At 43.7% G+C, this 43,327-nt stretch carries 46 protein-coding genes and 1 riboswitch (1 of these 47 only partly in view); of the genes, 19 read left to right on the top strand and 27 right to left on the bottom strand.

The features are described 5' to 3' along the window. From nagA to H9649_RS09660, 16 genes are all read right to left on the bottom strand, one after another. Positions 1-1,126: the 5' portion of an N-acetylglucosamine-6-phosphate deacetylase gene (gene nagA / locus H9649_RS09585; RefSeq protein ID WP_225229789.1), read on the bottom strand. 71 nt of this gene lie to the left of the window's left edge; the window shows 1,126 of its 1,197 coding nt (coding positions 1-1,126); the start codon lies at positions 1,124-1,126; the stop codon falls past the left edge of the window. Positions 1,127-1,147: 21 nt separating this feature from the next. Continuing rightward, positions 1,148-1,798, bottom strand: a complete 651-nt coding sequence (locus H9649_RS09590) for a YesL family protein (protein WP_191694523.1) — start codon at positions 1,796-1,798, stop codon at positions 1,148-1,150. Between the two features lie 96 nt (positions 1,799-1,894). Next, positions 1,895-3,508, bottom strand: coding sequence for a type 2 periplasmic-binding domain-containing protein (locus tag H9649_RS09595; RefSeq protein WP_191694524.1), 1,614 nt, complete (start codon positions 3,506-3,508; stop codon positions 1,895-1,897). 17 nt (positions 3,509-3,525) lie between these two features. Beyond that, positions 3,526-4,404: a carbohydrate ABC transporter permease gene (locus H9649_RS09600; protein WP_191694525.1), complete on the bottom strand. Its 879-nt coding sequence runs from the start codon at positions 4,402-4,404 to the stop codon at positions 3,526-3,528. A gap of 12 nt (positions 4,405-4,416) precedes the next feature. After that, complete coding sequence (locus H9649_RS09605) at positions 4,417-5,346, bottom strand: ABC transporter permease (RefSeq protein WP_191694579.1); 930 nt, start codon at positions 5,344-5,346, stop codon at positions 4,417-4,419. A 90-nt stretch (positions 5,347-5,436) separates the two neighbouring features. Continuing rightward, positions 5,437-6,588, bottom strand: a complete 1,152-nt coding sequence (locus H9649_RS09610; RefSeq protein ID WP_191694526.1) for a Gfo/Idh/MocA family protein — start codon at positions 6,586-6,588, stop codon at positions 5,437-5,439. Positions 6,589-6,691: 103 nt separating this feature from the next. After that, positions 6,692-7,714 (bottom strand): LacI family DNA-binding transcriptional regulator, encoded by a 1,023-nt coding sequence (locus tag H9649_RS09615; protein WP_191694527.1) that lies wholly within the window; start codon positions 7,712-7,714, stop codon positions 6,692-6,694. A 230-nt stretch (positions 7,715-7,944) separates the two neighbouring features. Beyond that, positions 7,945-8,466: a hypothetical protein gene (locus H9649_RS09620; RefSeq protein WP_191694528.1), complete on the bottom strand. Its 522-nt coding sequence runs from the start codon at positions 8,464-8,466 to the stop codon at positions 7,945-7,947. Positions 8,467-8,483: 17 nt separating this feature from the next. Then, the gene (locus tag H9649_RS09625) at positions 8,484-9,254 is read right to left on the bottom strand and encodes an ABC transporter ATP-binding protein (protein ID WP_191694529.1); all 771 of its coding nucleotides are present in this window, start codon (positions 9,252-9,254) and stop codon (positions 8,484-8,486) included. Further along, positions 9,244-10,227, bottom strand: coding sequence for a FecCD family ABC transporter permease (locus H9649_RS09630; RefSeq protein WP_191694580.1), 984 nt, complete (start codon positions 10,225-10,227; stop codon positions 9,244-9,246). Before H9649_RS09630 ends, H9649_RS09625 begins: the two co-directional genes overlap by 11 nt. A gap of 23 nt (positions 10,228-10,250) precedes the next feature. Continuing rightward, positions 10,251-11,132, bottom strand: coding sequence for a heme ABC transporter substrate-binding protein IsdE (gene isdE / locus H9649_RS09635; RefSeq protein WP_191694530.1), 882 nt, complete (start codon positions 11,130-11,132; stop codon positions 10,251-10,253). A gap of 28 nt (positions 11,133-11,160) precedes the next feature. Further along, a complete protein-coding gene (locus H9649_RS09640; RefSeq protein ID WP_191694531.1) occupies positions 11,161-12,141 on the bottom strand; it encodes an NEAT domain-containing protein in 981 nt (326 codons plus the stop codon). Between the two features lie 75 nt (positions 12,142-12,216). Next, the gene (locus H9649_RS09645) at positions 12,217-13,725 is read right to left on the bottom strand and encodes an NEAT domain-containing protein (protein ID WP_191694532.1); all 1,509 of its coding nucleotides are present in this window, start codon (positions 13,723-13,725) and stop codon (positions 12,217-12,219) included. A 15-nt stretch (positions 13,726-13,740) separates the two neighbouring features. Next, entirely contained in the window at positions 13,741-14,343 is a 603-nt protein-coding gene (locus H9649_RS09650) for an NEAT domain-containing protein (protein WP_191694533.1), read from the bottom strand. A 246-nt stretch (positions 14,344-14,589) separates the two neighbouring features. Further along, on the bottom strand, positions 14,590-15,507 hold the full coding sequence (locus tag H9649_RS09655; protein WP_191694534.1) for a catalase family peroxidase: 918 nt from the start codon (positions 15,505-15,507) through the stop codon (positions 14,590-14,592). Between the two features lie 136 nt (positions 15,508-15,643). Continuing rightward, complete coding sequence (locus H9649_RS09660; protein ID WP_191694535.1) at positions 15,644-15,859, bottom strand: hypothetical protein; 216 nt, start codon at positions 15,857-15,859, stop codon at positions 15,644-15,646. A 183-nt stretch (positions 15,860-16,042) separates the two neighbouring features. Between H9649_RS09660 and H9649_RS09665 the strand changes: the two genes are divergently transcribed. The 4 genes from H9649_RS09665 to H9649_RS09680 all read left to right on the top strand — a co-directional run bounded on the left by H9649_RS09665 (position 16,043) and on the right by H9649_RS09680 (position 19,542). Then, positions 16,043-16,606 carry an RNA polymerase sigma factor gene (locus H9649_RS09665; protein ID WP_191694536.1) on the top strand — a complete coding sequence of 188 codons (564 nt, stop codon included), beginning with the start codon at positions 16,043-16,045 and terminating at the stop codon, positions 16,604-16,606. Next, positions 16,599-17,327, top strand: a complete 729-nt coding sequence (locus H9649_RS09670; RefSeq protein ID WP_191694537.1) for an anti-sigma factor — start codon at positions 16,599-16,601, stop codon at positions 17,325-17,327. Before H9649_RS09665 ends, H9649_RS09670 begins: the two co-directional genes overlap by 8 nt. Positions 17,328-17,473: 146 nt before the next feature. Beyond that, positions 17,474-18,835 (top strand): copper amine oxidase, encoded by a 1,362-nt coding sequence (locus H9649_RS09675; protein ID WP_191694538.1) that lies wholly within the window; start codon positions 17,474-17,476, stop codon positions 18,833-18,835. A 35-nt stretch (positions 18,836-18,870) separates the two neighbouring features. Continuing rightward, positions 18,871-19,542 (top strand): class F sortase, encoded by a 672-nt coding sequence (locus H9649_RS09680; RefSeq protein ID WP_191694539.1) that lies wholly within the window; start codon positions 18,871-18,873, stop codon positions 19,540-19,542. A 65-nt stretch (positions 19,543-19,607) separates the two neighbouring features. On the opposite strand, the gene H9649_RS09685 is transcribed toward H9649_RS09680, so the two are convergent. Then, complete coding sequence (locus tag H9649_RS09685) at positions 19,608-20,789, bottom strand: MFS transporter (protein WP_191694540.1); 1,182 nt, start codon at positions 20,787-20,789, stop codon at positions 19,608-19,610. A gap of 162 nt (positions 20,790-20,951) precedes the next feature. Between H9649_RS09685 and H9649_RS09690 the strand changes: the two genes are divergently transcribed. From H9649_RS09690 to H9649_RS17850, 3 genes are all read left to right on the top strand, one after another. Then, positions 20,952-22,202, top strand: coding sequence for a dicarboxylate/amino acid:cation symporter (locus H9649_RS09690; RefSeq protein ID WP_191694541.1), 1,251 nt, complete (start codon positions 20,952-20,954; stop codon positions 22,200-22,202). A 76-nt stretch (positions 22,203-22,278) separates the two neighbouring features. Continuing rightward, positions 22,279-22,446 carry a hypothetical protein gene (locus H9649_RS09695; protein WP_191694542.1) on the top strand — a complete coding sequence of 56 codons (168 nt, stop codon included), beginning with the start codon at positions 22,279-22,281 and terminating at the stop codon, positions 22,444-22,446. 182 nt (positions 22,447-22,628) lie between these two features. Then, on the top strand, positions 22,629-22,913 hold the full coding sequence (locus tag H9649_RS17850) for a phospholipase (RefSeq protein ID WP_225229790.1): 285 nt from the start codon (positions 22,629-22,631) through the stop codon (positions 22,911-22,913). A gap of 9 nt (positions 22,914-22,922) precedes the next feature. Here the strand turns inward: H9649_RS17850 and H9649_RS09700 are convergent, their stop codons facing one another. Beyond that, positions 22,923-23,186 (bottom strand): excalibur calcium-binding domain-containing protein, encoded by a 264-nt coding sequence (locus H9649_RS09700; RefSeq protein ID WP_191694543.1) that lies wholly within the window; start codon positions 23,184-23,186, stop codon positions 22,923-22,925. Between the two features lie 166 nt (positions 23,187-23,352). Between H9649_RS09700 and H9649_RS09705 the strand changes: the two genes are divergently transcribed. Then, positions 23,353-23,997 (top strand): metal-dependent hydrolase, encoded by a 645-nt coding sequence (locus H9649_RS09705; RefSeq protein WP_191694544.1) that lies wholly within the window; start codon positions 23,353-23,355, stop codon positions 23,995-23,997. Between the two features lie 38 nt (positions 23,998-24,035). On the opposite strand, the gene H9649_RS09710 is transcribed toward H9649_RS09705, so the two are convergent. Beyond that, a complete protein-coding gene (locus H9649_RS09710; protein WP_191694545.1) occupies positions 24,036-25,328 on the bottom strand; it encodes an aminotransferase class V-fold PLP-dependent enzyme in 1,293 nt (430 codons plus the stop codon). 193 nt (positions 25,329-25,521) lie between these two features. On the opposite strand from H9649_RS09710, the gene H9649_RS09715 reads away from it, so the two are divergent. From H9649_RS09715 to H9649_RS09725, 3 genes are all read left to right on the top strand, one after another. After that, entirely contained in the window at positions 25,522-26,199 is a 678-nt protein-coding gene (locus H9649_RS09715) for a hypothetical protein (protein ID WP_191694546.1), read from the top strand. Between the two features lie 98 nt (positions 26,200-26,297). Next, complete coding sequence (locus H9649_RS09720; protein WP_191694547.1) at positions 26,298-26,447, top strand: hypothetical protein; 150 nt, start codon at positions 26,298-26,300, stop codon at positions 26,445-26,447. A 176-nt stretch (positions 26,448-26,623) separates the two neighbouring features. Next, positions 26,624-27,118 carry a VanZ family protein gene (locus H9649_RS09725; protein ID WP_191694548.1) on the top strand — a complete coding sequence of 165 codons (495 nt, stop codon included), beginning with the start codon at positions 26,624-26,626 and terminating at the stop codon, positions 27,116-27,118. 45 nt (positions 27,119-27,163) lie between these two features. Here the strand turns inward: H9649_RS09725 and H9649_RS09730 are convergent, their stop codons facing one another. The 6 genes from H9649_RS09730 to H9649_RS09755 form a co-directional block, all read right to left on the bottom strand. Then, positions 27,164-27,871 (bottom strand): hypothetical protein, encoded by a 708-nt coding sequence (locus tag H9649_RS09730; protein ID WP_191694549.1) that lies wholly within the window; start codon positions 27,869-27,871, stop codon positions 27,164-27,166. After that, positions 27,868-29,040, bottom strand: coding sequence for a hypothetical protein (locus H9649_RS09735; protein WP_191694550.1), 1,173 nt, complete (start codon positions 29,038-29,040; stop codon positions 27,868-27,870). The genes H9649_RS09730 and H9649_RS09735 overlap by 4 nt, the downstream gene beginning before the upstream one ends. A gap of 27 nt (positions 29,041-29,067) precedes the next feature. Beyond that, positions 29,068-30,279, bottom strand: coding sequence for a hypothetical protein (locus H9649_RS09740; RefSeq protein WP_191694551.1), 1,212 nt, complete (start codon positions 30,277-30,279; stop codon positions 29,068-29,070). A 174-nt stretch (positions 30,280-30,453) separates the two neighbouring features. Next, the gene (locus H9649_RS09745; RefSeq protein ID WP_191694552.1) at positions 30,454-31,095 is read right to left on the bottom strand and encodes a class D sortase; all 642 of its coding nucleotides are present in this window, start codon (positions 31,093-31,095) and stop codon (positions 30,454-30,456) included. A 13-nt stretch (positions 31,096-31,108) separates the two neighbouring features. Continuing rightward, positions 31,109-32,902: a hypothetical protein gene (locus tag H9649_RS09750; protein WP_191694553.1), complete on the bottom strand. Its 1,794-nt coding sequence runs from the start codon at positions 32,900-32,902 to the stop codon at positions 31,109-31,111. A 22-nt stretch (positions 32,903-32,924) separates the two neighbouring features. Further along, positions 32,925-34,199: a hypothetical protein gene (locus H9649_RS09755; RefSeq protein WP_191694554.1), complete on the bottom strand. Its 1,275-nt coding sequence runs from the start codon at positions 34,197-34,199 to the stop codon at positions 32,925-32,927. 271 nt (positions 34,200-34,470) lie between these two features. Here H9649_RS09755 and H9649_RS09760 point away from each other — a divergent pair, with 271 nt between their 5' ends. Continuing rightward, on the top strand, positions 34,471-36,156 hold the full coding sequence (locus tag H9649_RS09760; RefSeq protein WP_191694555.1) for a methyl-accepting chemotaxis protein: 1,686 nt from the start codon (positions 34,471-34,473) through the stop codon (positions 36,154-36,156). A gap of 219 nt (positions 36,157-36,375) precedes the next feature. Continuing rightward, positions 36,376-36,822, top strand: coding sequence for a DUF4385 domain-containing protein (locus tag H9649_RS09765; protein ID WP_191694556.1), 447 nt, complete (start codon positions 36,376-36,378; stop codon positions 36,820-36,822). Positions 36,823-36,929: 107 nt separating this feature from the next. Here H9649_RS09765 and H9649_RS17960 read toward each other — a convergent pair whose 3' ends face one another. Together H9649_RS17960 and H9649_RS09770 are read right to left on the bottom strand one after the other, a co-directional pair. Then, positions 36,930-37,064, bottom strand: a complete 135-nt coding sequence (locus H9649_RS17960) for a hypothetical protein (RefSeq protein WP_263614044.1) — start codon at positions 37,062-37,064, stop codon at positions 36,930-36,932. Further along, positions 37,064-38,389, bottom strand: coding sequence for a tetratricopeptide repeat protein (locus tag H9649_RS09770; RefSeq protein WP_318241676.1), 1,326 nt, complete (start codon positions 38,387-38,389; stop codon positions 37,064-37,066). The genes H9649_RS17960 and H9649_RS09770 overlap by 1 nt, the downstream gene beginning before the upstream one ends. A 221-nt stretch (positions 38,390-38,610) precedes the next feature. Between H9649_RS09770 and H9649_RS09775 the strand changes: the two genes are divergently transcribed. The 6 genes from H9649_RS09775 to H9649_RS09800 form a co-directional block, all read left to right on the top strand. Next, on the top strand, positions 38,611-38,760 hold the full coding sequence (locus H9649_RS09775) for a hypothetical protein (RefSeq protein WP_191694558.1): 150 nt from the start codon (positions 38,611-38,613) through the stop codon (positions 38,758-38,760). A gap of 222 nt (positions 38,761-38,982) precedes the next feature. Next, positions 38,983-39,026, top strand: a riboswitch (PreQ1 riboswitch). An 89-nt stretch (positions 39,027-39,115) separates the two neighbouring features. Further along, positions 39,116-39,613, top strand: coding sequence for a preQ(1) synthase (gene queF, locus H9649_RS09780; protein ID WP_191694559.1), 498 nt, complete (start codon positions 39,116-39,118; stop codon positions 39,611-39,613). Beyond that, positions 39,610-40,251, top strand: coding sequence for a queuosine precursor transporter (locus H9649_RS09785; protein ID WP_191694560.1), 642 nt, complete (start codon positions 39,610-39,612; stop codon positions 40,249-40,251). Before queF ends, H9649_RS09785 begins: the two co-directional genes overlap by 4 nt. Before the next feature lie 327 nt (positions 40,252-40,578). Beyond that, entirely contained in the window at positions 40,579-42,117 is a 1,539-nt protein-coding gene (locus H9649_RS09790) for a YifB family Mg chelatase-like AAA ATPase (RefSeq protein ID WP_191694561.1), read from the top strand. Between the two features lies 1 nt (position 42,118). Then, a complete protein-coding gene (locus H9649_RS09795) occupies positions 42,119-42,691 on the top strand; it encodes a transposase (protein ID WP_191694562.1) in 573 nt (190 codons plus the stop codon). A 151-nt stretch (positions 42,692-42,842) separates the two neighbouring features. Further along, positions 42,843-43,327, top strand: a 485-nt coding sequence (locus H9649_RS09800) for a DUF4372 domain-containing protein (protein ID WP_191694563.1), incomplete at its 3' end; no start/stop codon positions are given.

A 43,327-nucleotide genomic window follows, 5' to 3' on the forward strand; every position in this document is an offset into this window, starting at 1 on the left:
GCTTATCGATAACGATTATATCTGCGTCTTTACCAACTTCAATACTACCTTTTCGGTCGTCAATCCGTAAACGCTTTGCTTGATTCAAGGATGTGACTTTCGCTTGCTCAGGTAGCGATAACTGTAGCCATTCAGCGGTGTTTCGGCGCGCTTCATTCATCGTAACAATGCTACCTGCTAATGAAGTACCCCCTTCAAGTGTACATTTCCCTTCGCTTACAGTAACCGTATTGCCACCGAGATCATAATTACCGTCAGGCATCCCTTTAGCACGCATACCATCCGTAATAACGAGAAGATGGTCGATCCCTTTCATCTGCAACACCATTTTCAACAAGTCCGGATGGAAATGAAAACCGTCCGGAATGACTTCGACATGTACTTGCGGATTCATTAATACGCCGCCAAGGACACCTGGTTCTCTATGATGCAGACCGCGCATCCCGTTGAAAAGATGTGTCGCGTGGGTAGCACCATTTTCAACTGCTGCATTCACTTCATCATACGTAGCATCTGTATGCCCCATCGATGCAATGACGCCTTGCTGTTGGAGCTTTTTCAACAATAAATGACTGTCATCCAGTTCTGGCGCTAACGTTACAATTCGGATAGTATTGCCTGATAATCTTTGCCACGCGTCGAATGTCTGAACGTCAGGTGTACGTATGCTCGATGCAGGCTGCGCACCTTTTTGAATTTCATTAATGAAAGGTCCTTCTAAATGGATACCGAGCATTTCAGGTTTGCTTCTCTCGTCGTTTTGACCGATAACCGCTGCAATATTTCGGAGTGCATCCTCTATTTGGATTGCCGGATTTGTCATTGTAGTCGCAAGATAAGAAGTCGTTCCTTCTCTCGCAAGCGTCTCCGCGATTGTATCGACAGCTTCCGGAGTCGCATCCATGAAATCAGCACCACCAGCTCCGTGGACATGAATGTCAATCATGCCAGGCATGACTGTCTTTTCGGTACAATCAAACCACTCCAAATCGTCATTGAGCTCTGGGCAATCATCCATCTGGCCAATGGATGAGATTTCCCCATTTTGAAGAAGGATGAATGCACGCTGAAGTACTTCGGTTTCCAATACGACAGTTGTGTTCACTAAACAGATTTTATCCATCATATAAATTCCTTCCTTTGCAATTTATACACTGCCATTCTCTACTTCTAGTGTACCATCCAACTCGCCTTTCATCTGAAATATCTTTGAAGACATCCAGCTTAAGAATAGGATTGTTACACTTATGCCGAAAAACGGAAGGAGTCCAGGGATAATGAGAAAAACCCTGTACAACACGAACAAACCGATAATAGATCCCGCCCCTTGTAACGGAAACGATAACGTCAAAAGGACGGATGTTGAAAAATAGCGTGTAAACGGCAAATTATAATGCGCATACACTTGGAAAATGTTCATGACGATTAATCCATACAGGACCATGATCATAATCATTACGGTCAGCAGGAACAAACCGGATAAGCCACCCATCGTTGTTACAATCCGAAAATTGATGACGAGGAAATACCCGATACCGATTAAGACAAGTCCGATTTTATTGGAAGCGATAAACTCATCTTTATAGGATATCCAATACGATTTGGCGAGTGTTTTCAAATCGTCTTCACCACGAAGTCTCTTTCGTATCGTCATGAACAAACCAACAGTTGCAGGTGTGATTCCAATGAAGACGAGTCCAAGCAATGTCAGTCCAATCCACATCATTTGAAGTACGGCAAGCATCGTTACAAATTCAACAAACTGATACAGTTTCGCTTTCCATCCTGTAATAGGCATTTTCGTCACCTCCTGTAAATGGTAAAGCTCGTACACTAGAGGACTTCCGCCGCCTTATGACGGGGATCCCCTTTGCTGTACAAGCCTGATTGTTTCTTATTCGTCTTTCATGCGATCATAAGCGCCTTGAGCAATTTCCATATATTTATCGACGCCCATCTTGTCGATTGTTTTCACATACTCATCCCACTTACTGAAGTCCATCTTGCCTGTAATAAATGCCGCAGTGCTTTCCTTAATGTACGTCTGGATGTCTGTCATGATGGCACCTACCTGATCATTCTCTTCTACTGTGTAGTTCAATCCTGGCAAAATGTCATCATCTTTAATTCGGAAAGGTTTAACCTTTTCAGCATTCAGGCGTGAATTATCTTTTGACTCCGCACCTTGGAAGAATTTCTGTTTGACGATTCCCGGATAGTAACCGCCCGGCCATGTGAGGTATTCACTAATCGCCTGGTCCATATTCAACCCGTCCGGATTGTCTGTAATTACATCCAAATACTTGAATTCACCTTTTTCATTTTCTTCATACGTCACACCTTCGAAGCCCATGAAGAACATTTTCGTTCCTTCATCCCCATAGAAATAATCCATCCAGCGGACCATCGCTTCCGGGTTTTCTGCCTTGTCTGTCAGTACGAACATACCCAAGTTTCCAAGTCCGTTGGATACGGCGTTATATGCACGCTCTCCATTAGGACCTTCAAGTACCGGCATGCCGACATAGCCGTCCAACTTCATCAATTCTTCGGGATCGATGGAATTCAGGAAGCCATATTGCCCTTTTGACGATTCCGCGGTGAACTCCTGAGGTGTTGTCGTAAAGACGTCTTTGTTAATTAGACCTTCACTGTATAACCTGTTCATATACATGAGCAATTCTTTGTATTCATCTGTTGTTGGAACGAATCGGAACTCTTCAGTCCCTTCTTTGAAGTCGAGATTAATATTCATGGAACCTTGTTTATTGAGACCGAAGCTTCCACGCAGGAAGTTGATGAACGTATCGATTCCATACCCGCCTCCCCAACCCATCTCGTCAGGCTGGCCGTTGCCGTTCGGATCATTTTCCTTGAACGCTTTCAGCACTTTATAGAAGTCCTCAGTCGTTTCAGGTTCTTTCAATCCAAGATTATCAAGCCACTCTTTCTTCATCCATGGTGCTCCGGCTCGTAATGCTTCGAACTGTGGGTCATAGATTGTCGGGAATCCATAAATATTGCCATCCGCCATCGTCACTCCTTGCTTGACGGAAGGATATTCATCGAGTAGTTTTTTGAAGTTCGGTGCATATTTATCGATATAATCGTTCAAGGGAAGGAAAATTCCCTGTTCCCCGTATTTGATAAGATCCGTTTTAGAGAATGCCGATGCGAAAAACACTTCCGGATAGTCTCCGCCTGTCAGCAGCAAGTTCCTTTTTTCAGCAAGCGCTTCTGTCTGGACAGTCGTCCAATCCATTTCAATATTTGTCATGTCTTCATATTCATTCCATAGCATGAGGTCGTCCCAATTTTGGGAAGCGAAAAACTTCGCTGCAAAGCCGTCCACTTTAATCGTTTCCTTAACGATCGGCATACCAGTTTCATTTACATTCCCTGCATTTGCCCCTTTTTCAATCGCTCCGCCTTTATCCGAACATGCCCCTAAAATACTAGCTGCAAGCAACATACTTGCTGCCATCCCCATATACCGTCTTTTTCTCATGAAATTTCTCCCCTTTATCATCCTTTTAGTGAACCAATCATGACACCTTTCACAAAATACCTTTGTAAGAACGGGTAAAGCATTAGCATCGGAAGGTTGGCGACGATCAGTACCGCATATTTCAATCCTTCCACACTCAATTGCTGTGCCAAAAAGCTCTCAGATGTCGTTTGGATCATGTCATCCATCTGACCTTGGATGAGGATTTGCCTTAGAATTAATTGCAACGGGAACTTGTCCTGATCTTGTAAATAAATCAACGCTTGGAAATAGGAATTCCAGTGGCCAACAGAGTAGAATAGTACCATAACTGCAATAACCGGGAATGATAGTGGAAGCACAATGCTCCAAAGAATCCTGAAATTTCCGCAGCCGTCAATCATGGCAGACTCTTCAAGCTCATGTGGAATGGCTTGGAAAAACGTCCGCATGATGATGATATTCCATACAGCTACTGCATTCGGAATGATCATGACCCAAAATGAATTGAGCATGCCTAAATCTTTAATAAGCAAGTACGTCGGGATCAGACCGCCACTGAAGAAGATCGTGAAGACGATGAATGCCATAATTACGCCGCGTCCTTTTAAATCTCGTCGAGACAGTGGATAGGCAGCAAGTATCGTCATAACGACGTTTAACGCTGTACCGACAACGGTATACTTGACGGTGTTAACAAACCCATTAATAATGTCTTTGTTCTTGAACACTTTCTCATATGCATCTAACGTGAATTCCTTTGGCCATAGCCACATCTCGCCAGAAATGACGTATTGCGGATTGCTAAGCGACGCACTTACGACGAACACTAGCGGATAAATGACGAGCAAAGCGACGATGGACAGGAAGATGTAGTTGAATATGATGAACGTGCGATCCGTTTTAGATTCCCTCATTCATGCCACCCCTTACCATAAACTTGTCTCATTCACTTTCTTCGCAATCTGATTCACCATGATGAGCATGATGAAGTTAATAAGTGAGTTGAACAGACCAACCGCTGCGGAGAAGCTATATTGTGCTTCTAAAATCCCGCTCCGATAGACGAATGTCGAAATGACATCAGACGTGGACATATTCAAATCGTTTTGCATCAGATACACTTTCTCAAAACCGACTGCCATAACCGATCCTGCATTTAAAATGAACAGAATGACGATCGTCGGCATGATTGCCGGAATGTTAATGTGGAAAATCCGTTGCAGCCGTGAAGCTCCGTCAATCATCGCAGCTTCATGCTGGGCAGGGTCTACTGCCGCAAGTGCCGCTATGTAAATGATCGAGCTCCATCCCATCGTCTGCCATACATCTGAGAACACATACAAACTTTTAAACCAACTCGGTTCTGAAATGAAATCTATCGGTGTGCCGCCAAACAGCTTGATAATTTGGTTAATCATGCCGTCCGTCTTTAAAAAGAGGAGAAGCATACCGACAACGACGACCGTTGATAGGAAGTGCGGTGCATAAATCACTGTCTGAACGAATTTTTTATATTTGAGACTCTTCACTTCATTTAATAGAAGGGCTAATATAATTGGAACCGGGAATGAAACAACGAGTGTGAACACGCCGATTCCAATCGTGTTTTTAATGAGCCGCCAGAAGTAGTAACTGTCAAAAAACCGCTCGAAATGCTTGAAACCTACCCACGGACTCCCAAGAATTCCTTTTGAAGCGATGAAGTCCTTGAACGCGATTTGCAAACCGTACAGTGGAAAATAATGAAAGACGAGAAAGTATAGTATTACTGGTGAAAGCAATACATACAGTTGCCAATTTTTCATGACCGCTTTCCGCCATCTCGACCGTGCTTTTCGCTTCACTTCCTTTTGCATTTGACGTTTTTCACTTTTCCCACTCACTTCATACTTCTCATTCGCTTCACTGACATTCGCCATACAACCACCCCTTTCGCTCTGAAGCTGTCAGTTTTTAATGAAACTGGATTGTTGAGAAATTGTTATTGGAACTCCTCCTGATCTGATCGATTCAGTCGCTGCACATCCGACTGCAACACTCATTCTGCCGGCAAAAGGTGTTGTCAGCGGTTGTTTGCCGCGGAGGATAAGTTCAATGAAGTCTTGTGCGATTTTCGGATCTGAACCACCATGCGTTCCATCTTCCGGTTTCATGTCGTATGTGACATCGCTGTATTCATTCCACGTGCCTGTCTTGCGTGTTTTCAAATACACTTTATCGTTGACATCATCATTTTCGATGCGTCCTTTTGTGCCGATGAATGTATAGTTCCGCTCGTAATCTGGTGTGAAATGACATTGTAAATACGATGCCTTCACGCCGCCTTCAAGCTCCATAATGAGCATATTATTGTCCTCGACATCGACTTCTTTGCGGAAAGCGCATTCCGTGAACGTGTGCGGAACGTATTCCGGACACTCGTTTTTAAGCGAACACTCGGGACAAGTAAGATCGTTCGGCATATCCCCTCCGAAGTAATCCAGTCCGCCGAAAGCAGAAACTTTCGTTGTATAACGACCTGTAATCCAATGGATGACATCGAGATCATGCGATCCTTTCTGCAGCAGAAGTGATGTCGTATTCTTACGCAGCGCATGCCAGTCATGATAATAGAAATACCCGCCGAATCCGACGAAGTGACGGACCCAAACCGCTTTCAAATCTCCGATTGCGCCGGAATCGATCAGCCCTTTCATCGTCTGGTACATGCTCATATAACGCATATTGAACCCCACCATCAGATGCTTGCCCGATTTCTCCCATGCGTCGATTATCCGGTCGCATCCTTCGACTGTGATGGCGAGCGGTTTCTCGGAATACACATGCTTGCCGGCTTCGAGTGCAGCGATCACATGCTCTTCATGCAAGTAATCCGGTGACAGGACAGCAATCGCGTCGATGTCATCACGTACAAGCAGATCTTTGTAATCCTTCGTCAGGAAGATCGGTGTTCCGATCTTTTCCTGATACTTCTGCTGACGTTCTTCTGAAATATCTGCGAGTGCTACGATTTCAGATTCACCTTCAGGCTTATGCCAATAAAGAGACAAACCGCCTCTTAGACCTGCTCCGATAACGCCGATTCTCACTTTTTTCATGTCTGCACCTCTTTTTTTAGTATGTATAAATGATTGTTGGATAGTTTTCCGTTATTCGGGAAAACGTTTTCCCTAATGGTTCACGTGAATAAATCACGGACTTTCATGTTGATTCGCGAATTAACAACGTTGAAGGGAGCAATGTTTTCAAATCCATCGTCTGTTCATCTGCAATTTGGTTCAGTAATGTTTTTGCTGCTACAACGCCCATTTCATATTGAGGTATTGAGATTGTCGTTAGTTGTGGTACGACATATTGAGCCATTTCATTGTTGTCGATTCCAACGAACGCAATGTCGCGGGGGATGTCCAAACCGTTCTCACGTGCAGATCTCATGGCAGCTATCGCCAATAAATCACCTGCGCAAAGAATCGCAGTCGGACGTTCGTTTTCAGGTTTGGCCAATAACTCTTTTGTTTTAACATACGCCTTATTCATACACCATCCAGAATCGATGACGAATGGTTCATGCAGGTCAAAACCAAATTCGGCCATCGCCATTTTGTAACCGCGAAACCGCTTTTCGAACCTCATCTCACCGTCAATTTCTCCACCAATGAAACCAATTTTACTATGTCCTCTGCTTGCCAAATGCTCAATCGCCTTGTAAGCAGCACCTTCACGGTCATAATCGACCGTTGAAATGGAATGATCGCTGTAATTGAAATCGACTCCGACGACAGGGACAAGTTTCTTCATTTCTTGTAGCAGCCCTTCTTCCACTCGGTCAATGAGCAGAATGCCTTCCACTTCTTTTTCTCTGATCAACCGATGAAAAACGGCTTCATCCTGCAAATCCGACATGCTGATCAGTTCAAGCGTATACCCCGCTTTCGCAAACGTTTCGCTAATTCCCATGAAGATTTTAGAGAAGTATGGATTTTCGTCCGCAAGCCTCGGACTCGCCAACCAAGCAATCCGATGGGTCCGTTTAATTGTACTGCTGGCTGAATTCACAAGCCGTCTCGCATGTTCGTTCGGTGTATAACCGAGTTCCTTCACGGCCGACCACACTCTCTTCTTAATATCCGCATCGACGTTTCGCGTCGGATCATTCTTGATGACACGCGAGACAGTCGTTACTGACACACCAACATGCTCCGCAATATCTTTCAACCTCACCATTTCATCACTCTTTTCTTGTAATCGTTTTCAATTCATCTTATTGGATTTATACGACGAAGACAAGATGAGAAAGTGAAAGAGGCTTTTTACCGACATCACGTTGTTAGGTTGTAGGTACAAGTTAACGGTAATAAAAAATGTTCTCTGAAAATCAGAACATTAATATAATATGAAGTATAAAGACTACTAAACTTGTTGTCAACATCTTTTTGAAAAATAGGTTGAAGGGATTAGGGCGTGCGCAATAGGCAGCGGCTGCCGATTAATATGTGGCGACAAGCGATCGACAACCGCTCAACATCGACCGATAACCGCTCAACATCGGTCAACAACCGCTCAACATCGACCGACAACCGCTCAACATCGGTCAACAACCGCTCAACATCGGTCAACAAACGCTCAACAACGACCGATAACCGCTCAACATCGGCTGATAACCGCTCAACATATTGTCCACTTAGTGATTGCGCGCCCGTAAAAGGTGGGAGTGCGCCCGTATAAGTCGGAAACTCGCCCGTAAAATGCGATCGCGCGCCCATAAGAGTCCGGGACCCGCCCATAAAGTGCAATCGCGCGCCCGTATAAGTCAGGAGCTCGCCCGTAAAGTGCAATCGCGCGCCCATAAGAGTCCGGGACCCGCCCATAAAGTGCGATTGCGCGCCCGTATAAGTCGGGAGCTCGCCCGTAAAGTGCAATCGTGCGCCCATAAAAGACATAATCCACACAAAAAAACGCCAACCCGTCTCATACATGGTTGACGTCCAGACAATCAAATCCCCACCGGCACTATATACATCCCGGCCTGCTCATCATGCTTCACGATGACATCCACACCATAAATCGCCTTAATCGATTCCGCTGTAATGATGTCATCCGGTGCTCCTTTAGCTGCAATCTTGCCGTCTTTCATCGCTATAATCGTATCGCTATAACGGATGGCTTGGTTAATATCATGCAATACCATGACGATTGAGATGCCATGCTGTTTATTCAACGAACGGACGAGGTCCAGCAATTCATATTGATAATAAATATCAAGATACGTCGTCGGTTCATCCAAAAACAGATACGGTGTCTGCTGCGTCAATGCCATCGCAATCCATACGCGCTGCAACTGGCCGCCAGATAGCTGATCGATCGGACTCTTCCGCTTATCCAGCAGATTTGTGCTCGCAAGTGCCCATTCGACCGCTTCCTCATCTTCTTTCGTCGACGAGGAAAATAAACTCTTGTAAGGGATCCGTCCATATGCCGTCAATTTCTCGACAGTCATATCAGACGGCGCATTGTTTTGCTGATGGACGACAGCCAGCCGTTTCGCCAATTCTTTCGGTTTGAAATCGGTCAATGCTTTCCCATCCAGCACAACTTCACCGCTCTGTGGATTATAGTGATTGGACAGAACGCCAAGTAACGTCGATTTTCCGCAGCCATTCGGCCCGATAATCGTTGTCACCTTCCCCGTTTCAATCGAACTGTCGATGCCGTGCAGAATCGTCGACTTCTTGTCATATGAAAACGTCACATCTTTAATATCCATAAATGCGATCACTCTTTCTCAACATGAATATGAGGAATGGACCTCCGATTACCGCCACGATAATTGAGGCTGGGATCTCGTTCGGTGCAATCAACACCCGTCCAAGCGTATCCGCAAGCAGTATGAGAAGTGCGCCTGCAAGTGCGGAAAACGGGATCAGCACTTTATGGTCATTGCCGACAAGCGTCCTGCCGATATGTGGGACGAGCAAACCGACAAACGCAAACATTCCCGCGATAGCTGTAGCGACTGACGCCAACAACACAGCAATCAATGCAATAACGAAACGCGCTAGATTAACATTGACGCCTAGGCTTTTAGCAGTCTTATCTTCAAGTGCTAAATAGTTGCACCATTTAAACACGAAAAATGACAGGACGATGCCGATGCTGCCATATAGAGCGATCACATGGACATCATCCCACTTCTTCATCGTCAAATTCGATGTCGTCACTTGACTCATCGACTGCGTCAATCCACCGCCACTGAACCCGATTGCCTGACTGAGCCCTGTGAATAATGCATTGATCGCGATACCGATCAGAATCATCCGTAACGGATCAAGTCCTGATTTCCACGACAGTGAATAGACGAGCAGGAACGCAATCGCTCCGCCGATAAACGCAAATAATGGAACAAAAAAGAATAACGTCGGGAAAAACGCGACAAGCACAATCGACATGAAACTTGCGCCTGCTGAAACCCCGATAATTCCAGGATCGGCGAGTGGATTACGCATGACCGCCTGCAACAGAACTCCCGCAACCGACAACGCTGCCCCTGCGACAACCGCAATCAAAATCCGCGGCAATCGCAAATCTTTAATGATTGCTACATTATCATCCGTTCCTGTTAACAATCCCCGGATCAGCTCAAACTGCGTCACTTGTATGCTTCCCGTGAGCGCCGATTGTACAAAAACGATAATGAGCAATGCAATGACAATTATGAAACTGAAAAACTTCTTATTCATCCAAGACATTTTGCTACCCGCCTTCATTGCTCGGGATAGAGCATCTTCTGCAGCTCAACCAGCGCTTCTGATGCCGCCAAGTTGCCCGTCGTTCCAAACAGCTGCTCCTCCAGATCATACACCCGACCATTTTTCACAGCATCGAAATGCTTCCAAATATCATTCCCACGAAACTCCTCATCGAACATCGCTACAACTTGTTCAGGCATGCCATGAGCGGCCCGCAAAATGACATCTGGTTCCGCCTGCTGCAAATACTCTGTATTGGACGATAAAAACTCGACATCCTCGCCCGTAATCACATTCACACCGCCGCTGCGCTTCACTAGATCTCCGATGTACGAATGTTCCGTTGCAACGAGATAGCTGCCCGGAATCCCCATCAGAATGAGCACTTTCGGTTGCTTCTTGCCTTTAATCGCTTCCGCAATCGAAGCAGACTTTTCCTCGAACTCAGCAATGATCGCTTCGGCCTGCTCCACTCTGTCGTACTTTTCCCCGATGCGCATGATTTCTGCGTGCATCGCGTCGATACTCTCGAGATCTGCATACGTCATATCGATGCCGCGGTCATCAAACATCTCTTGCAAGTCATATTTCAATGTCGTCACCGAATAGATTTCTGTCGGCTTCAACGCTAACAGTGTTTCCATATCGGGACTCATCGGGTTGCCGACTTCTTTCGCGTCTGTATAACGGTCAGGCAGATCTTTATAGCTTGAAGGGACACCGACAAGATCGATATCCAGTGCATCCATGATTTCAGTCAGCGCAACAGTCGTGGCGACAATGCGATCACCGTCTTTTTGGATGTCACCGATTCCGGTTGCGGCACTTTCGTCTTGGGAACAGGCAGCCAGCATCAGCAATAAAGCTATACCAGCCAGACCTAGGGCTTTTTTCATTTCAGACAACTCCTCATTACGCCTGCATTCACTTGCGAGCGCGTTTCTTTGAAGCGAAGAACGCCGCAAGACCAGCAATCAGTGCGATTAGGACAACTGCTAGAGTGATGAATAATCCCATGTTTGAACTTTCATCTTTGTCGCTGTCCACTTCACCCACAGCCGATTCCTCGATTGTCGGTTCTTCATCCACTTCCACTTCTTCTTCAATCTCCGAGTCAGCCGGATCTTCTTCAACTGTGGCGTCATCCTCGGCTTCCGTACTGTCCGTTTCCGTCTTTCCGGAATCGGCTTTCTCATCTTCCTCTTTTTCAGAAACGGCTTTCTCTTCCTTCTCGACTACCAGACCTTTATCTTCCGTCTTCGAAACTTCTTCCTTTTTATCGGAAGGCTTGGATTCCGGTTTAGCCTCTGGTTTTGTCTGCGGCTTGCTCTCTGGCTTCGTTTCAGGTTTTGCTTGTGGCTTCGTTTCAGGCTTCACTTCAGGCTTTGTGACCGGTTTTGCAGGTGGTTTCTCCTCTTTCGCAGGAGGCGTCACGACCGGCTTCTCTGGTGCTGGAATGGAAGCTGTATTGAATTTAAAGCGGATATCATATTCATTATCATAATTAAAGCCTGGTATGCCCGTTACGATAATATGGATTTTAGCATTGACGAGTTGATTCAGATCCGCCACATCGAACTTAACGACACGTTTATCAGAACCTGTATTCTCACTAATGACCTGTACATCTCGGCCATTCACTTTGAAATATTGCCACCAGGAACTGTTGTTCAACGTTACAGTCACAGTCGCTTTATCATTTTGTATATGCACTTTCGCGGGACTTACCATATAATCGGCAGTCGTTGATACTTCATTGCCTTTATCTTTAAGCACCGTGAACGGAACCGTGTACTCCCCATCCGCAAAAGTCGTCGCCGCAGAAGCTTGCATCGGTACCGTTGCGATAATGGAAAACGCGAGCAGGAATGCGATCATCACCGAAAAACTTTTTTTCGTATTCATCGTAGACTCCTTCAGTTATATACACACAACGCCGGCTGTCACTTGGATCAGTGACGCCGGCAATGGAGTGTGTAATTATTTAATTGCTTCTAACATGTTGTAAACCATCTTCATCGCATGCGCGCGAGTTGCGCCCATTTTCGGTTCGAACATTTTCTTGCCTTTGACTTCATTGCCGTCAATGATGCCTAGACCTGCAGCCAATGCTACAGATTCTTTCGCGTAGTCATTGATGTGCGCTTCGTCAGCGAATACGATATCCGATTTTACGTTTTCAAGAACTGTTGCATCTTTATATTCGATTGCGCGGATAATCATTGTCGCCATCTGCTGACGCGTAATTTCTGCGTTCGGATTGAATTTACCATTGTCCCCGTTGATGATGCCTGCACGGTGTGCTGCTTCAACTTCCTGGACGATGTTCGTCATTTCTTTTGATACGTCAGAGAATGTTCCTTCCGCATCTTGCTTCGGAAGATCCAATGCACGTGCGATGACCAATGCAAATTGGCTTCTCGTCATTTTATCGTTCGGTGCAAATGTATCTGCAGTCTTCCCTTTGACGAATCCTTTTGAAGCAAGTGCTTCGATATATGGCTTCGCCCATGTGTTATTAATATCCTTGAAAGTTACTGGAACTTCGATTTCTTCTTCTGGCTCTTCAGTTGGTTCTTCTTCAGTCACTACAGGCTTCATGCTGTCTTGGTCAAGAACTAGACGGGCTTTGTAGTGGCCTGTGTGGTTTGCTTGAGCAACAAAAACGGTAAAGCTCATATCAACTGTAGTTGCAAGATCTGCAACTTCGAATGAAACAATGCGGCTGTTTGCTGCTTCATCAACACTCACGACTGTTGCATCAACAAATTCGCCGTCTTTCTTCACTTGTACTTCAGTAATCTGCTCGTTATTCGTCAACTTCAATGAAACTGTTTTCTTACCGTCTTTCACAGAGACCATTGCAGGTGTTTCCATATATCTCATCATGGAAGAATCCTTCTCTTCCTCTTCATGCAATACTTTATAACCGATTGTATACTCGCCATCTTCTACAGAAACTTCAGGTGTTTCCGGTTTCTCTGTTTCCGGTTTTTCTGTTTCAGGCTTATCAGTTTCAGGCTTTCCAGTTGGAACGTTACTGCTATCGATGACGAATCGCAGGTCATACACGTGATCGTATGGTGGCATACCTGGGATTCCAGTAACGATAATATGTGCTTTAACATTTACAGGCTTCGTGTAATCCTTTAATTCAAACTTTACAACTCTTGAATCTTTGTCTTCGCTAACGACTGTCGTATCGACGAAATCTTTACCGTCTTGTACTTTCAATGACTGCCAGAACTGGCTTTGAAGAAGTGTGACATAAGCAAACGCCTTACCGTCTTCAATTTTCACTGTCAACGGACTCTTCAAATAATCGCCTGCAGTAGATTTTTCATCAACATCTTGCTTCCACACTTTAAAAGGCATTTCATAAGCATGCTCTTTTTGCCCCTCCGTCTCAGCAGCTGATGAAGGTAATGCTGGTAACGCTGTAAATACTAATAGAATTGCTGTTAAAAACACCATAAGATTTTTCTTCATTCGTCTCTTCTCCTCTTAAGTTCTATTCTTTTTCTTGGATCGCGTCATAATGACAGCTGCCCCAATGAGCACAGCCGCAATCATCGCCAACACAATATATAGGGTATTGCCTGTAGTACCTGTAGTGGAAGACTCGATCCATCCCGCTTCATCAGAAGTGGCAGAATCCAAGTCGACATTGATACGGACCGTATACGCATGATCATATACCGGTTCCATCTCTTCGATGAGGACATGCATTTTCATCGGGAAAGGTTCTGCAGCATCGTTTTCCAATGTAAACTGAACGATACGCGTATCAGCTTCTTCATCTTCACTGACGACGTCAACATCTTTGAACTGATCGCCATTTCGAGATTGTAGCTCCTTCACCCATGTGCTATGGTTGACAGTAAATTGCATGTAACGTTTATCACCATCAACTTTCAACAATGCCGGCTTCTCAAAGTAGTCATTGCCGATCGAAACCGAATCGCGATCCCCTTGCAATAACTCGTAATTGACAGAGTAAATTCCGTCAGACAATTGCTTAGCGAGAGCCTTAGGCAATTGAATAATACTTGACAAGCCTATGATAAAAACGGTGCACAATAGAACTGGAAACCACTTTCTAATCATGTCAACTTACCTCCTCACATGCATAACCCTTCCATAAATCTAACAAATGAGAACGATTATCATTTAATCCTCTTCTATAATAACTGATAGATTGAAATTTTAATAGCCTTAAACGTAGCAGTCACAAAAAGTTCATAAAGGTGTGGGCGTTGCGTGGCAAAACACATCTTTTGATTCATTTCCAACATTAAAAAGACAGGTGAGGGATAACCTCTCTCCTGCCTTTTTAGGGTGTCGATTATTCTGTTAAATTTCACGTTCCGCATGACGGCGTTTAGCTGATTCTGCGTAAGCAGGCGAACGGAAATGCAATACAGGATCATCAGAACATTCTAGTCCATCTACAATCACGGTTGGATCGAAAATACTTTTTTCTGCTGAATCTTCTCGTATCTGTTGCAACGTTAGCACGCCTGCATCTACTAACTCCCGTTCTTTCGGCCATTTAACACTAGAGTCGTTAACGTCGTCTCCTGCTTCCGCCAATTGAACGACAAGGCGGAACTGAACACTTCCCTGTTCCAATCTATGTACCAGTTCCGATTCAAGATCTTTCTTTGATGAAGAATCCATTTTTTCTAACGCCTCTTCAACAGGTACCCACCTAAATCTCACCGCATGCTTATTCATGTGGCTGTCGACTAAATAATACGCATGCAATGCATAATACGTTTCTTCTGCGAAACTCGATACCGGTTTCAACGACTTTAGCAAATCAGGAATTGTTGCAAATTCAGGCGATTTCCTAAACACTTCAAACCTTTCCATTAAAGAAAGCTGAGATTCTTTAGACATCATTTGTAATAGCCTGACAAAGTCTTCCGGAGTTTTCGTAATGAAAACAGGTATATTCGCCATCGTCAAATTTGTGTGTTTTTCAAAAGGTAATTGAAACCTGACGGACATCCCTTTAATCGGCATGAGCGCTTCGTTTAATTCTGGATTCGGAGAACTGTGTGAAAAACGGACGATCGCTGGCACTGCTTCCGCCTGCAGATGATCCGCAGTCGTATATGAGGAAAGCGCTCCGTTTGGCTGAAAGACTGCATCAAATGCGATTCCTTTTGCATGCGCCCTTCTGAAACCAGGAAACTTTCCCGCTAACTTTTCAATCGTGTCGACTGCCATAATAGGTGTAATGTCGAGATCATTATCGATTGTCATAAAACTCACCTCTTTTATTTTTACTCTATATGTATAAAGAAGATACCCTATTGCCACGAGTTCTAAAACTCTTATATAGGAAGAGATCTTTTCTATTTAAAAAACTGCCAGCCGATTTCTCGGCTGACGGCATGCATTATTTTTTCCGGTTGGACGTCTGGCTTTTATCATGATTCGTTTTATTATTCTTGTTTTTCACTTTCGCATCGAACTCTGTCGAAAATTCTTCGTTTTGATTGTCATACGGATTATTATTGTTGCTGTTGCTCGCATCTTTGTCTTTGTTTTGGTACGTATCAAATGGATTATGCGTTCGTTCATTCATCGTTTGTTTACTGTTTTTATTCCCCATGGATCTTCACCTCCTACTTCCTAGCATGCACAGAAATGTCGCGATTATAGAAGGAAGGAAGCAATTCCACGAAAGAAGTGATCTTTCCTTCGTTTTTCAACGTTAGCTATGTAGACCGTTCGTAAGTAAGGTTATGTTCAGTCCTATGGTATTCTAATAGAAACATCTAAAAAGGAGAATCCTATGACTGTTCTGGATGATACAATCCTCTACGAAAAAACGGCCATGCAAGATCGTGCTGCTTTTGAAACATTATACGACCGGTATGAAAAGCTCGTTTATTCATTCGCGTTCCGGCTTACGAATGACCGCACCATTGCTGAAGAAGTGACACAAGATGTATTCTTGAAACTGTGGAACGGTGCAGCTTCTTATACAGATGAAAAAGGTAAATTCTCCTCTTGGCTATTAACGATGACACGCAACAAAGCGATAGACGAAATTCGCCGGCTGAAGCGACATGATCACGAAGAGATGATTGAAAAAGATTCGCTTATCGAGCAGCCAGGATCCACAGAAGCGCAAGTCGAGTGGAATGAAAAGCGGAGTGATGTACATACAGCCATCCGTGAGTTAAAAGCTGAGCAGCAGGAAATTATCGAGCTCTTCTATTTCAAAGGATTGAGCCAACAAAAAATCGCAGATCACTGCAAGTTGCCGCTAGGAACGGTGAAAGGCAGGATCCGATTAGCACTGAAACATTTAAAAGGATTAATTGGACAGGAAGGAGGCGTTTCGAATGATTGAACAATGCCATCAACTCATAGATTATTTCAATAGAACGTTATCACAAGAAGAACAACAACAATTTGAAAACCATTTGACGGACTGCCCTTCCTGTCAGGAAGAATTACTGGAACTGCAATTGTTGACAGAAGACCTGCCTTATTTATCTGAAGAGATTGACGTGCCAAGCGATATGAAATCACGCATTTTTGCAACCATCGATGAACTTGCAACGCCCGTAAATTCTCCGGAAACAATCGTGCCGACTCCTTTAGAAACCTCGGAGCGTCCGAAACAGAAACGGTTCAATTTCGCAATTCCGTCTCTTGCAGCTGCGTTATTTGCATCGATCGTCACAAATGCTTATTTATTGAATGAAACCAATAAAGAACCGGAAATTGCAATGAGCGATGTCGAATTGATCGCCCAAACAACGTTGGCATCGACAGTCGATGATGAAAATGCCACTGCAGTCGCGATGCTTCTATCCAACAAAGGTGAGGAACTATTAATCGTCGATTCAACGAACTTGCCTGCTCTAGCAGATGGTGAACTGTATCAAGTATGGGTCATTGAAGGTGAGAAACCATACCCTGCCGGCGTGCTGGATTCCACTAAAGGTTCCGTTAGTCACTCTTTGAAAGACTTGACCGGTAAATGGGATACAATTGCGATTACGATTGAAAAAGAACCTGATTTACCTGCTCCCGAAGGCTCACTTGTACTAGCAGGAGGCATTTAATTCAAAAAACAAAAGTCCATTGAACCTTAGTATGACAAGGTTCAATGGACTTTCTTCATTTCTCCGAAAACTTTTTTCAATAAATAGTGATCCATTCTACAACTCCTTCCGTTAGCTATATACAAAACCGAAAAGGAGCGATTCACATGAACTTGAAGAAAAAACTAATCGCAATTCCATTAAGTGTTTCATTACTACTACCTGCGGGGGTCCCACTCGCATTTGCTGCAGACCACGATCATGGTGGACCGGCATCCATGGAAGTTTCAAATCCTGCAACAGACTTACGGGCTGCACTTGACAGCATCCTATCTGAACATGCATACCTCGCAGTCGTTACGATGCAAAAAGGAATTGACGGTGCGAAAGACTTCGACGCCGCAGCCGCACAACTTAGCGAAAATACGGACGAACTGTCTGCTGCTGTTGCATCCGTTTACGGTGAAGATGCAGGGAACCAATTCAAAGAAATCTGGAGCAGTCATATCGGCTACTTCGTTGACTATGTCACTGCAACGGCTAATAAAGATGAAGATGGACGAAAGAAAGCACTCGCAGACCTTGACGGATACCGTGTCACACAAGCGGACTTCCTCGACAAAGCGACAGACAGCCGTTTGAAAGCAGCGGATCTTGAAGAAGGATTGAAAATGCACGTCGACCAACTGATCTGGGCATTCGATAATTATGTCGCAGGCGACTACGACAAAGCCTACTCAAGCCTTTACGAATCGATGCACCATATGTTTGGAACAGGGAAAGGATTGTCATGGGCGATCACGGATCAGTTCCCAGAGAAATTCGATAACCATACCGTCGACACACCGGCCGCAGATTTACGTGAAGCATTGAACAACCAATTCTCTGCGCATGCTGCTCTGGCTATCATCACGATGCAAAAAGGGATCGACGGGGCACCTGACTTTGAAACAGCGGCAGCTACGCTGAATCAGAACACAGAAGATCTTACTGCTTCTGTCGAATCCGTCTATGGCGCAGAGGGTGCTAAGCAGTTCAACGAAATTTGGAATAGCCATATCGGTTATTTTGTTGACTACGTCACAGCTACTGCAAAAAAAGATGCTGACGGCCAGAAGAAAGCGATGGCAGATCTCGATGCGTACCGCGTTACACAAGCAGCATTTTTGGATACAGCAACTGAAGGCAGACTGAAAGCCGCAGACCTAGAAGAAGGTTTAAAAGGCCACGTCGATCAATTGCTGATGGCATTCGACAATTATGTAGCCGGTGATTATGATGCGACATACGATAATATCCATGAAGCATATAGCCATATGTTCGGAGTAGGCACAGCTTTATCCGGTGCGATCGTTGACCAATATCCTGATAAATTCACGAGTGCAATGCCTGCCGATATGCCAAAAACAGGTCTTGGCGGGATGTCAGACGGACCGGATTATACAGTTTTATGGATTGTCGCAAGTTTGATTTTTGCACTCGGTGCGGGTACTGTGTTGATGCGTAGAAAGACTGTAAAAGAACAGTAATTTAGCGGACTGTGACCAGAAAGGAGGGACACCATTTGAAAAATCTCTTTGTAAAGACTATCCTGTTCGTACTAAGTATTGTTCTGCTGACAGCTTGTGCATCCAACACGGAAAATCCAAAAGCCTCTATCGCTGATGAACCTAAAAAGCCCGTCGACGTATCGCAACCAGAAACGGAAGTTGAACAAGTTGTTGAGGATGCAATCGTTACTTCCATCCCAGCGCCTTCTGCGGAAGGGCTGACGCTGACAGATAATCGAGTAGGCATTCAACCTACACGAATTGAAATTCCTGCTTTACATGTCGATGCGGTGATCGAAGAAGTAGGTCGTCTTGAAAACGGTCAAATGGGCGTCCCTCAAAATCCGGATCATGTAGGCTGGTTCTCTCCTGGTGTCAAGCCTGGATCTCAAGGGAGTGCTGTCATGGCAGGGCATGTAGATTCATTAACAGGACCTGCTGTCTTCTACAAACTGGTGACATTGGAAATCGGGGATGAAATCATTGTCCATGGCGATGACGAGGCACTGACTTTCATTGTCACGAAAAAAGAGGAATATCCGAGACAAAACGCACCTGTGGATAAAATTTTCGGATTTACTTACACGAGTACGCTGAATCTCATCACTTGTACGGGTGTGTTCGACCGCAAAGCAAAAACACATGATAACCGTCTCGTCATCTATACTGAATTGAAAAAACCGTGAGGCATGCGGGGGAGCCTCGACAAAAGGTCCCCCTGCACAACTCACGGTTTTTGACTGATGACACATCAACCAGCAAGTTCTTTCGATTTGGGAATCCGACCGACCAGCGTCGCAATAAACAATGTCCCTAGGAACAACGCGAACAGGAACAGATAGCTGAATCCTTGCTGCATCTCAAGGAAATAGCCACCGAGGATTGGACCCGTCAGACTTCCGATACTGAAAAAGATGCCACACATCAGATTCCCTGTCGGCAACAGCGACTTCGGCGTCAAGTCGGACATATACGAAATGCCGAGTGAAAAGATCGAACCCGCAAACAGCCCGCCAATGAAGAACATTATTAAAATTCCAATTGCATTGGCACCCATTAGCGCTGCACCCGCAAATGCCAAGCTTGACCCGCCTAGCGTCAACAACATGATCGGTTTTCTGCCGACCTTGTCAGACAAAATGCCGAGTGGAATTTGCGAAATGATGCCACCGACCGCAAATGCCGGGATGATCAGCGACACCATACTAAGCGGAATGCCGATTCGAAGCGCATACACTGGAAACATTGAATTTAACGATGATTCAAGGAATCCGTATCCGAAAGGCCCGAGAAACGCGATCCATGCGACGATGAATGTTGCTTTAAAGCGTGTAATGAAACGACCTTGTGACAGCTCACCGACCATAATTTCCGGATGATCATTGTCGAGCATGAAGACAAGCGTCCATGCACAGAAACTCAGGCAGGCTGAAACGATGAACGGCAATCCTTCGTACACGTCAACAAGTGGTACAAACATTGGACCGACCGCAAAACCGACGCCGACAGACAACCCGTAAATAGATATATTACGGCCAAGTCGATTCGGTGCAGATGTGCTTGTCACCCATGTCTGTGTCGAGAAATGCAGCGCATGATCCCCGATGCCGATCAGCAATCGGAGGATGAACCAGAAAACGATGCTTTTCCATAACGGAAACGACAGTAGCGCGGCAATGACAAAAATACCGCCTGCGATTATAGTTGGCTTATACCCGAACCGGCGCAGAGGCGCCTCCATGAACGGTGAAACGAGCAGCGTCCCGATATATAACGCCGTAGCATTCAATCCATTGAGCGAACTTGACACGCCGTCGCGTTCGAAAATCGTTGAGATGAGCGGTAATAACATCCCTTGTGAAAACCCCGATATTGATACAATAAGGACAAGCACCCAAAACCGATGTTTGTTAATATATGTACGTAAATTCAAAATGAAAAGCCCCTTTATGTCAAAACTCATTCCATCTTAGCATATTTCATTACAATCTATATACAAGCATTTCTAGCAAAGAAGCATGATAGTAGACTGTATAATGTTGGTTACACTATACTTAGCAAGGCATAGACAAACTACTCAGAGATAGGTGAACGAATGATACATACAATTTGGAGACAGTATCGTGACACGCCGTTTGCGTTAAAAATGACAATCGGTTTCGCGCTCGGAATCATTGCCGGATTGATTTTCGGTGAGCAAATGCAAATGTTCAAACCGTTTGGTATTTTGCTTATCAATTTATTAAGCCTCGTCGCCATTCCAGTTGTTTTCTTGACAGTGGTCAAAGCTGTCGATCAAATGAGCATTGCCCAACTCGGACGCATGGGCTGGAAATTAATTCTTTATTACGCTGCGACAACTGCAGCTGCGGTCGGTATCGGTGTCGGCCTTGCACTTCTGTTTAAGCCGGGCTTGAACTTAACATTGCCTGATGTGACCGTTGAAGCGAAAGAGACACCGCAATTCGCTGATATCCTCCTACAAATGGTACCAAATAATTTATTTCAAGCTTTTGCAAGCGGCGATCTTATGGCGATCATCTTTTTAGCAATCATTATCGGAATGACGATTTCTTCGATGCGGTTTTCAAAAGATGAAAAAATGCAGCAAAACGCCGAATTTCTCGATAGAGGCGTCGTCGCATTGAACGAGATGTTCTTCAAACTGCTTGGTGGTATTCTCATGTATGCACCGATTGGCGTCTTTGCCATTAGTGCCGTTGCATTCGGTAGCCAAGGTTGGGAAACTTTCAAATCTTTACTCATGTTTTTAGCCGTCTTTTACTTAGGGCTACTCATACTTTGGTTATTCGTCTACACAGGCTTTCTCAAGCTTTCCGGCAAACCTGTATTGAAGTTTTTCAAGGACACGAAAGAAGCATGGTCAACAGCTTTCTTTACATCCAGCAGTCTTGCATCTTTGCCAATCGCTATCAAATCAGCAAAAAATGCCGGGATCTCGGAAAAGACCGCGAACTTCTCTTTGCCGCTCGGTGCCATCTTTAACTCAGATGGCGGCGCATTGCGTATGGGTATCTCCATCGTCTTTGCAGCCAACATTACGAACTTGCAATTATCCGCAGCTGACTTGTTCGTCATCGTTATCATCGGCACGTTATTGTCGATCGGTACAGCAGGCGTGCCAGCAGCGGGTCTCGTAACATTATCCGCCGTCCTCGTCATGTTCGGTCTGCCACTTGAAATCGTCGCCTTGATTGCAGGCGTCGACGCCATTATCGGCATGGGTGGAACTGCCTCCAACGTCGTCGGCGATATCGTCGGCGCAGCCGTTGTGGATAAGTCGGAGAAAAAGAAACAACCTGTCACACCTGTTGTTGCTGAATGAGTACGTCAACCAAGCCAGGCTTTTTGCTGGCTTGTTTTTTGTTGTGTTCAATTGGTGAGCGGGTCTCATTGAGCGGTTGCGGGCGGCGATTGATCGGACGGTGGACCGGATTGAGCGGTCGAGGCATGCGATTGAGCGGAAGGTGGACCGGATTGAGCGGTCGCGGCATGCGATTGAGCGGAAGGTGGACCGGATTGAGCGGTTGCGGTATGCGATTGAGCGCGCGTCACCTACAAATGAGTAGTTTATTACACTATGTCGCGCTAAATGTCCTTTACCAATCAATCACTTCGCTCCCTACCAGCCGCATACAAAAAAAGACATATCAACTACCCCGATACGTCTCCCCCATTACAACTATACAAATCCCATTCTATCATCCGAATACTATACAATAACCATCACAAACGATTGGAGGTGCCATACATGAAAAGAAGACGTTTCAAATCTCCCCGTCTCTGCATTTTCCCACAATACAAATGGTGCGGCCCAGGTTGCAGCGGACCTGGAAAGCCAATCAACCGCGTCGATGCCGCATGCAAAGCCCATGACGAATGCTATTTATCACACAAAACCCGTTGCCAGTGCGACAAGGAATTCCTTCAAAAACTACATCCATACACGAGCGACCACACCGAAGAAGGTCGGCACGCCCGCATCATCACACGCTACATGAAAGCTCAATCCATGTTCACATGCAAATTCAGATAACCGAAACGATTACCGCTCGCAAGCAATACCGTCTTTATCGCGATCCATCTTCGTATGCGCCTTATAAATCTCAGCAGAAACATGCGGCTTGTACTTCGTCTTTCCACCCTTATTCGTCACTTTCGCATCCTTCGCCACTCCACCCGCATACACTTTATTCAATTCTGTGCAGTTTTTGAACTTAGCAGGTGCAGCGTCAACGGACTGAAACGGTACAGACATTAAACTAACAGTGAGGAACAATGCCATGAACCCTTTTGATTTTCTTTTCATCAACAAAACCTCTTTCCTTGATAAACCTATTTTACAAATAATTGTAACACCGAACTTCAACATTTACACCAACTATTTTTCAGAATCAATCATCTCTTTGCATCCGCCACTCCATTGCGCGATAATCACACTAACAACTTAGCATTCCAATGAGAGAGGTTTTATTATGAAAGGCAGTTCACACGCCTACATCGGTGCCGCAGTCGGTGCTATCGCAGGCTTTCAAATCGACGCGACAGACCCACTAACAATTACAACGTCCGCCATTATCGGCAGCATATCTGCCCTCGTGCCGGATCTTGACACAAACGGAACAGCGAGCAACCGCATCACCCTATCCAAATCATTCAGCCAATGGCTCATGCGGCTCGTCGGAATGGGCTTGCTCATCGCGATTATTTTCCAGTTTTTCCAAACCGGCATTACGCCGAACATTATCATATTCGCGGGAATCGGTGCACTTCTTCTCGTCATCTTCCGCTTCATTAAACAACGAAGAATGCTCACACTGACCGGAATCCTTGTCATGGCCATCGGTTTCGTCATGCACCAATCCATCGGAATATTGCTCGCCGGGAGCTACATCATCATCGCATCGTTCCTTGCGCACCGTTCCTACACACATTCACTAATCGGACTCGCTTTTTATGCATTCATCTTGCATCACATCCATCTACAATGGCCAATCGACGGACTCTTTATCGCTGGCACAGCAGGATACGCGAGTCATCTCATCGCGGACTTGAAACTACTTCCCGTCAACCGCCGCGGCGTAAAACTATTCGCACCTATTTGGAACAAAGAATGGTGACAGGCAATCCGAAATCTTCCGGACACCTGTCACCATTTTCATTTACCGACGATCCTCTTTAAAATCGCAAAGAACCGGTCAATTTCCTCAACCGTATTATAATGCACAAGACTAATACGCAATGCACTGCCACCGAACTCATCCGCCAACCGCTTCATCAAATTGATCGCCAAATAATTCCCTGTTCGCGCCTCGACACCCGCCGCGTCAAGAGCATGCCCAAGCTTATCCGTCTCGAAGCCTTTGATGTTGAATGAAAAAACCGGCAACCGTTCATCCACGTAATCAGCCGTTTTTCCGTACAGCACAACGCCGTCAATCTCCTGTAACCGCGCAAGAAAATACGCAGACAACTGCTTTTCATATAGATGCGCCCAATACATCGCCCCCGCAAATTCTTTTCTCGCCTGTCGGCCATCGCGTAATGGCGTCATGTCAATATCCAATCCATTTCCCGCGGCATCAGCGCTCAATTGTGCCAAATACTCCATCGAACCTATGAACCCTTCAATTCCTTCATGATTTTGAGATCCCACTTCAAAAAAGTATGCACTCTCTGTTAATTCCTTCTGAATGCGCCAACCATCCAGACGCGCTAAATTTTCACGGTTTACGTAGCAGAAACCCATATGAGGACCAAAAATTTTATACGTTGAAAACGCCGCAAAATCTACGCCTGCCTTTTTCACATCAATTGCCAAATGACTTGCTGCCTGCACACCATCCGCAACAACGAGCGCACCTGCATTATGCGCCATCCTAGTTAGGCGTTCCATGTCATGGATCGTCCCCGTGGCGTTAGAAGCCCAACCGGCCGCGACGATTTTTGGTTTATTCTGTAGCAACTGCTCATACTGTTCATAATCCAGATCGCCATTCGTATCGACAGTCCAGACATCCACGACGATACCGCGTTCTGCCAGTTCAAGCCACGGATCAACGTTCGCATGGTGGTCGGCCTCTGTAATAATAATATGGTCGCCCGCTTTTAAATCACGCCCTAAATGATGCGCAAAATGATGAAAAAAACTCGTCGCGTTCAATCCGAATGCAATTTCAGAATGATCCGCCGCTCCGATGAAATCCGCGGCCATCTGCCTAGCTTCGATGATTCTCTCCTGCATCTCAGCAGTTCTTTTGAATATCGTCCCTTTTTGTGCGTTGCGATGAATATAATAATCTTTCACACGGTCTATGACGAAACTTGATACTTGCGCCCCCGCAGAATTATCCATGAACAGGATTTTATGTCCCTTATATGAATCTCCGAGACTTGGAAAATACGTGCGTGAATGTTCGAAAGTCTGTTGTAATGCCGAATTTTTGTCCATTTTACTTCCCCCAGTTTGTGTCTTTACAAATCATTATATCATGTCAAAATACATACTACGTTTTATGGCTATTTCAATAGGGAATGACTGCTATAGATTGTTTTTTAGTGAATTAACTATTCATCAGTTATGGAAAAAATAATATAGCACAGACTACATATATGATTACACGATTTGAAAGGCGGGATGTAATTTGAATAAATGGATTGTACTCACAGCCCTTACGCTGTTGCTCGCTGCATGTAGCGGCAAAGATAAAGTTGTTGAGAACGAAGGCATATCTGGTGGGAACGGTGCAGTGAATGAAGAGAAGCCAGAAAAAGTAACGAATGTAGAACCCGAAAAAAACAAAGTGGAAGCTGGAAACTTATCGGACTTCTTTATGGAAGATGGGGCCGTTGCACAGTTTACAGGAGACGGCATTGAATTCTCCAGTTACAGGACGCGGACGGAATGGCTCGATGACACACACGTCAATGTGTATGAGGACAATGGTGGTATCGAAATGATCAAATCGTATCGATTGGATGAAGATAAAATCGTCGTCTTACAAGAAAGACCTTCCGAGAACGAAGACGACAAAGTGACACTCGAAGACTTAGCAAACATGGAACCGAATAAGACCTACTTGTCATTTCCTCTTGAAGTAGGTACTGAAATTGACGTTTGGAAAGTCATCTCCGTCGATGATGTCGTCGAAACACCTTTACAGAAATTTACGGACGTCTTAGTTCTTGAAGAAAAATTTGACGATGATTCGTATAACAGAAGTTATTTCGCGCGAGGATACGGTGAAATTATGCGTGAGTATCACTCAGAGGAAGATGATGCACCGTTTAAAGTGACGTCAGTTCTTGAGAGCGTTGAGTAAAAGTGAAAAGCACTTTCCGCACGGGGAAAGTGCTTTTTTCTATTTAGACAATGCATCGTCAGCTCGTTATACGGGCGCATTACAGGCTTATATGGGCGGTGGACACTTTTACGAGCGTGGCTGGACGGTTTACGAGCGCACAACCGATGGATATGAGCGCGCGACCGGCTTATATGGGCGGTCAACACGCTTTTACAAGCGCGGCTGGAAGGTTTACGAGCGCACAACCGATGGATATGAGCGCGTGACCGGCTTATATGGGCGGTGTCAACACGCTTTTACGAGCGCGGCGCTCAACGCCGCACCGCAAACCTCAACACCACCCACCGCACGATGGACATGACGGGCGCGCACTATTTTGTCATGCGTAAAATAAAACACCCTTCTTCTAGCTCTCTACTTCCAATCATAGTATAATTTCCATATGAGAAAATTTCTATTTCTATTGGCGATCATCGCCGTCTTATTCGTTTCATCCAGCCAGACATACGAGCAACAGTCGATTGTGCCGACACTTCAGACGTTGCTGCCCGACAAACCAATGGAAAACCAGCTTGCTAAATTGCAAATCCCGTATTGGGGGAAAACGATCTCTGTTGAAGAACGCGGCTACTATTACTTCGTGGAATTTCTTTTGCGCAAGTCCGCGCATTTTTTCATCTTCGGCTTGCTCGCGCTCGCTGTCTATTATGTATTACCGAAATTTCGGTTGCGCACGATTACGGCATTCATCATCACTGTCGGATTCGCGATGGCGGATGAATACCACCAGTCACTCACCGGCGGAAGAACTGCTACCATTCAGGATGTCATACTTGATGCGTCCGGCGCGTTCACATTCCTGCTTATTTTCCGGCTCATTTATAGTGCCGTGATGAGTTTGAAACGAAGACGCAAACTTGCACGCAAAAAAAGATGAACCATACTACTCTCATAAAGAGTTCCGTATGGTTCATTTTCATGTTCATTCCACAGCTTCAAGCAGCACTACAGACACCTTCTTTAAGTGGACAACTTGGCCATCTTTCAATTCAATTACGCTTGCAGTCTTTCCAATTTCACCACCGATCAGCTCATACAACACCGGTTCTTTCCCTTCTTCGTATATGGCCAAATACCCGTGACCATACGCTGGCGTCGCTTTATATGTCCCTGCTTCAATATCTATCCCAACCGTCCATAAACCATTAGAGAGTGATTCTGGGCTCATGATTGTCGGAATGGGAGCCACATTTACGGACTCATACCCGCCATCCGCCCGGATTGTATACGAAGCGTCGATATCGACTGTTAAGCTTGCTGCACTTGCATCTGAATAGCTCCCTACGATTTCTGTGACAATCAATTCGTTGTTTTCATCATAGACGAAAATATTCCCGACAGGATAGCCCGTAATCATATACCGTCCCGTCGGAACTTGTACGTTCACGCCTTCTTGCGGAACGACTGTAATGGGTAGCTGATCAAGTCCTTCATTGCTACGGTTGACCGTTCTGTAGATTGCTGGATTCAGTTCACCTATGAGCTCATCTTTCTCCGGCCCGAACAATTGGAAATCTTCCATATAGGCAAGTGTTTGATCCGATGGCTTTTCTTGCATCGGATTGCAACCCGATAGCATGAGACATCCAACGATAAAGGCTGGGAGCATGCGCGAATATGTACTTTTCATTTCCCAGCCACTCCCCTTTCAATAGCCGGTTTAGTCAAGCGGTTACGGTACGTTGCTCTATTTTTTACATATAAAATAACGACCATGAATACGTTCAAACTGACAAGCCAAACGACACCATGTTTGAAGTCGAGCGTATTACTTCCCGTACGTAGTGCAGCGTCACCATTCATGACCGAACCAATGTCGATAAACTCAATAGCCTGCAGCCATTTTGTCGGCAAACCGGCTAGACTCAAAATTACTGGCAAGACGATTACGAATAAAATCGTCAATAGACTTACGTATAGATTTTCTGTGACGATATTTAAAAATGCTGTCGCGAACAGTAATAACAATGTAATTAATGCCAAAGCTACAAACAAATACATTAAGTAACGTGATGTTGATACGGCAATGAAATTACCGTCCTCGTACAGAAGAATAGGTGTATTGAAGTTGCCTATTTCTGTTTTATTTGCAACAAAAGCTATTCCTGCCAATACGCCAAGCCCTAAAAAGACCATTACCTGCGCAAAATGGAGTCCGACTTTCGTAAAAACTTTCTGCATGAAAGTGACAGGGAACACGCCCATGACAGTCTTTTTCTGCTGATCGTGAATATACATACTACTCCCGATGAGCAAGACGAACATGCTGAATAGCACGCCACTTAACAAATTCAGTGATATAGGTAAATAATTGCTCGCAACAAATGGATCTTTCACAAGCGGCAAATTATGATCCCTATAGTAGTTTAATAAGGCAATCTCTTTATAAATCTCTTCTTTGGGAATGATAAATGAAGATTGGATGCCTTCATTCCCAAGTTCATGGACACGCAAACGCAATTCATTCAGCTTTATTCCACTTTGAATATATTCTTCATGATTGACTTCGCCTTTCCATAATGCGTAACGCTGACTATTGACGAGTGACGCTTGTTCGGTCAAATTATTGTAGATTTCATTTCCAATAGGTGTATCGCGACTTTCCTCCGGATAAAAGTTAAAAATGTCGAAATACACTCCAGATTCTTCATTTTTAAGCGTCTGTATATCTTTTACTTCAAGCGAACTATAGTGAAGATAATAGACCGGGATGACTAGGATAACTGCTATACCAAGCAGCCAGTTTTTATTATTAGCAAGCAACAGTCTTAATTCGAATAATAAATAATTCCACTTCATAATGATGTCCTTTCTTCCCCATTGTCATTAGCGCGTCTGATAAAATCGTCGTTTGTTCACAATCTTGGAAATGACGAATAGCAACACTTCAATCACTGCTACTGTAATAAGCAGAACGATTAAACCTTTCATGACTGTCACGGACTCTATATTCATCAAATAATTCTTTTCACCTGTGACGACTTTCCCAAAATCGAAATACGTTTGCGGAAATGAACTAATATCAATACCGAACAGGTCCCTCGTCGTCCTTGCAGAATAAATCCGTTCCGAAAATAAAATGATTGTCGTTAGAAGCAAGACAACCCATTCATTTTTCACAAGCAAACTGAAAATGACATTCAGTCTAACGAACAGGAATACGAGTAAAAGTAGCACAAAGGCAATGATACAGAGAAGTTTTGCCAGGGATATGACAGCATAATCTTTACGAGTGAACGTCTGTTGCGAAATCATAATTGGTACATCCAGATTAAAATGACCAATACCAAATTGGATCGCTATGAGCATTACGCCGATGACAACCATTCCCAAGATGACGAGATTCGAATACAGAAATGCTGAAACCGTTTTCAAATTCAGTTGGCGATACCACGACAACGGCATTCCTTGTAGGACTGATCGGTTTTTTCGATCACGTGTCAATACGTCACTGCTGAAGAAAATTGCGCAAAAAATGAAGAAGTATATGCCGTAATCGAGCAAAAATTTCTGCAACGCCTGCAAACCCGTCTTCTCCATAATCAAGCCATATGTAATCGGATGCTCTTTCGTCAAATAGTTTTCATAACGCATCATCGTTCGTTCATATAAATGCATACGATCTTTCCCTGGATAGGGTGAAAACTTGAACATCGTTTCATCATAGGTGTACTCTCCAGGGTTTGTTTCCAAGTAATATGACCGCAAATGGAGAAAACGTGTAAAGTTCTTATTCTCATAGGCATTCAGAAAACTTTTAGACATCCAATAACTATTGTCGTTCATCGCATAAACTGGCATCCCTGTAATTCTGATGACACCCGTATTCCCCTTATCGAGCCTCAGTTGCTGTTCTCCTTCTAGCTTAGTCAAATAGTCAATCGTCGCTTCAGGACTGAATGTCTCCTTTGTCTCCTCGTTAGGGACTATAAGAAGGCAATAGCTGAGTAATAAAACACCGATAAATAGAAGGAAAGGAACATTTTTTCTGCTTCTTGCCGTAATTAAAAACTCATGTTTTAAAAATGTACGATTCATCCCTGTTCATCCCAACTTCCCTAGTAAACTTTAGATTTTCGAAATCCCACTATTTACTAGTATAGCAATGTATACAGAATTCTCAACATTTTTCATTAAATTAGCTACTCCTAAACATAAAAATCGGACAATTCCCTTGCGCAAGAGGACTGTCCGATTTTTTCTTCACCCTATTCATTTCACGAGCTCCGCCTGCACGACGAGACGATGCGTATTGGAGTATTCCGGGTAGCACGTGATGAGCGACATCAGTGCGATTTCCGGATCCGGATCCAACACATCGACTTCATGCGGTTGGACGATTTTGACATCGAATACTTTGTACGTCTGGTCTCCGTTTGTTGTTTGGAACGTAAATTCCGTACCGACTTCCACTTCATGCAACCGGTTGAAATACTTTCCGAATACATGCGCCTGATGCCCGGCGATAGCATAACTACCGCCGACTGCCCCGGGCGGATCCATATTTTCAATGGCACCAAGTGATTGGTCGAGAATCGCAGCGTCCGTGCCATACATGACGGGTGCTTCCATCTCTATCGAAGGAATGGACAATATGCCTTCCATCCCTTCAATCGGATTATTTGCTTGTGTTTGTTCGGTTGTTTGTTGAATTCGATCTTTTCGGGAAGTCCGTTCAGATTGTGGTTGTCGATTATTGGCATTAGGTACTTCTGCTTGCATCGACTGGAATGCGTGCAACAACTGTTGCTCATGCTCGTCAGCTTTGGCTTTGCCGTTCATTAACCAAACAAGCAGACCGACGCCAGTTATCATTAACAATGTTCCAGACCATCTGATTACTTTCTTCATCATCTGTTCACCGCTTTCACGCTGCCGGTTGTCCAGATTTGCCGAACTTCCGCAAACCTGCACCACTAATCAGCAACAGCACAGCAAGCACAGCCAAACGTTTTCCGTCAAAGATCCCACCTGTTTGTGGCAATGAACCTCTCGTTGGTTGGCTATTGATTGCTTCCTTTATGACAGAGGCCGATAGTACTCTTTTACCGCCATTTGTTGACGATTGATTTTTTCCTGGCATTGTCCCATCAACTGTTCCATTATCACGCTCACCTGAATCCGCATCCACTTCACCGTTGTCGGTTGCGGGAGGTGTTTCCGAACCGTCTCCCGGAACGACAGCTGTACCATCTTCATTGCTGTCGGGATTCATAGAACCGTTTTCATTACCGTCTGTTCCGCTTCCATTTCCAATGGATGAATCGTTTTCATCTCCAGGAACTGGAACGATTACTGCTGGTGGAACAGCATTTCCATCTTCATTTCCATTACCACCAGGAACAGGTACAATTACTGTCGGCGGAACCGTGTTACCATCATCTGGAACAGGCTCGATGACTGTTGGTGGAACGGTATTTCCATCTTCATTGCCATCATCGTCGCCAGGGACAGGAACGATTACTGTCGGTGGAACCGTGTTGCCGTCATCGCCGTCCCCTCCTCCAGTAGAAGGAGGAGTTACAGCTCCTATTGGATAGAGCTCTTCTGTCTTTACAATATCGACAGTGATTGGGTCGATTCCAGTGAGCCCTAGGTTCGTACCCACGACACCGTTTGTCACTAACAGACCGTCTTCTGTCATCTCACCGTTTTTGTACAAAACATCCACATTCGTATCCTCAATCAAATCACCGTCTACGCCTACTTGGACTAAACCTGAACTGAATGACAAACTTTCTTCGTCCACGTTCACATGTTTGTCCAGCACACCTACATGCGTTTCACCTAGCAAAGGCAAATCGGAAGCGTTCACGTCTACAAGACCGCCGTCAAATGACATCGAATCTTCATCTGTCTGTGATTGTGCTGAACCGACATCGACTTGAACATCTTCAGTCAAGTCCGACGCCAATCCGACAGATGCTATGGACGATTTAGACAGTTTCGTTCCATCCATTTTAGATTCACTGCGTTTAAGGACAGGAACATCCGCTTCGTCGACAATTCCATCCAAAATGCCGCCACCGATTGATACATCAGCTACAGCATTACTGTTTTCATCGCCATCTGCATCAATGGTTTTGTCTGCAGCCAGTACTTGTACAGACGTGTCTTCAAGCAGATTTCCGTCGATATCCACTTGTGCCAAACCGGAAGATACAGTTTGACTTTCTCCGTCTTTCGCATGCTTGTCGATGACGCCTACATGCGTTTCGCCAAGAAGCGGCAGATCTTCCGCGTTCACTTCGACAAGTCCGCCGTCGTATGCATGATCTTTTTCGTCAGCAACTCCAACATCCACCGTTACATCATTTGTGATGGAAGACTTCACTTCGACAGTAGCGAGCGACTCTTTTGTACCGCCTTCTGTCGTTTCACTTTTTGTACCTACATCCACATTCACTTCATCCAAAATACCGTCATTCACTTCAACTGAGATGAGCGATTGATTCTCTTCATCAGTTTTCGTTGAAGGGATGGACACTTTTACCTCTCCAAGAATCGGTAATTTCGGAAGATTGATGTCGACAAGTTTTGAGTCCACCAGTACCTCCTTCGATGTATCGGGCTCTGCAGCCGTTGCAACCGAATTCGTCATGCCAAATGCCAAAGCGATGCCAAGTGATAGTGTACCGAATGTTCTCCATGTATTTTTCATTTTCAACTCTCTCCTTTTTTACTTAGTTTTGAATACTAATTTGTAAAAAAGGAGTTAGTTGGGGCGGTTGCCCGGGTGGTGCATGAGTCCATTGGTTCCTCATAATTTCACTCAAAAGGATCCACTGTCTGCCTTCTAGCAACACTTGCATATCTAGCCAATTGACGATGCCATTGAAAAAATCCGCAACTCCGGTATGCGCTACAGATACTGAACTGACAGATGTTGTAGCTGTTGTTATCGTCACCGGATTACTATTCCACAAAGATTGCTTATTAGGCGGTATAGCCGGCGATTCAGGTTTGACTGGAGTTGCTTGTTTCATTGTCTTATCAAGTGTTTCAATGGTCTTGATCTCTCCGTTAACTGTTTTAGTTTGAGACTTACTTTTATTGGGTATTTCTGCTATAGCTTCCTCTGCAAACGGTTTTGTTTCCTGTTCAAAGGTTTCCGGTTGTGCAGTAGGTTGCAAAGTAATATCAGTAGCCGATTCTGTTACTTCAGGTTTAGTCTGTTCAACCGGTTCCGACACCGTTGTATCGACTGCCTGAAGTGCTGAATCAACTTCTGCATTGTCGGTGAATTCATTCTTTTCATTTACACGTTCCGGTGTTTTTGATACAGCTGGTTTCTGGATTGCCTCCGGTTTGGAAGGCTCAATTACCTCCGAGATTTCCGGGTTACGTTCTGGCTTAATTGGTTTGACGATTTCTTCAACAACGACAGGAAGCTCTTTAACCGGCTTAGTTACTTCCTCAACAACAACGGGAAGTTCATTTACCGTTTCGACCGTCTTGTCTACCGTTTTATCCACCGTGCCAGTCACCGTTTGCGCAGTTTTATCGACAACTTTTCCGACCTCATCGACAACTGGTGTCACAACAGGCAGTTCAGGTAGTTCTTCCGTTACACCGATTACTTCAGACGTTACAGTGTCGACGGTCTTTGTCGTGTTTTTCAGCACTGGTTCGACGTTTTCCACTGTTTTCCCGACATGCTTCACCGTTTTATCGACAATCTTTGAAACTGGCTTTTTCTCCTCAAGATCGGTGAGTGTTTCAACGGTTTCTTTCGTCAAAGAAACAGTATCTTCCACCGTCTTATCTACGCCTTCAACTACTGAGCCAACTACATCGCCGACTGCATTCACGGTTTCATTAACAGTCGATTCTACTTGTTGCAGCAAACCACCTAGTAATCCACGGCGTTGCTTACCATTCTCCTCTGCTTGCACAGTTTTCGTCGAAACAAGCAACAAACAACATAAAGCTGTAATTGTTATGACTATTCTCTTCAAGTTTGAGTCACCTCCTCCCTGAATAGATTGAAAAATCATACTCATTAACTACATTATTTCATTACCCTTTATTGTTAATCTAAACCATGTAAATTAGAAATTTCATAGACTCAATTCATCCCCTAACGTAATAGAATAAAGTGTGTTCAGGTGTTTATTTTTTTTATGACATATGTCTCGTTTTTATTTTGATTCCCCTCTATATAATTAGTAATATTTGCCGATACATTTAGGTAGATAGAGATTTTTACATAGTGAGAGGGGTTTAGGAATGACAATAGGTAAAAAGATTTACGGTAGCTTTATTCTTATGATTGGTTTGCTACTGATGTTTGCAGTTTATAGCTTTTCAGAAGTAATGAATGTAACAAATAGCTACGATGAAATGCTCAAGCAAAATGTACAGCAAATGCAACGTGCTGAAACAATACAAAAAGAGATGGCGATGCAAGGCATGCTTTTACGTGCTTACGTAACTGAACGCGAAGATTTTACACTTAACCTTTTTAAAGAGCATCAAGTTCTTTTGAAAGAAGCTGTAGAAGCACTCCGCACTTCATCCACAAACGCAGAGGTAACTAGTTTACTTGATGAAATTGATGGACATATCATTGCATTCGATGAAGGCGCAACAGCAGTTATCGACAGCGTTAAAAGCAATCGTTCCACTAATACTGATAAATTGGTGAATGATGTCGTGCGAGAACCAAGCATTGGTATCGAAACGGTAGGATCGCAAATTCTAGAAATCGAACGAACTAATATGTTCCAAAAGTATGGTGAGATTGCTGAAACCGTTTCAGTAGCAAAAGAAGGAATGATCGTGTCCATTATTGTAGATACAATACTAGCTTTAATACTTGCTACCCTTATTAAACGTTCCATTTCAAATCCAATCCGGAAACTCGTTTCAAATGTAACAGTCGTTGCGGATGGAGATTTGACGCAAGAAGATATTACAGTAAAATCTAAAGACGAAATTAGAGACCTTGCAACAGCATTTAATCGAATGAAACTGAATTTACGATCGTTAATTGGCAGCATCAATGAGAATGCATTACACGTTACAGCTTCAGCAGAGGAATTATCCGCGAGCACAGAAGAAGTAACACGATCTTCTCAAGACATGACAAATAGCATGGAAATGGTTTCTGCAGGTGCGCAAACTTCCGCTGCTTCTGCTAGAGAAAGTTCAATGGCAATGGAAGAAACGGCTATTGGCGTTCACCGTATTGCAGAGTCCGCTCAAGCTTTGAACGAAAGTGCAACGACGACAGAGAATTTGGCACGCGAACGGGGAGAAGCCGTGAAGCACGCTAATGAGCAGATGGCCGTCATCTACGACTCCTCCAATCTTACGAGCCAACTTATCAAGCGGTTGAGCAAGCAGACGGAAGAAATTGAGAACATCACGAAAGTCATCACAGATATAACAGAACAAACAAATCTTCTTGCACTTAACGCGGCAATTGAAGCAGCGCGCGCTGGAGAACACGGTAAAGGATTCGCTGTCGTCGCTGACGAAGTACGGAAGTTGGCTGAGCAATCGAAGTCATCCGCCAACCAAATCGTCACTTTAACTGCCGGCATCCAAGAAGATACGAAAAACGTTGAAAACGCCGTATCCGACAGCTTGAAAAATGTCGAAGAAGGTGTCAAAGTAATTGACGAAGCAGGAGACGCCTTCACTTCAATCATCGAAGCAATCCATGCAATGGGTTCTCAAATCGAAGACATCTCCGCCGCCACTGAACAAATCTCAGCAAGCGCCGAAGAAGTTTCAGCTTCAATTCAGGAAATCGCAACACAAGCTAACGAAGCCTCCGGTAAAACTGAACAAAACGCAAGCGCCGTTCAGAATCAGATGGCAACAATCGAAGAGATTAACAGCGTCGCACACGATTTAAGTAAGCAAGCAATGAACTTGCAAGAAACGATACAGGAATTCAAGGTGTAACTACAAAAACTAAACAGCCAAGCATCCGAACTTCAGATTGAACCGGGCTTGGCTGTTTTTTTATGGGGAGATTGTGGGTGCGGCTTAGCTAGACCGCGCGTATCGAAACGTAACCAAGATAGGAAAGCACGGGACTTGCTCATGATCCGACGAAACACTCAATTCGCCGTTTTCATTGTCCTCTCATCGGGAAAAGAAGTGCAAAGGACGTGATGTGAAATGGCATTCGACTACAATCTCGACTATAAGAACCTCAACTTGCGCAAACAACCTGAATTATACAGAGTTGGCAAAGGAGAACAAGGCGTTCTACTCGTCGAACCATACAAAGGTGAAATCCTCCCCTATTGGCGATTCAAGACACCTGAGATCGCCAAGGAATCCGCCGAGAAAATCTATGAACTGTTCGAGGAATACAGAAATGCTGATGACTTTGTCGGCATGGATATGGCACGAAAATTCATCCAGATGGGGTACACACGCGCTCGTAGATACACGAATTACAAAGGTGGACGAAAGTATAATGAAGACGGCTCTATAAAAGAGCGGCAAATTGATGAAGAAAAGGCTGAGTCTGCGAGGATTTTTAAAGTATATTGGGACAGGATCAGGGAAGATGAGGATTATTTGAAGAGGAAGAAGGTGCATCAGAAGGAGTTGGGGTGATGGGTGGTTATTACACTTGGAAATTATTTGGATGGGATATATGAAGAGCGAAAGGAATACAATTTCATTATATAAAAAACGTCCGTTGAAGGACGTTTTTTAGGACATTATTTTGCTAGAGAGATAGAAAACGTTCTCATGATTTTCGGTAGCTCATCTTTAGAATTAGCCAATGCTCTGTCTTGTGTAGAAAAAGAAACCAATAAAGCTAAAATGAATACTACTGATAAAAGTTTTTTCATTACATGTCCTCCCATTCCGTTATGTTCTTATAAATATTACCATAATTGTGTGCTTCTTCATATAGTAAAGCGGATAACTTATATTTATTCATACTAAAATACCATTTTCCAAATGCAATGCAATATTTTGAAACAAGTTGATAATTCTGTTTTTCTTTAAAATAAGCTATAGCGGTTTTGGCAATTTTTTCATCTAAACCTTGCTCACTGTTTAATGATTGTAAGAAGGTAAGTTCATGGAAGTATGAGGCAAGGCTTTCGTCTTTAAGATTTTTATACAACTGTATACCTTTATCACACCATTCAAGAACACGTTCGTGGTCTTTTACCTTAGAATGAACCATTGCTATACATAACATCGTAAGAAGCTGTTCCTTTTTAGACTCGTACTTGTCATTAAGACTTTCATTGAAAAACTTTATTGCTTTTTGATTTTCTCCCATGAAACTGTACAACGAGCCTATATTGTGTAAAATGATGCCCATATTTTGACTCAGTCTAAATTCTTCACAGATTTGCTTAGCTTTAAGATAAGATTCCAATGCAGCTTCGTAATTCGTAGACTGTTTCTGATTCACTCCCATTATAATATAACAATCCATGACCCTCTTCATTTGAAACTGCCCACTAAAGTAACTTAGCGCTTTCCTAACGTGTTCTATCGAATGAAGTGTACGATCATCAGCGGCATAGGCAACACCTAACATATAATGAAATTCAGCAATTTCCCACTCATCTACCCCCAAGTCTTCGAGTAGTAAGTAAGCCGTCTCAAAAGATTCAATTGACTTCACTGAGAAATTAGATACATAAAAAAACAACCCTTTATTCACATTAAACAAATACACCTGGAATTCATCAAAGTAGTCTGCGAGCTCTTCCAACGCATCTAATTCTTTTCTCCGTTCCTCCAAATCCCCACCTACTATTAACCGGAAGCGAAATATAATGAGTAAATACGTATAGTAAACTGAGTCATCGTAAGAAAGTGCATTTTCCTCAATAAGGATATGTAACTGTTGCTCTGTATAGGCTTTATCCCTTTTTACAATGACATTGCGATAACTGTCCATCATTGTCTTGTAGAATCGCTCTTCATTTCCTTGAGCAGCGGGGCTATTAAAACTTTCAGGATCCATACCGAGTCGCAGCAAAAGGAGTTCAGCAACATCTTCACTGGGGGCAATTAAATTCCGTTCAATCTTAGATAAATAAGAAGGAGTACAGATTCCTTTTGCCAGAACAATTTGTTTCATATCTTGCCGGACCCGTTCTGCCCGAATGACATGTCCTATTTTCATTGACAACCCCTCTTCCTCTATCATAAGACATAGTTAATATTAATCATACCACTAATCGTTGGGAAATTTAATTCAAAACCTATCAATATTTTAGCCTTTTTTAAAAAAATGTCCCAACTTAGACTTTTCCTCTATGCTAATGAAACATGCTATACTTTAAACAAGGAACGAAAGTAGTATTAATAAAACATTAAACACAAATACAAATGAACTACTATAAACACACAGAAAGGATTTGTCTAAACATGCAACTTGAACAAACTCCCCTTGAAATTAAAGACGTCGAAATCCTCATGATGAAAAATGAATTAATGAAATTCGTTCAGAGGATGCAAGCTGAAGGTTTCTTAACGACAGTTGATATTGAAGAAGTAATGACAATTCCCGAGACTTAATATCTGGAAGGTACCTGTGCATGGAACATTTATGACAATTCGAAAATCCGTATTATTATACACATCTCCAACATAGAAAACTCGATAACATCATTTCTTCTCCTCTTTTTTATGCAATTGTAGTGTATTGTCAGAATCCTCTCTTGCACAGGTACCCAAACAATTCGTGTTGACAGGGTTGGGGTTATAGGGTAAAGTCATACACGAAATGTATAACCCTGTTCGGGAGAGGTTCATAGCGACCCTCTATAAAAAACTATGGATGACGGAAATTACGCCATGTCCATTCGACATGGCTTTTATTTTTCCAATTCTATGGCCCCTCCCTGACAAAAATTTCAGGGAGGTTTTTTATTTGGCTGGAAGAGATGAAAATACACTAAGCGACTTAACATTGCTAGGCAATCAAAAAACGAAATATGCGTATGAATATGATCCATCTATTTTGGAAGCAGTCGATAATGTCCATACAGAACGGGATTTCTTTGTGAAATTTAATTGTCCAGAATTCACGTCACTATGCCCTATGACTGGCCAACCCGATTTTGCGACGATGTATATTAGTTTTGTGCCTGACATGAAACTTGTGGAGAGTAAGGCGTTGAAACTTTATTTGTTTAGCTTCAGGAATCATGGGGATTTTCATGAGGACTGCGTTAATATCATTATGAATGACTTAATTGATTTGATTGCACCACGGTATATTGAAGTATGGGGGAAGTTTACGCCTCGTGGCGGGCTGTCTATCGATCCATATTGCAACTATGGTAAGCCGGGAACGAAATACGAAAAAATGGCGGAGCATCGTTTGATGAACCATGATATGTATCCAGAGAAGGTTGATAACCGATGAGATACTATTTAAGTGGTATTTTCGTAGGACTATTGATTTTATCTAATATTGTCGCGGTTAAACTAATGAGCATTGGCAGTTGGATAGTCATTCCCGCCGCCGCAATTATTTATGTTTGCACTTATCCTATTTTGGATGTACTTACTGAAGCCTACGGAAAAGATGTTGCAAGAAAGACCGTGCAGACAGGATTCATTGCACAACTGATGTCAATCGTTTTCATTTGGATTGCTATCCATTTACCCGCAGCACCAATGTATGAGCACCAAGAAGCGTTTGAAACAATTTTCAATGCCGGTTTCCGTGTGACATTAGCGAGTCTTACCGCGTATGTAATTAGTCAAAATTTAGATGTCAGCATTTTTGATAGACTGAAAAGAAAGCATGGCACAAAGCAATTATGGGTGCGCAATAATGCATCGACAATGGTAAGCCAATTGGTTGATACGACGATTTTCATTACAATCGCCTTTGCGGGTACGATGCCTGTTTCTGTCTTAATAGGCATGATTGTCAGTCAATATGTATTTAAGTTCGCAATCGCTATATTGGATACGCCAATTGTCTATTTACTCGTTGCATTATGTAGGAAGAATGAAACGAGGATATTAAAAACAGACGAATTGCTTCAACAGTAATTGCGCGGGTACCTGTGCATGACACATTTATGACTATTCATTAAAAGTACTATTAATGCAATCAATCGACCTTTAAACTGAATGAATATCACAATCCAGCATATCAGTTTATGCAATTGTAGTGTATTTTTCGAATCGTTCGTTGCACAGGTACCGCCTTATTTCAAAATATTAATTTGACCGACAAACCTTGCTCAAAACTTGATTTCACCCCTCTTTTTCTTTATTTCCGCTAAATTATGCGTCAAAATATTTCTTTCTGACAATTGCCAGTTCCATTCATCTACAGTAGAGTCAAAGAAAAAGTAGTGGGAGCGGAGAGCAATCGTGACGAATATTATGAGTGTCGGACTTCAAGGGATGAAAGGACATAAGGTGGCAATTGAAGCGAATGTCAGAATGGATCGGGAGCAGTTTGTCATAATTGGTTTACCAGATGCTTCCATTAAAGAATCAAAAGAAAGGGTTCTCAGCTGTTTGCATGCTATGAACATCGATATTTCGATGAAAAAGATAACGGTACATCTTTCGCCCGCCGATATCAGGAAGAGTGGAACAGGTTTTGACTGTGCTATGTTACTCGCTGTCATTCAAGAAGTGATGCAGAAACCATTGCCTATAGATGAATCGACGTGCGTCATCGCAGCACTGTCCTTAAATTGCGAACTCGTCCCCTTTCACGGGATGATTCCTGCAATCCAACAAGCTGTTGCCCTCGGCTTTAAACGTATATTAATCCCGCCTATCGATGTTTCTTTTTTGCAACATGTAGAAGCCGTAGAAATCATTCCCCTGCCTGACGTGGAAACACTTATCTCCTATTTAAACGGTCATTCTCCCTCCATTTCTGACTCATTTCAACAACTACATATAGAAGGAATGAAGTTATCAAATATCGAGCAATCCATAGCCGATTTCTCCTACATACGCGGTCACCAGGAAACGAAAAGAGTTCTTGAGATCGCAGCAGCAGGATGTCACCACGTTTTACTGACAGGACCCCCTGGATGTGGAAAAAGCATGCTGGCTGATGCTTTCCACACGATAGTACCCGACTTAACTCCTGAAGAAATCGTTGAATTATACGGCATTTATCATTTAGCTCGGGAAAACCGCGGAATGTCGGCACGCCCACCTTATCGACATCCCCATCACTCTGCATCTTCTATCTCTTTAATAGGAGGTGGTACTTTTCCAAAGCCTGGCGAGATTTCTTTAGCTAATCGCGGCGTCTTATTTCTTGACGAACTCGGTGAATTCCCGCGTAAAACGTTAGATATGTTGCGCCAACCGATGGAATTGGGCGAAGTTACGATTAGCAGGGTAAGGCAAACTGTCATGTATCCATCGCGTTTCATCTTAATTGCCGCCACCAATCCATGCCCTTGCGGATACGCCGGATCAAACGAAAAGTATTGCACATGCACATCAAAACAAGTGACCAGCTACCAACTGAAAGCATCTGGCCCTTTATCAGATCGATTGGATTTTATTGTCCCTCTAAAAAGTGTAGGTTTTCAAGCTCACTCAACAACAGAAGACTCTTCCGTTATTCGAGAGCGAACAACACGTGCACGTACTATACAACGAAAGCGGTATGGAAATGAATGGCTGAACGGATTTGTCCCTTTGCAAGTATTAGAAGAGACATGCCGATTCACCGCTAAACAGAAATCTCTTGTGCAAACAGTTTGTTTCGAGCAAAAATGGAGCAACAGAACGCAACTAAAATTACTCAGAATCTCAAGGACAATTGCCGACTTAGAAGGGTCATCTTCGATTTCAGATGAAGCACTACAAGAAGCCATTCGTTGGAAAATGAATGAACCTGACCTACTAGACACACTAAAAACAGGAGGTATTTAATGTGCCAAGAAGAAAACGCGATTGGCGACCTCATGCCTATTACCACGTCGGCATGCGCGGGAACAATAGAGACAATATCTTTCAAACACATGAAGACAAAATACACTTAATGCGTGCAATGGAATACACGTACGCCAAACACCCCTTTACACTGCTTGCCTATTGCATTATGAGCAATCATTACCATCTCATCATCCGTTCGGAAACGAATCTAAGTAAAATTATGGCCTACATCAATCGAAGATACAGCGATTACTATTCTAAAAGATACGACCACGTCGGGCGCATCTACGAAAAACGTTACTACTCTGCACTAATTCAAAGTCCACAAGCTATTTTATCCATCAGCAGCTACATCCACCGTAATCCGATCGATACAACCATTCCGCTAGTCATAAACATGGAAGATTACCTTTACAGCTCATTCATGTACTACAAACATAACAATTTAACACCGCCACCATTTATGAACACAAACCTAATAACCACCTATCTACCCAATCCACTAACCAAAACAAACGAATCCTACTGCCTCTATTGCCTAGCATATAAAGAAGACATGGAGGAATTTTGACGGTACCCACTAGCGTTGCATGGTAAGAAAAAACAGTAAGAGCGTACAAAATATTACAGAAAAACGCTTGCAAATAAACAAAAAAGCTCCTAATGTAGATAGGGAAACGACGACTAAATCAGTTCCCTACACTATCAAAAGGAGCAAGCTCATGAAAAGTGTAAACCAAAATTTAGTCTTTCGTCAATACTTATCAAATTTACCGAGTAATATCTTGGATTGTCCGCTAAAGAATTATGAAACGCAAAAGCTTACAGATCTTTCTGTGGTGAAAATCTTCATCATGGCGCATTTATGCAAGTGGGAGAGTCTTAGGGAGATTGAAGTTGGCATCCGTTCAAAAAAGGATCTTCAACAAGAGATCGGAGTCAGTTCCGTCAGTCACTCTCAGCTTAGTAGGCGGCTAAATGAATTGAATACAGCGGATTTGGCTGACCTTCTTGGCAAATTGGGAGTTATGTATTGGACATTGCAAGGCAATGCCAAAGGCCTGAATAAAAATGTAGGACCCATTCGAATTATTGATGGTACCTACATCAAGCTTCCAAAAAACGCGCTGAATTGGACGGCTGTCTCCAAAGATTCCTGCGGAATCAAGCTTCATGTGCGAATGGTGGCTGCCTCCTCTTCCAGCGT

Origin of the sequence: Sporosarcina quadrami, from assembly GCF_014836615.1 — a bacterium.
Classification (GTDB): domain Bacteria; phylum Bacillota; class Bacilli; order Bacillales_A; family Planococcaceae; genus Sporosarcina; species Sporosarcina quadrami.

Coding starts and splice junctions, on each gene's coding strand:
- H9649_RS09590 (WP_191694523.1), bottom strand. CDS start 1,798: ATGCCTATTACAGGATGGAAAGCGAAACTGTATCAGTTTGTTGAATTT.
- H9649_RS09595 (WP_191694524.1), bottom strand. CDS start 3,508: ATGAGAAAAAGACGGTATATGGGGATGGCAGCAAGTATGTTGCTTGCA.
- H9649_RS09600 (WP_191694525.1), bottom strand. CDS start 4,404: ATGAGGGAATCTAAAACGGATCGCACGTTCATCATATTCAACTACATC.
- H9649_RS09605 (WP_191694579.1), bottom strand. CDS start 5,346: ATGCAAAAGGAAGTGAAGCGAAAAGCACGGTCGAGATGGCGGAAAGCG.
- H9649_RS09610 (WP_191694526.1), bottom strand. CDS start 6,588: ATGAAAAAAGTGAGAATCGGCGTTATCGGAGCAGGTCTAAGAGGCGGT.
- H9649_RS09615 (WP_191694527.1), bottom strand. CDS start 7,714: ATGGTGAGGTTGAAAGATATTGCGGAGCATGTTGGTGTGTCAGTAACG.
- H9649_RS09620 (WP_191694528.1), bottom strand. CDS start 8,466: ATGTATGAGACGGGTTGGCGTTTTTTTGTGTGGATTATGTCTTTTATG.
- H9649_RS09625 (WP_191694529.1), bottom strand. CDS start 9,254: ATGGATATTAAAGATGTGACGTTTTCATATGACAAGAAGTCGACGATT.
- H9649_RS09630 (WP_191694580.1), bottom strand. CDS start 10,227: ATGAATAAGAAGTTTTTCAGTTTCATAATTGTCATTGCATTGCTCATT.
- isdE (WP_191694530.1), bottom strand. CDS start 11,132: ATGAAAAAAGCCCTAGGTCTGGCTGGTATAGCTTTATTGCTGATGCTG.
- H9649_RS09640 (WP_191694531.1), bottom strand. CDS start 12,141: ATGAATACGAAAAAAAGTTTTTCGGTGATGATCGCATTCCTGCTCGCG.
- H9649_RS09645 (WP_191694532.1), bottom strand. CDS start 13,725: ATGAAGAAAAATCTTATGGTGTTTTTAACAGCAATTCTATTAGTATTT.
- H9649_RS09650 (WP_191694533.1), bottom strand. CDS start 14,343: ATGATTAGAAAGTGGTTTCCAGTTCTATTGTGCACCGTTTTTATCATA.
- H9649_RS09655 (WP_191694534.1), bottom strand. CDS start 15,507: ATGACAATCGATAATGATCTCGACATTACACCTATTATGGCAGTCGAC.
- H9649_RS09660 (WP_191694535.1), bottom strand. CDS start 15,859: ATGGGGAATAAAAACAGTAAACAAACGATGAATGAACGAACGCATAAT.
- H9649_RS09665 (WP_191694536.1), top strand. CDS start 16,043: ATGACTGTTCTGGATGATACAATCCTCTACGAAAAAACGGCCATGCAA.
- H9649_RS09670 (WP_191694537.1), top strand. CDS start 16,599: ATGATTGAACAATGCCATCAACTCATAGATTATTTCAATAGAACGTTA.
- H9649_RS09675 (WP_191694538.1), top strand. CDS start 17,474: ATGAACTTGAAGAAAAAACTAATCGCAATTCCATTAAGTGTTTCATTA.
- H9649_RS09690 (WP_191694541.1), top strand. CDS start 20,952: ATGATACATACAATTTGGAGACAGTATCGTGACACGCCGTTTGCGTTA.
- H9649_RS17850 (WP_225229790.1), top strand. CDS start 22,629: ATGAAAAGAAGACGTTTCAAATCTCCCCGTCTCTGCATTTTCCCACAA.
- H9649_RS09700 (WP_191694543.1), bottom strand. CDS start 23,186: ATGAAAAGAAAATCAAAAGGGTTCATGGCATTGTTCCTCACTGTTAGT.
- H9649_RS09705 (WP_191694544.1), top strand. CDS start 23,353: ATGAAAGGCAGTTCACACGCCTACATCGGTGCCGCAGTCGGTGCTATC.
- H9649_RS09710 (WP_191694545.1), bottom strand. CDS start 25,328: ATGGACAAAAATTCGGCATTACAACAGACTTTCGAACATTCACGCACG.
- H9649_RS09725 (WP_191694548.1), top strand. CDS start 26,624: ATGAGAAAATTTCTATTTCTATTGGCGATCATCGCCGTCTTATTCGTT.
- H9649_RS09730 (WP_191694549.1), bottom strand. CDS start 27,871: ATGAAAAGTACATATTCGCGCATGCTCCCAGCCTTTATCGTTGGATGT.
- H9649_RS09735 (WP_191694550.1), bottom strand. CDS start 29,040: ATGAAGTGGAATTATTTATTATTCGAATTAAGACTGTTGCTTGCTAAT.
- H9649_RS09740 (WP_191694551.1), bottom strand. CDS start 30,279: ATGAATCGTACATTTTTAAAACATGAGTTTTTAATTACGGCAAGAAGC.
- H9649_RS09745 (WP_191694552.1), bottom strand. CDS start 31,095: ATGATGAAGAAAGTAATCAGATGGTCTGGAACATTGTTAATGATAACT.
- H9649_RS09750 (WP_191694553.1), bottom strand. CDS start 32,902: ATGAAAAATACATGGAGAACATTCGGTACACTATCACTTGGCATCGCT.
- H9649_RS09760 (WP_191694555.1), top strand. CDS start 34,471: ATGACAATAGGTAAAAAGATTTACGGTAGCTTTATTCTTATGATTGGT.
- H9649_RS09765 (WP_191694556.1), top strand. CDS start 36,376: ATGGCATTCGACTACAATCTCGACTATAAGAACCTCAACTTGCGCAAA.
- H9649_RS17960 (WP_263614044.1), bottom strand. CDS start 37,064: ATGAAAAAACTTTTATCAGTAGTATTCATTTTAGCTTTATTGGTTTCT.
- H9649_RS09770 (WP_318241676.1), bottom strand. CDS start 38,389: ATGATAGAGGAAGAGGGGTTGTCAATGAAAATAGGACATGTCATTCGG.
- H9649_RS09775 (WP_191694558.1), top strand. CDS start 38,611: ATGCAACTTGAACAAACTCCCCTTGAAATTAAAGACGTCGAAATCCTC.
- H9649_RS09785 (WP_191694560.1), top strand. CDS start 39,610: ATGAGATACTATTTAAGTGGTATTTTCGTAGGACTATTGATTTTATCT.